At 47.2% G+C, this 44,541-nt stretch carries 35 protein-coding genes (1 of these 35 cut by a window edge); 23 read left to right on the top strand and 12 right to left on the bottom strand.

The features are described from left to right. Positions 1–175 precede the first annotated feature (175 nt). Positions 176–952, top strand: coding sequence for a 3-methyl-2-oxobutanoate hydroxymethyltransferase (gene panB, locus QUA36_RS10850; protein WP_333457338.1), 777 nt, complete (start codon positions 176–178; stop codon positions 950–952). 61 nt (positions 953–1,013) lie between these two features. Here the strand turns inward: panB and tatA are convergent, their stop codons facing one another. Then, positions 1,014–1,205 (bottom strand): twin-arginine translocase TatA/TatE family subunit, encoded by a 192-nt coding sequence (tatA, locus tag QUA36_RS10845; protein ID WP_333163235.1) that lies wholly within the window; start codon positions 1,203–1,205, stop codon positions 1,014–1,016. A gap of 129 nt (positions 1,206–1,334) precedes the next feature. Between tatA and QUA36_RS10840 the strand changes: the two genes are divergently transcribed. The 5 genes from QUA36_RS10840 to QUA36_RS10820 all read left to right on the top strand — a co-directional run bounded on the left by QUA36_RS10840 (position 1,335) and on the right by QUA36_RS10820 (position 6,416). After that, the gene (locus tag QUA36_RS10840; RefSeq protein ID WP_333163233.1) at positions 1,335–2,072 is read left to right on the top strand and encodes a phycocyanobilin:ferredoxin oxidoreductase; all 738 of its coding nucleotides are present in this window, start codon (positions 1,335–1,337) and stop codon (positions 2,070–2,072) included. Positions 2,073–2,143: 71 nt separating this feature from the next. Continuing rightward, positions 2,144–3,787: an HlyD family efflux transporter periplasmic adaptor subunit gene (locus QUA36_RS10835; RefSeq protein WP_333457336.1), complete on the top strand. Its 1,644-nt coding sequence runs from the start codon at positions 2,144–2,146 to the stop codon at positions 3,785–3,787. Positions 3,788–3,959: 172 nt separating this feature from the next. After that, positions 3,960–5,120, top strand: coding sequence for an ABC transporter permease DevC (gene devC, locus QUA36_RS10830; protein WP_333457335.1), 1,161 nt, complete (start codon positions 3,960–3,962; stop codon positions 5,118–5,120). A gap of 79 nt (positions 5,121–5,199) precedes the next feature. Next, positions 5,200–5,604: a four helix bundle protein gene (locus tag QUA36_RS10825; protein WP_333457333.1), complete on the top strand. Its 405-nt coding sequence runs from the start codon at positions 5,200–5,202 to the stop codon at positions 5,602–5,604. An 89-nt stretch (positions 5,605–5,693) separates the two neighbouring features. Then, positions 5,694–6,416: a DevA family ABC transporter ATP-binding protein gene (locus tag QUA36_RS10820; protein ID WP_333163225.1), complete on the top strand. Its 723-nt coding sequence runs from the start codon at positions 5,694–5,696 to the stop codon at positions 6,414–6,416. Between the two features lie 17 nt (positions 6,417–6,433). Here QUA36_RS10820 and QUA36_RS10815 read toward each other — a convergent pair whose 3' ends face one another. Further along, positions 6,434–7,345 carry a hypothetical protein gene (locus QUA36_RS10815; protein WP_333163223.1) on the bottom strand — a complete coding sequence of 304 codons (912 nt, stop codon included), beginning with the start codon at positions 7,343–7,345 and terminating at the stop codon, positions 6,434–6,436. A 539-nt stretch (positions 7,346–7,884) separates the two neighbouring features. On the opposite strand from QUA36_RS10815, the gene QUA36_RS10810 reads away from it, so the two are divergent. Next, positions 7,885–9,966 (top strand): DNA polymerase III subunit gamma/tau, encoded by a 2,082-nt coding sequence (locus QUA36_RS10810; protein ID WP_333457331.1) that lies wholly within the window; start codon positions 7,885–7,887, stop codon positions 9,964–9,966. A gap of 138 nt (positions 9,967–10,104) precedes the next feature. Here QUA36_RS10810 and clpX read toward each other — a convergent pair whose 3' ends face one another. From clpX to tig, 3 genes are all read right to left on the bottom strand, one after another. Further along, positions 10,105–11,448: an ATP-dependent protease ATP-binding subunit ClpX gene (clpX, locus tag QUA36_RS10805; RefSeq protein WP_172188019.1), complete on the bottom strand. Its 1,344-nt coding sequence runs from the start codon at positions 11,446–11,448 to the stop codon at positions 10,105–10,107. Between the two features lie 9 nt (positions 11,449–11,457). Continuing rightward, positions 11,458–12,147, bottom strand: a complete 690-nt coding sequence (gene clpP, locus QUA36_RS10800; RefSeq protein WP_333075055.1) for an ATP-dependent Clp endopeptidase proteolytic subunit ClpP — start codon at positions 12,145–12,147, stop codon at positions 11,458–11,460. Between the two features lie 511 nt (positions 12,148–12,658). Next, complete coding sequence (tig, locus tag QUA36_RS10795; RefSeq protein WP_333457329.1) at positions 12,659–14,077, bottom strand: trigger factor; 1,419 nt, start codon at positions 14,075–14,077, stop codon at positions 12,659–12,661. A 564-nt stretch (positions 14,078–14,641) separates the two neighbouring features. On the opposite strand from tig, the gene QUA36_RS10790 reads away from it, so the two are divergent. From QUA36_RS10790 to QUA36_RS10780, 3 genes are all read left to right on the top strand, one after another. After that, on the top strand, positions 14,642–15,685 hold the full coding sequence (locus QUA36_RS10790; protein WP_333163214.1) for an aspartate-semialdehyde dehydrogenase: 1,044 nt from the start codon (positions 14,642–14,644) through the stop codon (positions 15,683–15,685). Between the two features lie 107 nt (positions 15,686–15,792). After that, positions 15,793–16,686 (top strand): 4-hydroxy-tetrahydrodipicolinate synthase, encoded by an 894-nt coding sequence (dapA, locus tag QUA36_RS10785; protein ID WP_333054761.1) that lies wholly within the window; start codon positions 15,793–15,795, stop codon positions 16,684–16,686. A 400-nt stretch (positions 16,687–17,086) separates the two neighbouring features. Further along, positions 17,087–18,967 (top strand): ribonuclease J, encoded by a 1,881-nt coding sequence (locus QUA36_RS10780; RefSeq protein WP_333457328.1) that lies wholly within the window; start codon positions 17,087–17,089, stop codon positions 18,965–18,967. A gap of 227 nt (positions 18,968–19,194) precedes the next feature. On the opposite strand, the gene QUA36_RS10775 is transcribed toward QUA36_RS10780, so the two are convergent. The 3 genes from QUA36_RS10775 to QUA36_RS10765 all read right to left on the bottom strand — a co-directional run bounded on the left by QUA36_RS10775 (position 19,195) and on the right by QUA36_RS10765 (position 21,544). After that, on the bottom strand, positions 19,195–19,470 hold the full coding sequence (locus tag QUA36_RS10775) for a MoaD/ThiS family protein (protein ID WP_006632924.1): 276 nt from the start codon (positions 19,468–19,470) through the stop codon (positions 19,195–19,197). Positions 19,471–19,605: 135 nt separating this feature from the next. Continuing rightward, entirely contained in the window at positions 19,606–20,904 is a 1,299-nt protein-coding gene (gene thrC, locus QUA36_RS10770; protein ID WP_333457326.1) for a threonine synthase, read from the bottom strand. Positions 20,905–21,283: 379 nt separating this feature from the next. After that, entirely contained in the window at positions 21,284–21,544 is a 261-nt protein-coding gene (locus QUA36_RS10765; protein WP_015179186.1) for a MoaD/ThiS family protein, read from the bottom strand. 493 nt (positions 21,545–22,037) lie between these two features. On the opposite strand from QUA36_RS10765, the gene QUA36_RS10760 reads away from it, so the two are divergent. Beyond that, positions 22,038–22,325, top strand: coding sequence for a hypothetical protein (locus tag QUA36_RS10760; protein WP_333163203.1), 288 nt, complete (start codon positions 22,038–22,040; stop codon positions 22,323–22,325). A 539-nt stretch (positions 22,326–22,864) separates the two neighbouring features. Here QUA36_RS10760 and QUA36_RS10755 read toward each other — a convergent pair. Together QUA36_RS10755 and QUA36_RS10750 are read right to left on the bottom strand one after the other, a co-directional pair. After that, on the bottom strand, positions 22,865–24,241 hold the full coding sequence (locus QUA36_RS10755) for a cytochrome P450 (RefSeq protein ID WP_333457324.1): 1,377 nt from the start codon (positions 24,239–24,241) through the stop codon (positions 22,865–22,867). A 138-nt stretch (positions 24,242–24,379) separates the two neighbouring features. Beyond that, positions 24,380–24,985, bottom strand: coding sequence for a hypothetical protein (locus tag QUA36_RS10750; protein ID WP_333457322.1), 606 nt, complete (start codon positions 24,983–24,985; stop codon positions 24,380–24,382). A 680-nt stretch (positions 24,986–25,665) separates the two neighbouring features. Between QUA36_RS10750 and QUA36_RS10745 the strand changes: the two genes are divergently transcribed. Beyond that, positions 25,666–26,274, top strand: a complete 609-nt coding sequence (locus QUA36_RS10745) for a COP23 domain-containing protein (protein ID WP_333457320.1) — start codon at positions 25,666–25,668, stop codon at positions 26,272–26,274. 136 nt (positions 26,275–26,410) lie between these two features. Here the strand turns inward: QUA36_RS10745 and QUA36_RS10740 are convergent, their stop codons facing one another. Next, a complete protein-coding gene (locus QUA36_RS10740) occupies positions 26,411–26,704 on the bottom strand; it encodes a hypothetical protein (protein WP_333457318.1) in 294 nt (97 codons plus the stop codon). 68 nt (positions 26,705–26,772) lie between these two features. Here QUA36_RS10740 and QUA36_RS10735 point away from each other — a divergent pair, with 68 nt between their 5' ends. The 4 genes from QUA36_RS10735 (at position 26,773) to QUA36_RS10720 (ending at position 31,412) form a co-directional block, all read left to right on the top strand. Next, a complete protein-coding gene (locus QUA36_RS10735) occupies positions 26,773–27,051 on the top strand; it encodes a hypothetical protein (RefSeq protein WP_333452302.1) in 279 nt (92 codons plus the stop codon). Then, the gene (locus QUA36_RS10730) at positions 27,048–28,271 is read left to right on the top strand and encodes a COP23 domain-containing protein (RefSeq protein ID WP_333163187.1); all 1,224 of its coding nucleotides are present in this window, start codon (positions 27,048–27,050) and stop codon (positions 28,269–28,271) included. Before QUA36_RS10735 ends, QUA36_RS10730 begins: the two co-directional genes overlap by 4 nt. 221 nt (positions 28,272–28,492) lie before the next feature. Continuing rightward, entirely contained in the window at positions 28,493–30,733 is a 2,241-nt protein-coding gene (locus QUA36_RS10725; protein ID WP_333457316.1) for a phosphoketolase, read from the top strand. A gap of 79 nt (positions 30,734–30,812) precedes the next feature. Continuing rightward, entirely contained in the window at positions 30,813–31,412 is a 600-nt protein-coding gene (locus tag QUA36_RS10720) for a Uma2 family endonuclease (RefSeq protein WP_333457314.1), read from the top strand. 488 nt (positions 31,413–31,900) lie between these two features. On the opposite strand, the gene QUA36_RS10715 is transcribed toward QUA36_RS10720, so the two are convergent. Beyond that, on the bottom strand, positions 31,901–32,773 hold the full coding sequence (locus QUA36_RS10715) for a methyltransferase domain-containing protein (RefSeq protein ID WP_333457313.1): 873 nt from the start codon (positions 32,771–32,773) through the stop codon (positions 31,901–31,903). Positions 32,774–33,078: 305 nt separating this feature from the next. Between QUA36_RS10715 and QUA36_RS10710 the strand changes: the two genes are divergently transcribed. From QUA36_RS10710 to QUA36_RS10680, 7 genes are all read left to right on the top strand, one after another. Continuing rightward, positions 33,079–33,750, top strand: a complete 672-nt coding sequence (locus tag QUA36_RS10710) for a response regulator transcription factor (protein ID WP_333457311.1) — start codon at positions 33,079–33,081, stop codon at positions 33,748–33,750. A gap of 95 nt (positions 33,751–33,845) precedes the next feature. Continuing rightward, positions 33,846–35,828 carry a CHASE2 domain-containing protein gene (locus tag QUA36_RS10705; protein WP_333457310.1) on the top strand — a complete coding sequence of 661 codons (1,983 nt, stop codon included), beginning with the start codon at positions 33,846–33,848 and terminating at the stop codon, positions 35,826–35,828. 184 nt (positions 35,829–36,012) lie between these two features. Further along, positions 36,013–36,807, top strand: coding sequence for a DUF928 domain-containing protein (locus tag QUA36_RS10700; protein WP_333457309.1), 795 nt, complete (start codon positions 36,013–36,015; stop codon positions 36,805–36,807). Positions 36,808–36,813: 6 nt separating this feature from the next. Further along, positions 36,814–39,630, top strand: a complete 2,817-nt coding sequence (locus QUA36_RS10695; protein WP_333457308.1) for a CHAT domain-containing protein — start codon at positions 36,814–36,816, stop codon at positions 39,628–39,630. A gap of 435 nt (positions 39,631–40,065) precedes the next feature. Then, positions 40,066–40,854 (top strand): calcium-binding protein, encoded by a 789-nt coding sequence (locus QUA36_RS10690; RefSeq protein WP_333457307.1) that lies wholly within the window; start codon positions 40,066–40,068, stop codon positions 40,852–40,854. A gap of 380 nt (positions 40,855–41,234) precedes the next feature. Further along, positions 41,235–42,950: a S8 family serine peptidase gene (locus QUA36_RS10685; RefSeq protein WP_333457303.1), complete on the top strand. Its 1,716-nt coding sequence runs from the start codon at positions 41,235–41,237 to the stop codon at positions 42,948–42,950. 411 nt (positions 42,951–43,361) lie between these two features. Continuing rightward, on the top strand, positions 43,362–44,541 hold the 5' portion of the coding sequence (locus QUA36_RS10680) for a CHAT domain-containing protein (protein ID WP_333457302.1). It continues 1,667 nt past the right edge of the window; only the first 1,180 of its 2,847 coding nucleotides appear in the window; the start codon lies at positions 43,362–43,364; its stop codon lies beyond the right edge, outside the window.

Raw genomic sequence — 44,541 nt, 5'->3', positions numbered from 1 at the left:
GGTATTTTAAAGTCCCAAAAGCCTTTCGATCCAACTTATTTGCTCGCTACCCCTTGACAGATCAAGACAGTATCTACATCGCGCAAATTGTACAGCGCAAATTATACAAGGACGAATCAACCGGATTTGATATCATAAGTAATACCCAGAAATAATATTATATTTTTGCACTAAAATGTCAGTCACTACTCATCAATTAATTCAGTGGAAACAACAAGGGCGGTCAATTGTTGCTCTGACAGCTTATGATTATGCGATCGCCCAACTCATCGATCAAGCAGGCGTAGATATCATCCTAGTCGGCGATTCCCTCGCCATGACAGTCTTAGGCTACGACACAACCCTACCCATAACCCTCGATGAAATGCTGCACCACGCTAAAGCTGTGCGCCGTGGAGTTAAACAAGGATTAATTGTGGTCGATTTGCCGTTTTTGACTTACCAAGAAAATCCCCAGCAAGCCATGCACTCGGCCGGGAGAGTTTTGAAAGAAACAGGCGCTCAAGCTGTAAAATTAGAAGGTGGATATCCAGCAATGGCCGCCACAGTTTCGCAGCTAACATCCGCCGGAATTCCGGTGATGGGGCACGTCGGTTTAACTCCGCAGTCCGTACACCAACTCGGCTACAAAAAACAAGGAAAAACAGTCGAAGCAGCCGATCGCATCATTGCAGAGTCGATCGCGCTTCAAGAAGCAGGTGCCTTTGCGATCGTCTTAGAACACATTCCCGCAGACTTAGCCGCTCAAATTACCCAAAAATTAACTATTCCCACCATTGGTATCGGCGCCGGGCCGCACTGCGACGGTCAAGTTTTAGTTACTTCCGATTTGTTGGGACTTTCCGAAAAACAGCCGCCTTTTGCGAAAGCTTACGCCAGTTTGCGAGAAACAATTACCCAAGCTGTAAAAGATTATTCCCTAGAAGTTAGAGAAGGCAAATTTCCCGAATAGGTTCGTAGTGAGGGCTTGAACCCTTAAAAATCAGGACTAAAATCCTCACTACAAACCTAATTTACACTTTCGGCTGGCCCTCTTCCTCTTTATCCTTCTCAACAGCTTCATCATCAGATTGACCAACCCCTTCCTTAAAACTCCGCAGCGTTTTGCCCAAAGCATTTCCTAACTCAGGAATCTTCTTGGGGCCGAAAATTAGTATGGCAACCACCGCAATAATGCCCATTTCGGGCAATCCCAGACCAAACATACAAAATCTCCTGTAAAACTTGCTCGATCGTAAGTCAATCTACTGATATTGTTAAAGTATCTACCTTTTTTCCTGCATCCTGCAACAGTAGAATCAAGTTTTATTAAGCTATCCCCCGATAAATTAGGAATGTTAGAAATATCCCAGCCTTCCCTCCGCGAACAACAGCACTACCTCATCCGCAATTTAGCAGACCGGATGGAAGCAGTATGGCACCGCTATCTAGACCTGGAACCCTACCACCTGCCCGCTGAGTTGGGATACGTAGAAGGGCGCTTGGAAGAAGAAAAACTGATCATTGAAAACCGCTGCTATCAAACGCCCCAGTTCCGCAAAATACACCTCGAACTCGCTAAAGTTGGGCCGGTACTTGACATACTGCACTGCGTGATGTTTCCCAGACCGAATTATGCTTTGCCGATGTTCGGTACGGATATAGTAGCAGGCAAAGGTCAAGTTAGCGCCGCGATCGCAGACCTTTCTCCCCTCAATCCCGATCGAACTTTGTCGGAAAACTACCGAACTCAACTGGAAATTTTGCCGCTCAAGCAATTTTCTTGTCCCCGCCAAATTCCAGAATGGGGCGATATTTTCTCAGAATTTTGTCTGTTTGTGCGGCCAGAGTCGATGGAAGAAGAAAACAGATTTCTCGACATAGTTGAATCCTACGTGGAAATTCACTGCCAACAGGCAGTCGCCTCCGAACCTGTCTCTTCCGCCGAAGAATCGAAAATTCTCGACGCTCATATTTACTACTGTAGCCAGCAGCAGCAAAACGACAAAACCCGCCGCGTACTCGAAAAAGCTTTCGGTCAAGATTGGGCCGAACATTACATGACCGAGGTGCTTTTTGATTTCCCTAAATAGCTGAAATTTGTTTACACTACTTAATAGTAGGTGGGCAAAACTTAATTAGGAAATCACCTACTTTATAAGTAATGGGAAAGGAATCACGGGTCAAGGATAAATCATTTTTAAAACCCCCAGGGCGAGGAGTCATCGGTTTAGCGATCGCGGCCACTCTCATTACCACAGGAGTCGGTTTTTGGCAAGTATCTCAAATTAGAAAAGCCGAAGAGTTAAAGGCGGCGGCTGCAACGGCGGCTGCAACTCCCGCCTCCACCCGCACCAGCGTCACAGCTTTGGGTAGGTTGACTCCGCAGGGGGAAGTTATCAAATTGTCGGCCCCTTCGGCGTCGGAGGGAGCAAGAATTGAACTGTTGCAGGTGGAAGAGGGCGATCGAGTCAGTCAAGGACAAATCATAGCAGTTCTCGATACGCGCGATCGGCTCCAAGCAATCCTCCAACAAGCCGACAAAGAAGTCAAAGTCAAACAAGCAGAATTAGCGAAAATTCAAGCAGGCGCAAAAACAGGCGTTGTCGGCGCTCAAAAAGCAGAAGTTGCCAAGTTTGAAGCACAAGTGCAAAGGGAAACCGAAGCCGAAGCAGCCAATGTCGCCCGCTTAGAAGCTCAACTGCGAAGAGAAACCGAAGCCGAACAAGCTAACGTCGCCAAATTCGAGGCCGCGCTGCAAAGAGAAACCGAAGCCGAACAAGCTAATCTTGCCAAATTTGAGGCACAACTCCAAAGAGAAACAGAGATACAGCAATCCAAATTGGCTAGGCTAGAAGCTCAATTGCGTGGCGAAATTGCCTCTCAAAACGCTACAGTCGATCGACTAAAAGCCGAATCAACCAACGCCGAAGCCGAGGAACAACGCAATAAAGAACTCTCAGAAACAGGCGCAATTTCTGCTTCGGCATACGACACCAAACGTTTAGCAGCAGAGACGGCTCGCCAGAGAGTCAAAGAAGCTCAAGCTGTATTAGAAAAAACAGTGCAAACTTTGCGAGAGGAAATAGTCGAAACTAAAGCTACAGTCAAACAAACAGTAGAAACAGGCCAGCAGGAAATCAATCAATCCAGAGCCAATCTCCGACGCAAGTTAGAAACAGGTAGGCAGGAAATTAACCAAGCTAGAGCCACCTTAAATCAAAAGATAGAAACCGGTAGAGAACAAATCAATCAAGCCGAAGCAATACTCAAACAAAAAGCAGAAACTGGCCAAGAACAAATCAATCAAGCCAAAGCAAATCTAGACCAAATTGCCGAAGTCCGTCCCGAAGATGTGCAAGCCGCCCAAGCCGCCGTAGAAAGTGCGATCGCCACCAAACAAAAAGCTCAAGTAGACTTAAACTTAAGTTACGTCAAAGCACCCGTATCCGGCGACATCCTCAAAGTTCACAGCCGACAAGGAGAACGTGTCAACACCCAAGACGGCATCGTAGAACTAGGCGGAACCGACCAAATGTACGCCGTAGCAGAAGTTTACGAAACCGACATCGCCAAAGTGCGAAACGGCCAGCGCGCAACAGTCACCAGCCCGGTTTTTGCAGGCACTTTGGAAGGCACTGTCACTCGCATCGGCAAACAAATCGGCAAAAAAGATGTCCTCAATACGGACCCCGCCGCCGACACCGACGCGAGAGTTATCGAAGTAAGAATTCGCCTCAATCCCGAGTCGAGCAAAAAAGTTGCAGCCCTCACAAACTTGCAGGTTGAAGTAAAAATAGACATCTAAATTTTACCTTGACAGAACTTACGCATGGGGACTCAAGCAACCGGGTTTTTAACCGAGATTAAGGGTTTGAATCAAATATAAGGGTAAAAAAACCGCTTCCTCAACACCCGTACTTAAATCCTAAAATTATTCAATCCAAAACCCAAAAACTCAAATCTAAAATCGGAGGATTATGGCCAAAATACCACTAGCTTGGGCACAGTTAACCCGCGAAAAAATGCGCTTAGCCGTCGCACTAGCAGGCATTGGATTTGCCGACTTGCTAATGTTTATGCAGTTCGGATTTAGAGACGCGCTCTTTGAAAGCTCCATCACCTTTCACTCTAAGTTAAAAGGGGATATTTTTATCACCAGCACCCAGTCTACGGCTTTAATAGCCATGAAAAGTTTTCCCCAGCGTCGCTTGTATCAAGCCTTGAGCTTTAACGGCGTTAAATCAATTAGTCCCGTATATTTAGGCTTTGGATTGTGGAAAAACCCCGACCCCAACCAGCGTAATACCCGCCAATTGATGGTAATCGGTTTTGACCCCGCTCATCCCATCTTTGATATGCCTGAAATCCAAAATAATTTGGACAAAATCAAAATTTCGGATGTGGTTTTATTTGACCAAGCTTCCCGCCCAGAGTTTGGGCCGGTAGCAGAATATTTCAAACAGGGAACAGTTGTTGAAACTGAAGTTGACAATCGCCGCGTTAGGGTAGATGGTTTATTTACTATAGGGGCCTCTTTCGGTGCCGACGGAAATCTTGTCACCAGCGATTTGAACTTTATGCGGATTTTTTCGACGCGGAGAACAAGAGGTTTAATCGATATAGGTATTGTTCACTTGCAGCCGGGAACAGATGTTAAGGCTGTTGTTGATAAAATGAGGGCAACTTTGCCGAATGATGTGAGAATTTCTTCTAAAGAAGAGTTTGTAGATATTGAAAAAAAATATTGGCAGGAAAGTACCTCAATCGGATTTGTTTTCACTCTCGGCGCGGCAATGGGATTTATCGTTGGGATAGTGATTGTTTATCAAATTCTTTATACTGATGTTACCGATCATTTACCCGAATACGCTACGCTAAAGGCGATGGGATATAAGGATATTTACTTTTTGGGTGTGGTGTTTCAAGAGGCTTTGATTTTGGCAATTCTTGGTTATTTGCCGGGGTTTGGAGTTTCTTTGGTGCTGTACAATTTAGGGAGAAGTGCTACGAGTTTGCCGATGTATATGACTTTGGCGAAAGCTATGACTGTTTTTATTATGACAGTTGTCATGTGTTCTGTGTCGGGGGCGATCGCAGTTAGGAAGTTGCAGGCTGCTGACCCGGCGGATATTTTTTAGAAGGGGAATTGGTAATTGGTAATTGGTAATTGGTAATGGGGAATTGGGGATTGGGGATTGGTAATAGAGGGGTGTAGATATGAGTAGACCGGATTTTGAGGATTTGGATGTTTACAAGTTGGCAGAAAAGCTAGCAAATGAGGTTTGGTTTATCGTCAAAGAATGGGACTTTTTTACAAAAGATACTATGGGCAAGCAACTTGTACGCGCCGCCGATAGTGTTTGCGCTAATATTGCAGAAGGACGGGGCAGGTATAATTATCAAGATAATCGGCGTTTTGTTAAGATTGCCAGAGGTTCTTTGTATGAAACAATCACCTTTTTGAGACTGGCATATGCCAGACAGTTGCTGGTAGATGAACAGGTAAGAAGATTTCAACCAATAATTGATGAATTGTCGCCGAAGCTCAATGCTTATCTACACTCAATAGGTGGTAAGAAAGAGAAAATGATTGATGAAATATCTGATATCGATCGCAAATAAAAAAATCTCCTCCTTACCAATGCCCAAAGCCTAATTCCCAATTCCCCATGCCCAATTCCCCATGCCCAATTGCCAACTACAAATTACCTATGAACACTTTACCCGTTGTCTCAATTAAAAATCTCAATCATTCCTTCGGCGAAGGACAACTTCGCAAACAGACATTATTTGACATCAACCTAGACATTTATCCGGGCGAAATCGTGCTGATGACTGGGCCTTCGGGGTCGGGGAAAACAACATTGTTAACCTTGATTGGAGCTTTGCGATCGATCCAAGAAGGTAGTCTTAAAATTCTCGACCAAGAATTGCGGGGAACGGGGAAAAATAAATTAGTTAAAGTCCGCCGCGACATCGGCTATATTTTCCAAGCTCACAATTTGCTCAAATGCTTGACAGCTAGGCAAAATGTGCAAATGTCTTTAGAACTGCACAGTCATCTTTCTCCCCAAGAAACTAATGATAAAATAGAGGAAATGCTGCAAGCTGTAGGCTTGGGAGAAAGAATAGATTATTACCCCGACAGTCTTTCTGGCGGCCAGAAACAAAGAGTTGCGATCGCCCGCGCATTAGTCAGCCAGCCGAAATTAGTATTAGCAGACGAACCCACAGCAGCCCTAGACAGTAAATCAGGTCGAGATGTGGTAGAAATTATGCGAGGTTTGGCCAAAGAACAGCACTGCACTATTTTGCTTGTCACCCACGACAACCGCATTTTAGATATAGCCGATCGCATTATTCACATGGAAGACGGCTACCTCGCACAAGATACATCAACAGCGGCTGCCACAGGCGTTCTTTCGGGAAAATAATATTAATCCACCTCAACTTATTTCCGAGAACCGGGACGCTTTCCTCCTACCTTGGCAGGACTTTTGGTTGCACCTTTGGCTGGCGTTTTAGAACTACTTTTGCCACTTTTTTGACCCTTAGCTCCTACTAATTGGCTATCATTGGCATTTGTAGGTCTGCCGGCAGGCGTTCTCGTAGTCCTAAAGGTAACATTCACCCCTTCATTCGACTGTTCTAGCACCAACATCGGCGTCGGCTTGGCTTTTTGATCCCACTCAATATGAACGATGCGACCTTGAATTGTCGGCTGCCAACTGTCGTGGTCGTCTGACGGACTCAGATAAGTTTCCAAACAGTCAATAATTTGATTAATTGTTGCCGATGTTGCCTGAGTCGGCAGTTTCATCAGCTTAATTTGAATCCGAAACAGCACTCGTTTTTCTATTTTTACCGCCGGATCGCCAGTTTCGTATTCGATATCAAACATCGAATCTACTTGCCTACCGCTGCCGGCATTCCCGTTTTTATCTCCCACTGCACCCTGAGTCGGACGCAGGGCAATACTAATTTTCTCTTTGACTTTTACCTTAATCTGGTTCACAATGGCAAAGTGAAAGACTTCTTCCGCCATTCGCATTCTCAGGTAGTCTAAATTAAAGTCTCGCGAGTGGATAAGGTCGGGATTCTTTTCCATCTTTGACATGGTTTCCAGAGCCATTTTGTATTTTTTCTGGAGTTCTCGATTTCTAAACTCCTCAAATTTGAGCTTTTTGCTCAAATCGTCGAGTTTTAACTTGGTAAAGACCGCTAAACCGATAAGCAATAACAACAGTAATCCCGCCCCTCCTATTAAGAGTTGGTCTGAGGACGGATCTCCGGGTTTAGCCTTTTTAGGTTTGGGAGAGGCTACTGCCAACCTTGGTTCTACAAGGATTATTTGGGTTGACATGGGCTTTTAAAGGGTAAAATTTGACGCTATATTTATACAGGACTCCAGAGTAGAGCTGTTAGTGCAACTGGATCAACCAACATTGACATCATTCCACCATCATCTTGGTACAACTGGATTTCTGCAACTGGAGCACGCACCCTCTAATTAATACTTTATCTTTAACTGCAAGCAGGTTTCCGAAATATCGGAAAATCGCGCGCTGGTACTGGTCAATAGAAATGGTGAATTGTCTGTAATATATTATACCTATACAGCTAAAAAAAATGTTTGTTCGGGGGGCTCCTCTTCGAGAAAAATAAAAAGAAATACACATAAATTAATAGTAACTATGGAAGCGAGCTGCGGAAAACATCAAGCAGAACAGCCGATCGCCCGGACGATCGAGGGGCGGACGTTGGGAGAGTGATATATTCCTACTGTGCGCTCGCGGACGCCTTGCAAGCCCACCGGGCGGCTTGCTGTGAAAGTCGAGCTGTGGTGCGATCGAACAACGTCTCCTTAGCTAAGATTACAGCTAATACCACCAATATTCGATCGTGACCTACGAACCCCTGCACCACAAATATCGCCCTCAGACATTTGCCGAATTAGTCGGTCAAGAGGCGATCGCCCAAACCCTCACCAGCGCCATCCTACAAGAGCGCATAGCACCAGCATATCTATTCACCGGCCCCAGAGGCACCGGTAAAACCTCTAGTGCCAGAATTTTCGCCAAATCTCTCAACTGTATTTCTACGGCTGCCCCCACCCCGACCCCTTGTGGCAAATGCAACGTTTGCCAAGAAATTGCCCGAGGTTCGACACTAGATGTCATCGAAATTGACGCCGCCAGCAACACGGGAGTAGATAACATTCGGGATTTGATCGAACGAGCTCAATTTTCCCCCGTACAGTGCCGCTATAAAGTATATGTAATCGACGAAGTTCATATGCTCAGTACCCAGGCATTTAATGCCTTATTGAAAACATTAGAAGAACCACCCGATCACGTTGTATTCGTCCTCGCCACAACCGACCCACAAAGAGTATTACCAACTATTATTTCTCGGTGCCAAAAGTTCGACTTTCGCCGCATACCCCTCGACGCAATGATTGCTCACTTGCACAAAATTGCCCAATTAGAAAATATCAATATTGCCAGTGACGCAGTACAAATGGTTGCTCAAATTGCCCAAGGAGGTCTGCGAGATGCCGAAAGTTTGCTCGACCAACTGAGCTTATTTCCCGGTCAAGTAACAGTCGAAAAAGTTTGGGATTTAGTCGGCGCGGTTCCCGAAAATGATTTAATGGATTTGCTACAAGCTATTGATACAGATAACGCTACAGCACTAATAGACATGACTCGTCACCTCATGGATCGCGGTCGGGAACCGCTAATCGTGCTGCAAAGTCTCGCCAGCTTTTACCGAGATTTGCTAATAGCCAAAGCTGCACCAAAGCGGTCAGATTTAGTAGCTTTAACATCAGAAACTTGGGAAAAACTGGGGGATTTTGCCCGCAGTTGGGATGCGGAGTTGATTTTGGCAGGTCAGAAACATTTGCAAACCCACGAAGTGCAAATTAAAAACACTACTCAGCCACGTTTGTGGCTGGAAGTAACGCTGTTGGGATTATTGCCCTCAGCAATTAGAACTCAGCCACAACCAACAGCAGAACCAGCTAAAAATGTTGCTCAACCACCACAAAATCACCCCCCCCAACCCAGGGCGGGCACGGAGGCACCGCCCCTACAATCGGGGGGCAGCCAGACATCTAATATTGAACAATCTTCAGTTCCCAATTCGCAAAATCCTCCACCTCAGTCGCAGCCGGTGGCTAATCGAACAGAAAGCACACCTCCTGCTGCGATTCCCGTACCTGTACCAACTGCTGAAACGAATCAAACAAATTATTCACCGACTAATTCAGCCGATGAAATCGATTTAAATCGAGTGTGGGAAAAGGTACTTGACCGCGTGCGGCCGCATGGAACTCAATCGCTGCTTCGCCAACATGGACAGCTAGTAATTTTTAGCAATGATACTGCTTATGTTAAGATTAGTTCGCAGCCGTTGCTCAATATGGTTAAAGACAAAGTAGCTAATATTGCAGAAGCTTTTTTGCAAATTTTTAACCGTCGAGTAACAGTAAAAGTGGGATTGACAAATCCCGCTGAAACTAATAGTTCCCGCGCCCAGAATTTGCCCACTTCTAACGGACGTGTTGGCGAAAATCCCAGGAATTCTCATCCTGCGGATGATGTCGGCCAACAGGTGCAGAAGTCGGCGGATTCTGAGATTACAGATGATTTTTTGGGGAATAGGGGAGAAGAACAAAAACACCCGCCTGCGCCTGAAAATACCGCCGTTAATGTCCCGGCAATTTCCGAATCACGATCGCCCACAAACGGTTCTACAGACTCTCAAAATGACTTTAACGCTCAGGCTATAGCGGTGCGTGATGATGCGCGAGATGTCGCGAATACGGCTAGGCAATTGGCTGATATGTTTGACGGGCAAGTAGTCAATTTGTCGGATGACTTGGAGATTTGGGAGTCGGAAACTTTTAGATTGGAATCTGAACCGGATTTTTCCGAGTTATCTTCTGAGTTAGGTGAGGATGATTTTATAGATTGGTAAGTAGATCACTAAAAAAAACCGAGAAACCCGGTTTTTTTAGTAGGGGCGGTGCTAAGAGTGGCTGCCCTTCCAGGTTTCTTAATACCCTAAAAGTTTTAGGTTGAATTAGAGTCACCTAGTGATTGTGAATATCTACTTTTAAGCTGACTCTGGTTTTGGCAGCGAAGACGGAAGTACCAATAACTCGGCGGTCGATCGCTTCTCGACCATTTCCTTAGTAATCGTACACCGGGCAACATCCTTGCGCGACGGCAACTCGTACATCACATCCAACATCAATTCTTCGACAATTCCCCGCAGCGCCCGTGCTCCAGTTTTGCGGCGGTATGCTTCCTGGGCGATCGCCCGAATCGCATCCGGCTTAAAGTCCAACTGCACATTATCCATCTTCAGCAGCTTTTGATACTGCTTAACCAAAGCATTGCGCGGTTCCGTCAAAATCGCCATCAGTGTTTCCTCATCCAGCGGCTCTAACACCGCAGCCACCGGCACCCGCCCAATAAACTCAGGAATCATCCCAAACTTCACCAAATCATCCGGTTCAAGTTGCTTGAGTACATCAGCAGCCCGCTTTTCCTTCGGCTGAGCTTCTCCGGGCTGAATAAAACCCATTGACTTTTTACCCGTTCTCTGCTCTATCACTTTCTCAAGACCGACAAAAGCACCGCCGCAGATAAACATGATATTGCTGGTATCAATTTGGATGCAGTCTTGGTAGGGATGCTTGCGGCCGCCTTGGGGAGGTACATTGGCGATCGTCCCCTCCAGCATTTTCAGCAGCGCCTGCTGCACACCTTCACCCGACACATCCCGCGTAATCGAAGGATTTTCGCTCTTGCGGGCTATTTTGTCAATTTCATCAATATAAATAATGCCGCGCTGCGCCTCTTCCACGTCCATATCTGCTACTTGCAGCAGCCGCAGCAAAATATTTTCCACATCTTCCCCGACATAGCCCGCTTCCGTCAGCGTCGTCGCGTCAGCCACCGCAAAGGGTACGTCTAGCATATCCGCCAAAGTCTGAGCCAGCAGAGTTTTTCCGCAACCAGTCGGCCCGATTAACAAAATATTCGATTTTTGCAGTTCTACTTCTTCCGGCGGGTGCTTGCCGCTATTTTTGGCATGGATAAAGCTCAGGCGCTTGTAGTGGTTGTAAACTGCCACCGAGAGCACCTTTTTCGCCTCATCTTGCCCGATCGCATTTTCGTCGAGATAATTTTTAATTTCCCTCGGCTTGGGAATTTGGCTCAGCGACATACTTTTGCCCGAAGTAGCGCGGCGCTTTTGCGTTGTTTCCTGCTTCGGTGCCACCGCCGCTGCGGGTACTGCACTCGAATCAAACAACTCCTCATCTAAAATTTCATTGCACAAGTCAACGCATTCGTCGCAGATATACACCCCGGGCCCTGCGATCAACTTGCGTACTTGCTCTTGAGACTTGCCACAAAACGAACATTTTAGATGGGAGTCGTACTTAGACATAACAGCCTCTTAATTCAGTGCAGTGACATTCTCTCCCGCCGCCGGAAGGTTTTCTTTAGCGATAACTCGATCGACCAAACCGTAATTTTTGGCTTCCTCGGCTGACATAAAAAAGTCGCGCTCTGTATCAGCCTCTAATTTGTCGATCGGTTGACCTGTGTGGTGCGCTAGCAGTTGATTCAGCTTACGCTTATGATAAAGGATTTCTTTGGCTTGAATCTCAATATCAACTGCTTGACCTTGAGCGCCTCCAAGCGGCTGGTGAATCATAATTCGGGAACTCGGAAGAGACATCCGCTTACCGTGAGCTCCTGCTGTCAGCAGAAATGCGCCCATACTCGCTGCCAAACCGTAACAAATCGTCACCACATCCGGGCGGATTTGCTGCATTGTGTCATAAATTGCCATGCCGGCCGTCACCGAGCCGCCGGGGGAATTAATGTACATTTGGACATCTTTTTCTGGGTCTTCGGCATCTAGATACAATAGCTGAGCCACTATTGAGTCAGCAACTTCGTCGGTTACGGGAGTTCCTAAAAACACAATTCGCTCCCGCAGCAAGCGCGAGTAAATGTCAAAGGCCCGCTCGCCCATCCCCGACTGTTCTAGTACCATCGGCACTACATTGCTGGGGCTGGAACTGACATCAAAATCGTTATAGCTTGTAATTAGGTAATTGGAAGATTGAGATACAACCATAAGACACCAGTCAAGGATTCTAGACAATTTGCTGCTGCTGATGAAAGCTTTGAATTAAGCCGCCAGCTTTTAACTATTATGCCTCTTCTGAACAGATATCGGGGGAATGGGGAATGGGGAATGGGGAATGGGGCATTGGGCATTGGGTATAGTCGAGCAAAAATCTTGTGACTATTTAACCCAAATTCAACAGTAGCTCGACATTAAAGGTAAAATTCGATCGCACTTCAGATACCCCCGATCGATCCCCGCCGTAGGGACACTCCAAGACCCGATTAGTATCAACAACCAGGCTAAAACCCTTGATCAATCTCGGTTTTACGCTAAGTCTAGATCCCCCTAAATCCCCCTTAAGAAGGGGGACTTAAAGAGGCTTCTTGTCCCCCCTTCTTAAGGGGGGCTAGGGGGGATCTGGCGTTAACAATCAAATAGCCGTTCTGACTGGGTTTGACGTTAAGTTGACACGAATAAGGGCGGGCGTGCGGTGTCCCTCCTACTTTCATTCTGGGCCCTAATCTTCGCCTACAACTTCAACTTCGACGCTTGTGGCTGCTTCTGAAGTTTCTGCATCATCTGCATCTGCATCAGATTCTTCTGCTGCCGGAGTCAGTGAGCCTTCAGGTAGGAGTTCGATTGTTCCTTTTTCTTCCAACCATTTCAGGGTTTTTTGTTTGAGCAAGTCTTCTGCTACAAATTCCTGCAACCTTTGGGGGTCAAAATCTCCTTTGGGAAACTGCTTTCTGATTTTTTCTACTTCTGCTTTTACTTCTGCTGGTTCAACAGATAAGGATTCCAGCTTGGCTACTTCTGCCAGAGCTAAATTCTGCTTGAGGCGATCAATTGCTTCCGGGCGCGAGCGTTCCCGCATCGGGCCCATATTTTCTTCGGTAAACAGTTGGTTGATATCTATGCCGTAATTTCTCAATTGGGCGGCTTGTTGATTCAACAAATAATCTATTTCGCGATCGACCATTGTTTCGGGAATTTCCACTTCTATTAGCTGCGTGAGTGCTGCTGATATAGCTTTTTCCTTATTAGCGGATGTCTGGTTTTCTTTGTCTGCTTTAAACCGAGTTTCGAGCGATTCGCGCAGTTCTGCTAAAGTTTCAAATTCGCTGACTTCTTGGGCGAAGTCGTCGTCCAGCTCCGGCAATTCTTTTTCCTTAAGTTCTTTGAGGGTAATCGTAAAGACTGCCGGTTTTCCCGCTAATTCTTCACTGCTATACTCATCTGGGAACTGCACAGAAACTTCTCTAGTTTCTCCTGGATTCATCCCGATCATGCCTTGGATAAAGCCCGGTACAAACTGATTTTCCGATAATTCTACTTGGAAGTCTTCTGCTTCGCCACCAGGAATTTCTGCGGGAGTTTCGCCTTCGGCTGCTTCTGCAAATCTACCGGAGAAATCAACCAAAGCCGTGTCTCCCAACTGAGCCGGCCGGCCTTCTACGGGGATTAAAGTAGCTTTGTCCAATCGATATTTTGCCAATACCTCATCTACCTGAGCCTCATCATACTTAGCTTCTTCTGCTTGAAGCTGCAAACCTGTGTACTGACCCATTTTCACTTCGGGTTGTACATCAACCTTCGCCGAAAAAATCAGAGGCTGTTCAGGATCGAACTTAGCTAGTAATTCTTCAAACTCGGTGCGAAGTTCAAAACTGCCAATTGCGGCAATTTTTTCTTGTTCGAGGGCTTTTTGCAGGGAATCATTAATCAAATTTTCCAAAGCCGTCGCCTTCAAACGACTCTGGCCTAGGCGCTGTAGCAAAACTTGACGGGGAACTTTGCCTTTGCGGAACCCAGGAATACTAACCTCGCGAGCAAATTGTTTAATTACTTGCTCGTAAGCTTGTTTTGACTTTTCTGACGGTACTTCGATTTCCAGACCAATTTGGCTAGCTGGAAGTTTTTCCTGGGTTACTTTCATCGGCTTTTGTGATATTTAACAATAGTGTCATAAAATACATACAAATCTGACTTTGCCTGCATTTTAATTTTGTACGCTTTGACTCGTAACGGCACAACTACAACACCTTTACCGGATGAGACTGTAAGTCATTGCCGGCTACTTTTTTGGCTCTTGCCAAATAGTTTTGGTTTGAGGATACTAGCTTTTGCTGCTAGGAATGTGGAGGTTAAGTCCACTAATTGCCGATGCACCATAGCACATATCGCCCTGTGATGTCAATCTTGCCGACCTCTGCGGTCAGTCAAAGTCAATGGATGCGCCTGCGAAAATGCAGATATATCGCAAAACTAAAGCGGATGCGGATTGGGCGTGGGCGAGCGGCAGAAAGATGCTAAACTGGCGTTGGGTACGATCGCCCGGATCAATCGGGAAGTTCGATCGCCCGTTTCGGTTAACTGCACTATTGCCATCCTCTCATGCTCCTGATGTCGCATAACATTAATTAAGTTTGATATTGAGAATTGCAGTTATTTAAATTTTTGATTTCGATCTTTTAGACTTTAATTTTTGGAGGAAACTAATTTGTCTCAATCCTATCGAGTTGCCATTTTAGGAGCCACCGGCGCAGTCGGGGCCGAGTTGCTAGAACTCTTGCATAGCAGGAGTTTTCCGATTTCTAACTTGAAGCTGCTGGCTTCGGAACGTTCAGCAGGCACAACTTTGCCTTTTGGCGGCGAGATGCTGCCTGTCGAAGCAGTGTCGGCGCGATCGTTTGATAATGTAGATCTGGTACTGGCTTCTGCCGGTGGCTCTACTTCTAAATTATGGGCTCCGCAAGCGGTGGCAGCCGGAGCAGTAGTAATTGACAATTCTAGCGCTTTCCGCATGGATGCGACCGTACCGCTAGTGGTTCCCGAAGTCAATCCCCAAGCAGCAGCAGCTCACCGAGGTATAATTGCTAATCCCAACTGCACGACTATTTTGATGGCAGTCGCCGTTTGGCCACTTCACAAAGTTAGGCCGATACAGCGCATAGTTGTAGCGACTTACCAGTCTGCCAGCGGCGCGGGGGCGAGGGCAATGGAGGAAATGAAAGCTCAAGCAAGAGCAATTTTGCAGGGGGAAACGCCCCAAACAGATATATTTCCCTACCCATTAGCATTTAATTTGTTTCCGCACAACACCCCGATTAATGATTTGGGGTATTGTGAAGAAGAGATGAAAATGGTAAACGAAACTCGGAAGATATTTGGTACGGACGAGATTAAAATTACGGCAACTTGTGTGCGGGTTCCCGTACTCCGGGCTCATTCGGAAGCGATTAATCTAGAGTTTGCAGAGCCTTTTAGCGCGATCGAGGCCAGGGAAATCTTAAAGCAGGCAAGCGGGGTTAAGCTGGTAGAAGACTGGCAAGCTAATTATTTCCCGATGCCTGTCGAGGCCAGCGGTAAGGATGACGTGTTAGTCGGCAGGATTCGCCAAGATATTTCTCACCCCTGCGGGTTGGAAATGTGGCTGTCTGGCGATCAAATCCGCAAAGGGGCGGCTTTAAATGCGGTGCAGATAGCTGAGTTGCTGGTCCAAAAAAATTTGTTGCGAACCCAAGTGGCGGCGGCTTCTAATTAAGGGGAACCCTGGCAATTAGGAAATTGAAATTGGGGATTTTAGATAAACCTTTCATCTGAAATCAAAAATTTAAAATCAAAAATCAACAGTCTAAAATCGGAGAAAGTGTGGTAAAGTTTGGACGGGTTCTGACTGCAATGATTACGCCGTTTAAGGAAGACGGCAGCGTTAACTATGCGGTAGCAGAACAATTGGCAGTTCATTTAGCCGATCGCGGTACAGATAGCTTGGTAGTGTGCGGAACTACTGGCGAGTCTCCCACTATGACCTGGGATGAAGAGTACGAATTATTTCAGGTGGTACAAAAGGCGGTGGCCGGTAAGGCGTTGGTAATCGCAGGAGCCGGATCGAATTCTACTTCAGAAGCAGTAGCAGCTACCCAAAAAGCAGCTAAACTCGGGTTAGATGGCTGTTTGCAGGTGGTTCCTTATTACAACAAACCCCCGCAAGAAGGTTTATATAATCATTTTCGGGCGATCGCGCAATCTGCTCCAGAATTGCCTATAATGTTATATAACATCCCCGGTCGCACTGGTCAGAATATGTTGCCGGAGACGGTGGCTCGATTGGCCCAAATCCCCAACATTGTGGCCGTAAAAGAAGCAAGTGGCAACTTGGATCAAGCAAGTCAAATTCGGTGCTTGACATCCCCTGAATTTGCCATCTATTCTGGAGATGATTCCCTAACTTTGCCAATGTTGGCGGTAGGAGGATCTGGTGTAGTTAGCGTAGCCAGCCATCTGGTAGGAGAGCAACTGCAACAGATGATCAAAGCTTTCGAGGCCGGTCAAGTTCAAGTCGCTACCCAGATTCACTTGCAACTTTTTGACCTGTTTAAAGCTCTTTTTCTCACCACAAATCCCATTCCCGTCAAGACAGCTCTCAAACTTCAAGGCTGGGATGTAGGCTCCACCCGTCCGCCCCTGTGCGATCCGCCCGTTGAGGTAACTCAAAAGTTAAAGGACGTACTGAGTCAGCTAGCAGCAGTATCAGCTAGCTAGACGAGCGAGAACGAGTTTTCAGACAACTGAATATTGGTTGTTATCAGTCATTAGTTCTGAGTCATCAGTCATTAGTAATTAACTGTTAGTAATTAGCTAACAGTCAAAAAATAAAGACTGAGGATTAAAGACTGAAGGCAAAAGACAACTGACTGTAGGGGATAGTAAAACCCCGTAGGGGAGTTTTCCACAAATATCTTGGAAAAAATCGCCCCCATCAACGAACAACAGATAAAAACCTCCCAAAAAGCTTGTCTTGAACAGGCAGGATGCCTGTTCCACAGGGATTATTGGAGAGGTCTAGACAGTAGGCGACAGACGACAGACAACAGTCAACAGTCAACAGTCAACAGTCAACAGTTAACAGACCAATAACAAAAATAACTAACAAAGGATACGCATGATCAAAAATACAACTGCATCTGCTCTAAAAGTTATTCCCCTCGGCGGACTGCACGAAATCGGTAAAAACACTTGTGTGTTCGAGTACGGCGACGAAATCATTCTTTTAGATGCCGGTTTAGCGTTCCCGACAGATGGAATGCACGGGGTAAATATTGTCCTCCCAGACATGACTTACCTGCGGGAAAACAGCCACAAAATTAAAGGTATGATCGTGACTCACGGTCACGAAGACCACATAGGCGGTATTCCTTACCACCTCAAACAATTTGAAATTCCGGTCATCTACGGCCCCCGTTTGGCGATGGCTTTGCTAGCCGGAAAACTCGAAGAAGCGGGAGTGTCTCACCGCACTGAATTGAGAACGGTTCGACCCAGGGATACTGTCAGAATTGGCAAGAATTTCTTAGTCGAATACATCCGCAACACTCACTCGATGGCCGACAGTTTTACTGTCGCCATTCACACTCCCGTGGGAATTGTGATCCACACCGGAGACTTTAAAATTGACCACACTCCTGTAGACGGCGAGCATTTTGATTTGCAAAAGCTGGCGGAGTACGGCGAGAAAGGCGTGCTGTGCTTGATCAGCGATTCTACTAACTCGGAAGTTCCCGGTTTTACCGCTTCGGAAAGTTCTGTGGCGCCGAATTTAGACAGAATAATCGCTCAAGCACCGGGACGGATAATGCTGACGACTTTTGCTTCGTCGGTACACCGATTGCAAATTGTTTTGGACTTGGCTAAGAAAAACAATCGGTATGTCGGAGTGGTTGGGCGGTCGATGCTTAACGTCATCGCTCACTGCCGCAATCTCGGCTACATCAAATGTGAAGATAGTATTTTCAAACCGCTGAAAGAAATCCGCAATTTGGCTGAAGACAAGGTTCTGATTTTAACTACAGGTTCCCAAGGCGAACCGATGGCGGCGATGACTCGCATTGCTAACGGCGAACATCACGAACTGAAAATCAGAAAGGGCGATACAGTCATTTTCTCAGCTAATCCGATTCCGGGAAATACGATCGCAGTGGTAAACACGATCGATAAACTGATGATGCTGGGAGCACACGTGGTTTACGGCCGCGACAAAGGCATTCACGTTTCCGGTCACGGTTGTCAAGAAGACCAAAAGTTAATGATTAACATGACTCGTCCCAAGTTCTTCTTGCCGGTTCACGGAGAACACCGGATGCTGATCCAGCACTCCAAAACGGCTCAAAGCATGGGCATTCCCGCTAGCAATATGGTGGTTATTGATAACGGCGATGTCGTAGAATTAACTGAAAATTCGATGCGAGTTGCTGGCCAAGTGCCTTCAGGAATTGAATTGGTAGATGCTTCTCGATCGGGCGTGGTCAAAGCTAGCGTCCTCAAGGAACGTCAGCAGTTAGCCGGAGATGGGGTTGTAACTGTAGCGGCGGCTTTGAATTGGGAAGGCAAATTAGTTGCCAAACCAGAAGTTCACTTGAAAGGTGTAGTGACATCAGCCGAGCGCGCGGAGGTGATAAAATTAATCACTCAAACTATAGAAACAGTTTTGAGCGATCGTTGGTCAGAATTTGTCAAACCCGCCACTGCTGACTCACAAGTTGATGTTGACTGGGTAGGAGTTCAAACGCAAATAGAAAAGGCAATTCAGCGAGTGATGCGCCGGGAACTTCAAAGCAATCCGCTGTTGGTATTCCTGATGCAAATTCCTGAAGAAGCAGTGCGATCGGAAAAAGCAGCAGTATCTCCAGGTTCCCTGGAAGCACCTAAGCTATTATCATCGCCATCATCGCCCTCGCCATCATCGCCCTCGCCATCGTTGCCATCTCCTGCCAATCAGGTGACGGGCCGGCGCCGTCCCCGGACTGCTGCAAGGGCAGCTTCTTAGGGCGATAATTTTCGGACGCACTGCGAACCAAGAAAGGAGTTTTAGGTTTTGTAGTTGCGCTTGGGCATCCAAGCGCAACTACAACCCTAGATTTGATTTCATAAATAGATTTCCTCACTAAGTGAGGGAAGAGTTTTTAACCGCCGATAAACGCAAATGAACGCAGATAGTAATTAATTCTATCTGCGTTCATCTGTGTTTATCTGCCACCATCTGCGGTTGCAAAATCAGCCACCAGCAACTGCTGGAACAATGCTAACTTCATCGCCATCTTGGAGGGCTGTTTTTGAGCCATCCAAAAAGCGGATGTCTTCGCTGTTGACGTAGAAGTTGAGAAATCTGCGGGGTTCTCCCTTTTCATCGCACAGGCTTTTTTTGATGCCGGGACAATTTGTTTCCAGCGATTCAATTAGTTCGGAAATGTTATCGCCGGCGCATTCGATGGTGGCTTGATTGTTGGTAAATTTTTGCAGGGGAGTGGGAATTAAAACTTTGACGGTCATTTTTTTAGTCCTTAGTCAGTAGTCATTTATTAGTTATTAGTCCTCAGTCATTAGTCATTAGTTATCAGTCAGTAATCATCAGTCAACAGCTTAATAACCAATGACTAATGACTACCGACTACTGACTAATAGCTGTTAAACCGAAACTTGTTGCCATTCTAAGCGTTCGAGCGTGCGGGCGCGTTCGAGGGCGCGCTCGAACGCTTCTAGTTTCGGTTCGAGGGTGATGGGTTCGCCGATGTAGCCTTGAACTGCTTCCTGCGTTTTCAAACCGTTGCCAGTGATGTAAGCGACGGTGGTTTCATCGGGATTGATTTTACCTGCTTCTACGAGTTTCTTCAAGACTGCGATTGTCGTGCCACCTGCAGTTTCTGTAAATATGCCTTCAGTTTCTGCTAGCAGTTTCATGCCTTCGATGATTTCGGTGTCGCTGACGGATTCAATGTTGCCCCCTGTTTTGCGGGCGATTTCCAAGGCGTACATACCGTCTGCTGGATTGCCGATCGCGATCGACTTAGCAATTGTATTCGGTTTCACCGGTTTGACGAAATCACGGCCTTCGCGGAATGCTTGGGCGATGGGGGAACAGCCGTCAGCTTGGGCGCCGCTGAACCGAACTTTCTTTTCATCAACTAAACCGACTTCGGTGAATTCTTGAAATCCTTTATAAATTTTTGTGAACAAAGAGCCGGAGGCGAGGGGAGCGACGATGTGATCGGGCAATTCCCAGCCTAGCTGTTCGGCAACTTCGTAGCCGAGGGTTTTTGAGCCTTCGGAATAATAGGGACGCAAGTTGATATTGACAAATCCCCAGCCATGTGTATTGGCGACTTCGCAACAGAGACGGTTAACTTGGTCGTAGTTGCCGTGAACTGCCATGACAGTTGGATTGTAAATCAGAGTGCCGAGGACTTTGCCTGCTTCTAAGTCGGAGGGAATGAAGACTACGCAGTCGAGTCCGGCGTGGGCGGCGATCGCAGCCGTAGAGTTAGCTAAATTGCCGGTGCTGGCACAGGATACCGTTGTGAAACCCAATTCTCTCGCTCTGCTGAGGGCGACTGACACCACTCTGTCTTTAAAGCTGAGAGTGGGCATATTGACGGCATCGTTTTTAATATAAAGATTTTTTAGACCGAGGCGGCGCGCCAAGCGGTGGGATTTTAATAGAGGAGTCATCCCAGTGCCGACATCGATGACGTTATCTGTAGCGACTGGTAAAAATGCGCGGTAGCGCCAGATCGAGTTGGGGCCGGCTGCGATGGTTTGGCGAGTGACGCTGCGGCGGATGGCGTCGTAGTCGTACTTGACTTCAAGCGGGCCAAAACAGCAATCGCAGACGTGCTTGGCTTGGAGTTCGTACTCTTCGCCACATTCTTTACACTTAAGGGCTGTGAAGGTTGCTGCTGTGGATTGGGTTCTGGTCGCCTGGGTCATAGCTCAACTCTCTAGTTTTGCGATGTTTTCTTATTCTTGTGCAAGATTAGCACGGTCAATTTAGCCCGTCAACCATACCCGATTTTTTTAGTCGGGATTGATTTTCCAGTTACTTTTAAGTTAAACAGTGGTGTATTTAACTTGGATATTTGGGCGGGTGGAACGCCCAAACCCTACTCTCCACAAGGATTTGACTTGTTTTCAGGATCGGGATCTTAATCCAGATTGTCAGGCCCACACGCGAGCCCGATCGAGCTCAAGGATGATTTACCGACGGAATTGTTACAAAACTTAATAAATCTTTTTTGGGCTAACAATTGGGCAGTCGTGCGATCAAACACAACTACAAAACCTCGAATTTTTGATTAACCAACTTAGCCTACCCGCCGCTGACGGGAGGGATGAGTACAACTTCGTCGCCGTCTTGGAGGATGGTGTCGGGGGAGACGAATTCCAGGTTGAGGCCGAAGCGGGTGCGATCGCGCCATTGTTCTAATTGAGGATATTGGGCGATCGAGCTTTCGAGCACTTGAGACACTGGGGTTTCGGGAGGAAGTTCTAATGTAAGTTCCGAAACACCGTAGGCTTCACCGAAGGCGGCGAACAGTTTAACGGTGATGGTAATTGAAGAGTTAGACACGGCTGTTGAGTGCGATCGACGGTTTGGCAATTATCAACTACACCATACAATTAATTAGTAATTAGGCGCGCAGAGGCTTAGAATTGAAAGCGGCAACCTCTAGTTAAGTTTTACCCCATCGGGTAAAGATGATAGTTGATTGCAGCAAAAAGTCTTAACAATATTGTATGCCGATCGCTCTCACCAACCAGGCGTTAGAAGCAGTTGGCATCCACTTAGATGCAGCTAGCTAAGGTCTAGTTAGCTGCTGTTGAGGCTAATGCGAGAATAATTTTTGAGGATGCGGTATAGATACTTTACGGTAATTGTGGGAGAGTACAAAAAGCTCGCACTACATTTAGCAGGCAACAACGCAGACAAGGCCCTGCCAACCCGCTTTCCTGACAAAAAATCAGGTTATAAAGTGTGGCTTGGGATAGTCAAACCTTTGCCATGCTTAGCAAGCTAGCCGTTCTATCTAAGAAGAATACTGAAGTTAACGCGATAGAAATATATGGCAAGTAACGATTTTAAAGTGCTTCAGATTATTGAAGCTAAAGGCTGGTATGCCTTTGGGAGTACGAAGCAAAGCCAGCACGTTGAGAGATGGGTAAGACCTGTCGTGTGTTGGGTTTTAATAGAAGATAAAAAAAAGCGACGGGTTGTGACAGCTACCGCTAGCTATCAGATCCAGATTGATGACAAAGAAGTCGAGTTTTTTGCCCACGAAAGCGAAATTCAAGATCTGGAGAGTCTCCCAAAGTCGGTCTCGGTATCGGAATTTCTGAAAACTGAAGATTGAGATAAGGGCAAAAGGAGATAATTTAACAAGTTATTAATTATTCCTTAGTGATTCCTTAAACTTGCTATCGGATTCTATTGGAATTAGAGGCACAAGCTCTAGATTGGGGATAGGGGGAGATGAGGACAGGGGGAGAATTTATACTTTTGCTTTGCCTTCTGCATCTTGTCTCCAATGCCTTAAGTAACCCAAAAAATAAAGAGGCCGGAAGATTGCTGGCAATGCCAACACGCTTCCGACCTTGCTGAATAACAGGGTATGCATATGTTTTTAAAGTATGGCAGGGAGGCTTTTGAGATATCAAGAGGACTATTGCAATCACCCACTTTTGCTTTCAGGCTGTGTTTGCAAGGCTCCTATTATTTTAGACTGAGAATTTGAAAATTGAGAGGGGGGAGGCTTACAGGTTAAGGATTCTAGCTATTTATCTGTAGCGGGTGCTACAAAAAATGGTGGCATTGGCGGACGATCGCACCTTCTCCCTAAATGGTGGACACTCAAAGCAGAAAGTTCGATCGTCCTCTGCAACCGCCGCGACTTTAAACCCCACTACCAACAGGTTCAGGCTTCTGCTGCGGTATCCGCCGCCCCAGCAGGGCCATCCGCACGCCGCCGGCAGGCCCTAAAGTCACCCCTCGGCGTTTGGCCTGTACAGGCTTTTTCTCGGCCAATACTAAGTCGAAATCCCGCAAAATGGTTGCCAGCACCAGTTTCATCTCCAACTGCGCCAGCGCCAAGCCGATACAGCGGCGGCTGCCACCTCCAAAGGGCAAATACTCATAAGGCGAGAATTGCCTCTCCAAAAACCGTTCCGGTTTAAATTGCAGCGGTTCTGGATACAAATCCTCCCGTCTGTGGGTCAAATAAATCGAGCCGATGACAACCGTGCCCGGTTCGAGTTGATATCCCATCAGTTCCACGGGCGTGAGAACTTCTCGCGAAAACGTCAGCATTGCCACGGGGTAAATTCGCAGCGTCTCCTGACAAACTGCACTCAGGTAAGGTAAGCGGAAAATCTCCATCGGGTCGGGATTTTCCCCCAAACTGTCCAATTCTTGCAGTAACTTCTGGCGCACCGAGGGCGAGTTGTGAATCCAGTAAAACGCCCAAGCTATGGCCGTTGCTGTGGTTTCGTGGCCTGCAAGCAGCAGCGTCATCAACTCGTCGCGCAATTCTTCATTGGTCATGGGTTGCCCGTTTTCGTCGCGGGCGGCCATCATTAAGCTGAGAATGTCGGTGCGGTTGGCGTCTGGTTGCAGCCTGCGTTCTTCAATTTCGGCATATATCAGATCGTCAAGTTTCTGCTTCCGCTGTTTCATGCGTCCCCAAGGACTCCAAGAACCCCAATCTTGCTGCATCCAGCCGAAAAACAGCATACTCGATCGCAACGGAGAACCAGTCATATCCAGGACTGAGGTAAGTAGGGGCTTGATCTCTTCCAACCGCGGCCCGTCATCCAGGCCGAAGACAGCTTGTAAGATTACCCGCAGGGTGACTTCCTGCATGGCGCTGCGGGCCACAAAAGGTCGATCGACCGACCATTTGCTGGCAACATCTTGAGCAATATCGCAAATTAGTTGGCCGTAATTCCGCATCCGTTCCCCGTGAAAAGGTGGCATCAATAATTGGCGCTGGCGTTTGTGCCTTTCTCCTGAGAGAAGAATCATGGATTGTTCTCCCATCAAGGGTTTTAGGAGGCTGTTCAGGCTGCCTGGAGCGTGAAACGCGCTGCTATTGAGCATCTCCTGGACAGCTTGCGGGTGGTGGATCATAACCAATGGTTTCCCCTTGTTCACTCGAGCTGTGAAAATGTCGCCGTATTGTTTGGCACATTTATCCAGGAATCTCAGGGGATCGCCGATCCATTGAATTAGCTGCACAAAGGGTGGAGCTTTGGGGCCGTTAGGTAGTGTCATAGGAATTACCAGGGTTTGGGTCACAGGACTTAGCAGCATCAACAAATCTCAAAGGGTTTGAAGGTTTCTTCAATCCCTCCCAACCCTTGTTTTTAAGGGGAAAATTGCGTAAGTCTCATCTCCAATAATTTTAATAGCTTATTCTCGAACGGTGCTCAAAATATCCTCTCCAAGCTCTGTAAAACGAACTGTTTTGATTTGCCAAGGAGCATAACTGGTTAAAGTTTGGCGCACGCCCCCGAACAAACCTAACATCTGACAACTGGACAGGTTTTGCAATTTCTGCCGCGAATTTCCGGAGGCTCGCAGATCCACGGTAGCTATTCCGAGGTCGCGATCGATCGTGAGGCGATAACCAGCCAAACCAAGACTATCGAAAATCTGCTGCTTTAACACTTCATTAACCGCCGAGGACATTAACTGGTTCTCTTGGCCTGTAACTGTTTCCGGCTTCAGAGTTTGACACAAATTATCTACCTTATAAACCGTAACGGTGACAGTATTTTCTGAGATGGTAGCACTGCCTAAAACTGAGGCAACAGAGTTAGAAGGCTGCGTTAATTGACTCGATCGAGCCTCAATTTGATTTCCCGTTAGCTGTAGGTGTTGGAACTGAGGGGCGCTTGCTGAGAGTGGGCTCTGGTTTTCGGTTGAGGTAGCTGCATCTGAGCTAGAACAACTGCTACCGCCTATCAAAATTAACCAAACGCCTAAATATCCTAACTGTTTGCAGATACGGTTCATAGTTTTTAATACTCTACTAAACGTCAGTGTATGGAGGGTGAATTTTGGTGGTAGAAAGCACTTAGACCCTGATTACACTCACTTAGAAGTATTTCCCGCAGTACGGAGATGAAAACAAGTTAAGAGTTCTTGTTAATACGTGGATTTTAGTGTTAAATCAGGTAAGAGGGGTTTTACCCCTCGGTGGAGTAACCCCGCAGTTTACCTTTCTCAGCAGATCAAGCTCGCGACCCAGCTCGTAAGTGATATCAAATACCTTGTCAGTGGTGTGATGTACCGTTGCAACTCGATCCTTTCCAAGGTCTGAGGTGAAAAGCCTCTTCCGGTTGGTAAAAGCCTGAGTTTGATTAGTAGTAATGAGGACAGAATTCCGACTGGTGCGCGCATTTTAAGCTCGGCTTCGGAGCGCTTTTTTAACAGCGCCGAAATCGCGCTTATAAGGAATGTGCAAGTCGCGAACAATATCAAAACTTACGCATCAAGAGCAAAAAAACCGGGTTTTTTAACCAGGCATAAGGGCTGCAACGAAGTGTTTTCGTAAAAAAAACTGGTTTCTGGTTAAGTCGCGAATCACATAATTCCTCAGTCAGCGGATCTTTAACGAACAGGCGTGTCAAGGGTGTTATCGCAGCATTCGGTGATTTTTGTGCCGAATCTCATAAAAACACAGTGAAAAAATCATGAAACAGCAATTATTGACAAAAGTTTTTGTGGCAACAGCGATCGCCCTCAGCGGCCTGACGGTTGCTTCTCAACCAAGTTACGGTCGGCGAGCATCGGGGGAAAGTGGATTTTGGTGCAGTACCTCGACCGGTGCGCCGGTGACGGTGTACCAAAACGCTCAAGGTGCTGTAGAGCCTTGGATTGAGTGGACTTCCGATTATTTCTCCGGTTCTGGCTATGATCCGGCAACTCGGTGTCAATTAGTGAGTCAACGCCTCGAAATCTATCGCCGCCAACGAATGCTTAAGTACATTACTGCGGGCCAAATGAACGGCCAGAACGTCATCTGCACGGCGAATCAAGTTAATGGGCGGTGTCAAAATTTGATTTATACCCTCAGACCCGGCCAAGACCCGATCGGCTCTTTGTATAATTTGTTGGCTTGGCGCCAAGGATATGTCGGGATGCCGTCTTTTGATGAAACCAGTAAAATTCCTTACATAGATGTCAGCGAAAAGCTAGGGGAAAATATGGATGATGAGGCGCAACTACCCCTTTTTCCCCACCGTTCGGACAGCCTTAAAGATTGGCAAATTTTCCATCCCATCACCAATTCCAAGGATTGAGGTGGCAGATTTGGCGCGTCAAACAGCGGTACGCATCCCGACGGGGAAATCTTCTGGTTTTGGGACAATCGTCCGCCAGCAGGGCCAAACCTATACAGTGCTTACTAACTAGCACGTTGTGGCGATCTAATAATTGTCACCGACGACAGCCTCCTCCACCCACTGCTAGGAGTTCTGAGGCGGCTTGGCGATATCGAGCTGGCGATCGTTCTGTTTCGCCGCGCGATCGAGTATAAAATAGCACCATTAAGCCTTGAGGCAGGAGCGGTGTCTGAGCCAATGCTGGCAGTCGGCTTTCCTGCGGGTGCTGAGTTTGGGGGTTTGGTGGTGACCGAAAGCATAAAGGATACAAGCCCCCGGATTCATCCGTGGAGAAATAAAAAACCTGTATCCGATGAAACTTGCCCCCCGAATTTATCCGTGGGGTCAATGCTTCAATTGTTTAATCTAAAATCTAAAATCTAAAATCTAAAATCGATTGACGCTGGCTTCGTTTCGGTGCCACTACCCAAATCTTTGCCTCAAGGTTATAGGTTGGGCTATACAAATGAGGTTAAAATCGGTATGAGTCGCGACCCGATTTTTAATGCCAAAGGTTTCTTGATTGGGATTAACTGTAGGGGCAAGTATCGAGATCCAAATTTTGGCGTCTATGCTTTTGAAGAGGGAAGTGAACCAACAGCGGAATTATTGGAAAAAATGGTTAAATCCAGTTGGGGAATTCCGATTAGTATATATTTGCAGTTCGCCTCGTCTCATCTAGGGAGTTATCGATGAATGTGTGGAGTTTGCGGTTTGACGCGCTGACAATCATCTTGACAGGTGCATTAACAGTGACGGCGCTTGTCAGCCAACAATATGCTGCCTGTGCCAAAACAGCCCAAGAAATTGCCCAGCTAGCGACCTTGACAACTGTGGAAGTCAACAATACGCTGGGTTTTTTTGCTAGTGGATCGGGAGTAATTATTGCCAAACAGGGTAACATTTACACTGTTCTGACAGCTAATCATGTGGTGGCAAGCCTCGCTCAAAAATACAGCATTCGCACTCATTTGGAAAAGGATTATGCTGCGATTAGAATACAGCGCTTACCGAAAAATGACACGGATATAGACTTGGCTTTGATACAGTTTCAGAGCCGAGAACAGTATCCAGTAGCACCAATGGGCGAGTCAGAACGTGCTGTTGTTGGTTCTGCTATTTACGTTTCTGGCTATCCGCTGCCAATTTCGGGATTTGAACGAAAACTTGAGTTTACTGCTGGTATCATCTCTTCTCGCTTGGGCAGCGCCTCATCAGGGTATCGTCTGCGTTACCAAGCTGTAACCAGGCGCGGGATGAGCGGTGGGCCTGTATTTGATGCTGATGGTAGGGTGGTAGGAATTCACGGCCAGGGGGATACTGTTGGCACAATTAGGAGTCAGTGGAACGGTCAGATTGAGGAGATTAAAACGGGGTTGAATGCAGCAATCCCGATCGATGCTTTTAGGGAGTTGCTTTCACAAAACAAGCGTAACGGCTTTGATATTCTCAGCAATCTTTCTCTCAGCAGCGCCTTCGGTCAAAACCAGCCGAGTCTGGGTTATGGAGGATTTGTGTGCGATACCTCAACGGGCGAGCCGGTGACTGTGTATCAAAATCCGCAAGGGTTCAGGGAGCCTTGGATTCGCTGGAATTCTAATTTCTTTTCTAGTTCGGGCTACGATCCTCTAACTCGCTGCCAACAAGTGACTCAGCGCCTTGAGAATTATAACCGTAATAAACAGCTAAATTATGTCACGGTGGGTATTGTAAATAACCAGAAAGCGATTTGCACGAGTAGCCGCGTTAATGGGCCTTGCGAAGGTTTGATCTACACGCTGCGCCGCGATCAAGATCCGACTCCTGCACTGAGCAGTTTTTTTGTTTGGCTGGGGAATCAAAAGGCTGTGCCTTCTCTTTCTGAAAGCGGTACTGTGCTTTATATCGATGTCCGGGAACGGCTGGAACAATTTTAGATTTGGGCTTTGAGATTTTAGAGGGATTAGTAATAGGTAAACACAGAACCCCGACTTGTTAAAAAAGTCGGGGTTCTCAAACAACTACTTATTAGCTGACAAAGTGAGATATTTTACTTATTTATCACTGACATAATAGAACTCATGATTTTTTGGAACGCGGAAGCTATAAAATTACTCTTACATTCGTAAATCGAATTCAAATTTTTTAGGTATCAAGCATGACAGCAACTACCCCGCAGGCAACGTCAACAACGCCCGCTTTTTGCGAAGGCATTCAATATTTTTCGGAAACACTCCCTGGTTTTGAGACTTACGGGAAAGCACCTGCGATCGCCGAGGGGAGCAAGTCGATCGCCGATCCTGCCGATCCCGTCGCCGTCTTTCAAACGATGCTGGGAGCAGACGCGCTGCGCTACCTGACACTGCAAGTTACCGCTAGCAAGGCATCGGGACATCCGGGGGGTTTTGCTAGCCAAGCTGAGGCTTATGCCGCTTTGGTGATGCTCGGACACAAGAACATTGTCACCGAAGTCGGCCATCACGCCCCCGGCTTTTACAGTGCCATGTTTCTCGATCGATCTTTGGAAGATATGGGAATTTTCAACGTGCAGCAAGTGCGCGATAAATTCCGAGAAAAAGACGGTTTGTTAGGACATCTTTCCGGTTTCATTCCCGGCCTTTTAGCACCGGCCGGCCCCCTCGGACAAGGGCAGCATTTCGCAATGGCTGGAGCGCTTTTGCACCGCGAAAAACTGTTTGCTTTCACAATGGGTGACGGCGGCATGGGCGAACCCTATCCAATGAGCAGCATGGCGCATTTCCACACTGCTTATCCCAGCGTTACTAACTTTTTGCCTGTGTTGGTTTGGAACGGATATTCTCAGGAACATCACAGCATGGTTTCGACTAAAACTAATGCTGAAATGATTGCTTATTGGCAAGGCAACGGCTTTGAAGAAGTTATCTTAGTTGATGCTAAGGAATTTGACGATAAAAATCAACCGGAAGATTATGTTGACAGCACTGCTTTTTCGCTCGAACAGCGCATGGCATTTACCAAAGCTGTTTTAGAAGGAGTTGACAAAGCGGCAAAATCTGCTCTCGGCGGCAAATTAACTGCGTTTATTATCAAACAGTTGAAAGGTGCTGGCGTCCACGCGCGCGGAGCAAAATCTCACAACCTTTATCCGAAAGATACCCTGGATGCTCCGCACATTATCAGTGCTTTAAAAGAGCGCGCTTTGACTGCTGCTGCTTGGCAATTGGTGCGGACCAATTGCGAGCGTGCGGGCGGCGGGCCGGCGGCGAAAACAGTTGTTACTGAGTTTACCTTGCCGCTGGCAGATTTAGGCGAATTGCCTTTAGAAGAATTTGCAGTTGGGGGAGAACCGAAGATTTCGACAACAGCAATGGGACGTTTGGTAGGAAAAGTCGGCGAGCGCGATCGGACTTTTCTTGTCACTAATGCTGACGGCAACGAAGCATCGGCAATTGCCAATATCAACCAAGCTCTCAAGATTATTCACCCGACGACAGATGACCTGTACAATCAATCGCCAAACGGTCAAGTTTACGAACCTTTGAGCGAAGATGCTTGCGCTGGTTTAGCTGTAGGTTTATCGCTATTCGGAGCGCGGAGTTTGTGGTGTTCCTACGAATCTTTTGCCATCAACGGTTTACCAATTTGGCAAACTGTAACCCAAGCAATGGCAGAATTGCGCCGTCCAACTCCGGCAACTGTCACCTTATTTACAGCGGGTGCATTGGAACAAGGTCGCAACGGTTGGACGCACCAACGGCCGGAAATTGAGGCTTATTTTGCGGCGATGATGCGGAACGGAAATGTGTTTCCTTTGTTTCCACCGGATGCTAACAGCATTCAAGCTTGTTACGAGTGGGCTTTGAGTGCTAAAAATAAGGGAGTTGTGATTACTGCAAGCAAGTCGCCGCTGCCAATTCGCACTACTTTTGAACAGACTCGCCAAGGTTTGCAAGACGGTGCAATAGTGCTGCACGAAGTCGATTCCCCGCAAGCTCCCCAGAATCAAGGAGGGAGCAAGAAAGTTGTGTTTGCAGTTGTCGGCGACATGACGTTAATGCCAGTGTTTGAAGCGGCGGCATTTTTGGAAACAGAAGGGATTGGAGTGCGGATTGTTTCTGTTGTCAATCCCCGGCGTTTGTATCGTCAAGGCGATGTTGCTTGGGATACTTGTTCGGAAGCTGACGGCGGCTTTTTGAGCGATGAGAAATTTGCCGAATTGTTTGGCGGAGATGCCTTGATTGGCGTGACAGGCGGTGCTTCTGGGATGTTGGAACCTGTGATGCTCCGCAGCAATTGCCAGCGGGATACTTTCGCTTGGAAGCGGGGGGAAACTACTGCTAGTGCTGGTCAGTTGATGGCGTTTAATGGGTTGACTGCTGAGGCGTTGACTAAAAGGGCGATCGAGCTAGTTCATTAAGTTAGAATGTGAGTGAATGCCCCTGCCTGGTTTGTGCTGGGTAGGGGCTAGTAATATTTAAAATAGGATGGTGATACCTATGACAGCAAAAATTTTAGAAGAAATAGGTACGCTTGCGGAACAGCGATTGGTTCTCCCCGGTTATTATACTTGGGAGCAATTTGAGGCTCTCGAATCTTTGATGGCTGACTCTCCGGGTTTGCGGATAACTTATCTTGATGGATGGATCGAGTTTATGACACTGGGTGAAGCACATGAAAGCTTGAAAAAAGCGATCGCTATATTACTGGAAGCATACTTTTTTGAACTCGGAATTGAATTCTTTCCTGTAGGGAGTGCAACTCGCAGAGACCGGGCAAGAGATGTATCATTTGAACCAGACGAGTCTTATTATATAGGTTCAAGAAAAGAGCATCCCGATTTAGCCGTGGAAGTAACGATTACTAGCGGTAGCACAAATAAACTAGCTAAATATCTGCGACTTCGCATTCCTGAAGTCTGGTTTTGGGAAAATAATCAGTTGGCTGTGTATGGGTTGCGGGAGGATAATTATGAGCAAGTTTCAAGAAGTGAGTTGCTGCCGGAATTGGATTTAGAATTGCTGGTACGCTGCGTTTTAATGCCTTCAAGGATTGAGGCAAGGACGCAATTTCTTAATGGGGTTCGGCAAGTGGGTTGAATGCTGAGGAGTTGGTAAAAAGTGCGATCGTCTACGAGAGCTTCCCTAACGACTTGATTGGTTAAGCTAAAATGTGACAGACAACCATTGGCTCTCACAAACAACCTTTGCGCGATCGGCTCCCAGGATTTGTTAGACTTGTAGGTGTAAAGTTACTAAATTATTCCTATCTCTCTTCCTTCATCTGCGTGAATCTGCGTCAATCCATTGTCATCTGCGGTTAAAAATTTCTCTTCTTTTAACCGCAGATGAGGGCAGATAAACACAGATTAACGCAGATGAATTAGATCAAATCCGGTGGCAGGATTCGTGATTTTTGACTGTTGACTAGATTTGACGCCCGACGATACTACCGGATTTGATATGATACGATTATAGAGCTATACGTGCAGCTTTAACCTAATGCTGAGGGGATAATTTATTGGGAAGTTTTTCCGGGTTTGCTGTTAAATAAGTTTGCTTTGTTAGCTGGGAATGTAGCGAGGGTGCTAGAGGTTGTGCTGCGACGGAACCTCCATATTGTGTGAAATATCTGTCTTAATTTTATTGCTTTTTTCCCCGCAAGCCATCAACCAAAAACTCATCATCGATCGATCGCCCGCAGCTTCAAACTTATCCCGCGAAACCAGATAGCTTTGTATTTCCGACTCTGAAATCAACCCCTGTTTGACCATCTGCAAAATGGGCCCGGAGTCAAGCAAAGGTTGGAACGCTTCAATTCCGATGATATCGCTGTGGGTGACAACCGCTTCTAAATCAACGCTAACAAACCCAGCTTCTTTCAGAATGCGGCACAGATTTCGCCCGACGCATAAATTGCCGCCCCGCGATGCTATCACCTGCTTGAATTTATCCCTGACAATCTCGACTGACCAAGGCGGATTTGTCAGCCAAAACAGATCCGCATCGCTATCGATAATCACCAGTTTACCGCCCGGTTTCAAGATGCGGAATATTTCTCTAGCTGCTGCGACGGGTTCGGGAAGGTGAACGAACAGCAAACGGGCGATCGCAAAGTCAAACGTGTTATCATCCAAACCAGTATCCGCAACCGATGCTGGGATGCGATTTACTCGATCGCCCCCTTTGTCCTGCAAATATGCTACTGCTTTTTCGTGCAGTACCGGGTCAATTTCTACCGCTGTTACCCAACTGTTTGGCAGCAATTCTAACAGTTTTTCGGTGAAAAATCCCGGCCCGCTACCAGCTTCCAAAACATTCATCCCGTCGGCTAAACCGAACCACTTTAAAGTGCGCGCTTCCTTTTCCCAACTGAGGAGAACTTGAGCTTTTAAGCGCTGGATTTCTGCGTCAAGTTCCAGATTGTACGTGTTTGCTTTATATGAACCTTCGGCTGTCATAAAATTATCTTTATTCTTGCTTGGAAACCTAGATTATAATAGAACTGCGCTTTAGTGCAATTCTCGTTGCGGAGATCCACAACCACAGTTGGCGGACAGATGCAGGACGGGAGCCAGGTAATTCCTCTATTGTAAGAAGATGACCGAGACGATTTTAGATTTGGGATTTGGGATTTTGAATGAGAGTTTCAGCGGTTTAAAGCCCCTAGTTTCAACTAGGTCACAAATCGAAAATCGTAAATTCCAAATCTAAAATGGGTTGACGATTACCTAAACTGACGATGTTGTGTGGCAACTAATCAACTATGCCCCAGACTTTACCTCAACCGCAGAAACGAACATTTTTAGTTGTGGATGACCATGCGATGGTGTTAGGTGGCACGCTTAACATTCTGAAGCAAGAATATCCAGAGGCAGACATTCTGACGGCTCCAACTGCTCAGGCAGCCCTTGAGCAAATAGCGCAGACGACCCCGGATTTGGTGATTGTGGATCTGGTGATGCCAGAGACGATCGGCGAAACGGCGCAAGCAAATTCAGGGCTTCAACTTCTCAAAACGTTGATGGATAAGTATCCGAGTCTGAATATTGTGGTGCAGAGTGCCCATGTTCGGACTTTAGTTTGGCTGAAACCGTCGATCGACAATCATATGGGCGGCTTCACAGTTGTCGATAAGAGCCAGCCGATGAAAGACTTGCTAGCGATGGTTGATTGGGCGCTGCATGAGCGGATTTATACACCCAGAGAGATCCGCAATGGGCTGCAACTCAAACCCGCCTGGATGCAGGTGTTGCAATTTGCTTTTCACGAGAGCTTACAGGATACTGCGATCGCCAAACGGATGAATGTTTCTGAACGCACTGTGCAGTGTTACTGGACTAAGATTCGAGATGTGCTAGAGGTGTATAAGGATGATGATAAGAATCTGCGGATTCAAACGGAAGTGCGAGCTAGAGAAGAAGGATTGATTGATTAGTGATATCAAGTCTGGTTAATTACTTATAAATCCTGTACGGGCATCGGGCATCGGGCATCGGGCATCGGGCATCGGCCAAACAGTCGTACAAAAGTATGATAACTATTCAACCGGACATTATTATGAAGCGCGATCGAAAACAAGCAGTGAAAGCGGGCGTCACGACTTGGGGACGAGGAGCACTTCCAGGGTTGATGGTGATTGTCGCTGTGATGATGGCTAGATTGAGCGGTGCGCTTCAGTTTTGGGAGTTGGTTGCGTTCGATCGATTTCTGCGCTTGCGTCCTCCTGAGCCAATGGATGAACGGATTGTAATTGTCGGCATCACTGAGGAGGATATTCAACGCGCTAGAACTTATCCGATTCCCGATCGCGATATTGCCGATTTACTCAAACGGTTGCAAACGTATCAACCGATCGCGATCGGGCTGGATATTGTCCGCGATATTCCGGTTGAACCGGGTAATGCTGAACTGGCATCGGTGTTTCGCAGCAGCAAGAATGTGATCGGAGTGGAGATTGCTTTGCCCGATCGCAGTGGCTTTACCGTCGCACCTCCGCCCGCGCTACCACCCAAACAGGTTGGCTTTGCAGATTTCGTACTCGATGCGGATGGCTACCAGCGCCGCAGTTTATTGGGCACTAACAACGATCAACAGGAATACCGTTTTTCCTTCGCGATCCGGCTGGCAGAACTCTATTTAGCAACCCGAGGAATTAAGCTAGGTAATGGAATTCGCGATCGGGAGGCGATGCGCTTTGGCAGCATTGAATTTACCAGAGTGCAGTCAAACTCTGGCGGATATGTGGGGGCGGATGCAGGCGGGAACCAAATTTTACTGAATGTTCGCAGCGGGACAATGCCATTTCGCGTGCTTTCCCTGGAGCAAATCAAGGCAGGACAAGTAGATCCGAACTGGATTCGAGGCAAAATTGTGCTGATTGGGATGATGTCTTTTAGCGCGAAGGATTTGGCAAGTTCAGGTGCGATCGCAGGCATCAATCCCGGACGGATTTACGGAGTCGAAATGCAAGCCCACGAAACCAGCCAGATGATTAGTGCGGTGCTCGATCGGCGAGCGTTGCTTCAGGTTTGGGGGGAGGGCTGGGAAACGCTCTGGATTGCGGTCTGGGGACTCTTGGGGATGAGTTTGGGACGATTTCTGCGATCGCCCTGGAAAATTTTGATCGGACTCTTAGTCGCCAGCATTAGCCCGATCGCGCTCTGTTACTGGCTGATTCTTTTGGGATGGTGGGTGCCAATCGTACCTGTATTGCTCGTACTCGTGTTGAATGGGGCTGGGTTGACGGCAGCGTTATTTTATCGCCACGAACAGGAACTCCGACTGCGGTTGGAGGAACGTCAATTTGCGATCGAGCAGACCTTTAATGCAATTCATAGCGGCCCGTTACAAACATTGGTTGGGATTTTGAGAACTGCTCAAGAACAAGCCACACCGCCGTTATTTCTACCGGAGTTGCAACGCTTGAATCAAGAATTGCGGGCCGTTTACGGCTCTGTGCAACGAGACGCGATCGCAGATGAACCGCATCTTCGCATGGGAAGTGCGATCGAATTGGCCCTGCAGGCTCCATTGCATGAATTGCTCTACAAAGTCTATTCCAACACGCTCGAACAAGAACTGCCTTACCTCAAAACGCTCAAATTCAAAATTGTGCAGTTCGATCCTTTGAACACCTCGCATCTGCGGTTGGAACACAAGCGAGCACTCTGCCGCTTTCTGGAAGAAGCGCTCTGCAATGTGGGGAAACACGCGATCGAAGCTACTCGCTTGACCGTAATTTGCACTCAAGAAGGCGATCGGCAGGTGATTCGGGTGGCGGATAATGGTAGGGGAAAACCGTCTCAGTCAGAAACGCTTAGCTTGGCCCAAATCGATCGAGACAAGGAAACAACCGAAGATTCAAACCCTAAACTTCAACCTTCAGGATTAGGAACCCAGCTTGCAAAGAACTTAGCCAAACAGTTAGGCGGAGCATTTCGGCGCTACCCGAATCAACCGAAGGGGATGGTGTGCGAGTTAACCTGGTCAGCAAAACGGCGGTGGTTCAGGTGATTGATTCCTCAGAGTTAGCATCGGAATTATTCATCTCTCTCTTCTCTTCCTCTGTGTTCTCTGCGTTCTCTGCGGTTAAATCATTCCGATCGAACCGAAACTGTCAACTGTCAACTGTCAACTGTTTAACTTTGCACCTTCCCGCAAACGAGGCTTGCGGGTAGTCCTCTATTGTGTTTGTGTATTGTTGATTACTGTAGAAATAGTTACAGAGGGGATTGCGATGATGACTCACGAGTTGAAGCGTCGAACCATTTACTCTGCGGGCATTGCCAGTTTAATGCTGAGTGTTTCGTTCTGGATCGCTCCTGTAGCGCTGGCACAATACACTCCTCCTGAAAACCCTTCTAAACCGAAAGAAACGGGGACGAATACCACTCGCGGGGGCAGTTGCGAAGCTAATTCATCGGCGAGATTGACTGCCTTAGTGCCGTTTAGCCATGTGGGAGAGACGATTTCTGGGCATCCGACTTTTACCTGGTTTGTACCCGATCGCACTCCTCGTCCGTTGCGATTCCGGCTGTTTACTCGATCGGGACAACTGCTTTACAGAACCGAGATGCAGAGTCAGCCAGGGATTATGTCGGTTGCTTTGCCTTCAAATCTGCCCCAACTGTCGATCGGGCAATCCTATCAGTGGCAAGTGGTGTTGGTGTGCGATCCGAATGTTCCTTCGAGGAATGTCGTGGCGGCGGCAGAAATCCAAGTCGTTGCGCCTGCTGCATCGTTGCAGACTCAACTTGCAGCGGCGCCAACTCCCCAACAGCGGATTGACCTGTATGCGGAGTCTGGGCTTTGGTATGACGCGATCGCGGAAGCACGCAAAGCCTCTGAGACTTCTCAAAACCAAGCGGCTGTGCTGGAATTGCTAGATGCTCTTGCTAGTTCGGAAGCCGAACCTTTGAAAGATTGGAGCGATCGATTGCGACAAATTAGGGCGATCGAACAACAACGCCAACTCCAGCAACCCAAACCCTAAAATCCCATGCAGCCTTTCTCGCTAACACTGTTTAAATCTAGTAATTGTAAAGTGCGATCGGGCTTCCTGTTTCCCCTCGCCTTTTGCCTTTTGTCTGTTGCATTTTACATTCCTCCCCACTCCTCACTTCCGGCTGCTGCTCAAACTACTGATGCTCGTAAAGCAGAGGCCGATCGGCTGATGCAGCAGGGCAAGCAACAGTATCAGACTGGCCAAGTCCCAGCAGCGCTGAATTCCTGGCAAAAGGCACTGGAAATTTATCGCGCTCTCAAAAACCGCCAAGGGGAGGGTGCGGCACTAGGCGCTTTGGGACTCGCTTACCAATCTCTGGGCAACTCGGCCCAAGCCATTGAGTATGGGCAACAACAGTTAGCCATCGCCCGCGAAATTAAAAACCGCCAAATAGAAGGTTGGGCACTAGGCCTTTTGGGAGCAGCTTACCAATCTCTGGGCAACTCGGCCCAAGCCATTGAGTATGCACAGCAGAGTTTAGCAATCGCCCGCGAAATTAAAGACCGCCACCGGGAAGGTAGGGCACTGGGCAATTTGGGAGCCGCTTACTTCTATCTGGGCAACTCGGCCCAAGCCATTGAGTATTCACAGCAAAGTTTAGCCATCGCCCGCGAAATTAAAGACCGCCAATGGGAGGGTATGGCAGTGGGGGCTTTGGGACTCGCTTACAAATCTCTGGGCAACTATGCCAAAGCCATTGAGTATGCACAGCAAAGTTTAGCCATCGCCCGCGAAATTAAAGACCGCCAAAGTGAAGGTATAGCACTGGGGAATTTGGGAGGTGCTTACTTCTATCTGGGCAACTATGCCAAAGCCATTGAGTATTCACAGCAAAGTTTAGCCATCGCCCGCGAAATTAAAGACCGCCAAAGTGAAGGTGCAGCACAGGGCACTTTGGGACTCGCTTACAAATCTCTGGGCAACTGGGCCAAAGCCATTGAGTATTTACAGCAGAGTTTAGCCATCGCCCGCGAAATTAAAGACCGCCACGGGGAAGGTCTAGCACTGGGCAATTTGGGAGGTGCTTACCTCTCTCTGGACTACTATGCCAAAGCCATTGAGTATACACAGCAAAGTTTAGCCATCGCCCGCGAAATTAAAGACCGCCAGGGGGAAGGTGCGGCACTGGGCTCTTTGGGAATCGCTTACCGCAATAGGGGCAACTCGGCCAAAGCCATTGAGTATACACAGCAACAGTTAGCCATCGCCCGCGAAATTAAAAACCGCCAGGGGGAAGGTGTGGCACTGGGCAATTTGGGAATCGCTTACCGCGATTGGGGCAACTATGCCAAAGCCATTGAGTATACACAGCAACAGTTAGCCATCGCCCGCGAAATTAAATACCGCTTTGGCGAGGGTCAGGCGCTCAACAACCTCGGAGTGGCGTTCTTAAAGATTGGCAACCCAACAGAATCTGAAAAAATGCTCGTGCAGGGGATTCAAGTTTGGGAATCGATGCGGCAAATGCTCGGCTCCAACGACGCAAATAAAGTCTCCATCTTTGAAGGACAAGCTAAGACTTATCGGGCTTTACAACAAGTCCGGGTGGCTCAGAATAACCCGATCGCCGCTTTAGAAATTGCGGAACGGGGACGTGCTCGTGCCTTTGTCGATCTCCTGACACAGCGCTTATCAACTGGTGATGCCAGTTCGGTCATCGCCACTGCTCCCAACCAGGATCAAATCCGACAAATCGCCAAAGCACAGAACGCCACTTTGGTGCAGTATTCGATCGTCTATGACAGCTTCCAGATTCAGGGCAAACAAGTAGGGCGAGAATCTGCGATTTACATTTGGGTGATTCAACCCACGGGCGAAATCGCCTTCCGCGAGGTAGACCTCCAACCCCTTTGGCAAAAACACAACGCCTCTCTAGCCAGCTTGATCGTTGGCAATCAAGAATTCCTCGCTGTCCGCAGTCGCAGCAGTTTTGGCTCCACTCAACCCCAACTCAACTTACCGACACTACATCAACTGCTGATCGATCCAATTCAAACGCTTCTGCCCAAAGACCCCAATGCCCACGTCATTTTCATTCCCCAGGGTTCCCTTTTCCAGGTGCCTTTCCCCGCCCTGCAAGACTCTGGCGGCACTTACTTAATCGAAAAACACACGATTCTCACCGCCCCCTCGATTCAAGTATTAGATTTGACTCGACAACAACGACAGAAGCTAGCACAGAAGCCAGCCAACAGCAGCAGCGCTCTAGTATTGGGCAATCCCACGATGCCTAGTGTGTCTCTCTCTCCCGGAGAGCCCAAACAGCAATTGTCTCCTCTACCTGGGGCTGAAGCCGAAGCTAGAGCGATCGCGCCTTTGCTCAATACCCAAGCCATCACAGGCGCTCAAGGTACAAAAGCTGCGATCGTCCAAAAAATGCCCCAAGCATCGATTATTCACTTGGCAACGCATGGATTGCTCGATGATGTGCGCGGATTGGGAAGTGCGATCGCTATGGCTCCTTCTGGTAGCGATGACGGCTTATTGACTGCTGAAGAGATTTTTGACATGAAACTGCAAGCAAGCTTAGTCGTTTTGAGTGCTTGCAACACCGGAGAAGGCAGAATTACTGGGGATGGGGTGATTGGTTTGTCGCGCGCTTTGATTTCGGCAGGAGTGCCGAGTGTGATTGTTTCTTTATGGGCGGTTCCTGATGCGCCGACATCGGAATTGATGCAGTCGTTTTATCAAAATTTGCAAAATAATCCCGACAAAGCACAGGCATTGCGGCAGGCAATGTTAACTACGATGAAAACTCATCCCCAGCCGCGAAATTGGGCAGCATTTACTTTAATTGGGGAGGCAGAGTAAGTTTTTATTAATAGCGAATCGGCTCAAAGTTTTTAGACTAAATTTTACCCTAAATTATATCAAGTCCGGTTGTACCGGAATGATAGAGGAGACGGCAGTGCGGTTTCCCTACCCAAAATAACATTGTAGGGAAACGGCTCTGCCGTCTCCTTTTCGGATACTAATAATTCCGATGAAATCGGAAACAATCTTTATTCTTTATTCTTTAGTCGGCGCAGGCAGACTTTGTTTTTGTGGACGGGGTTTCAACCGCCGAGTTATCTTCTCAATCTCAAAACTGATGGGAGTGAACCATCTACTCTACATATTCACATACTTTGCACTTTCCCGCAATCTATTTTGCACCTCCTACTTCATCAAGTCTGTGGCTATAACGAATGATTTTCCCATCTGGGTTGCTTAAGATTTAAGTCAAGTGTTAAGAGAATTTTTTTTATGGCTTTACAACCAGATCTGTCAGAATCTAGACAATTACTTGGCGACAATACATCCGAATTTGTTACTTTGTCGATCGCAGATACAACTAATTTTCCTTTGGGAGTTTGGATGCTTGCAGGTGACGATTTCGTCACTGGCTCAACAGCAAATGATTTGGTTTATGGGAATGAAGGAGAAGATATTATCAGCGGGGACTTTGGCAACGATTCTTTATTCGGAGGAAAAAGTAAAGACTTCCTGATTGGAGATCAGGGAAATGACTCTCTCAGCGGCGGTCAAGATGCAGATTTTCTGATAGGTGGTGCGGGAAATGATATTCTCTTGGGCGGTAGAGGCAATGATTTTTTAGTCAGCGGTAACGGAAATGACACTCTGGTAGGAGGTTTGGGTCGCGACATTTTAGGAGCTTTGGATGATAATAATAGTTCAATCAAAATCGGGGGCAGCAATTTGTACGTCGTCCAAGCAGAACCCGGAGTTACAGATGTCAATAATGCCGATTTTATTGTAGGTTTCAGACCCGCTTTCGATCGAATTGGATTGGCAGGCGGTTTGACTGCTAGCGATGTAGACTTGCAATACGTGACAAACGTCACAGTTTTATTTGGGTATGATGCACCAGAAAGTGCCAAACTATTTACCCCGCCCGGTGCATTCGATACTCAACCGATAGAGAGTCAAGGGACTCTAATTAAAGTTAGGAATTCCGGCGATATCGTAGGCTTTGTGGCAAATGTAAGAGTGGCAGATATTCAAGGTAGTATTATATCGAGTCAGGGATTTTAATCACTTTCTACAGCCATTTACTACCAATTTATTCCTCATAAATGGCTCTTGAAAAATTCAGTGCCTAAAAGCGAAATTTATATCTAAAAAAGGACTAATGAGTTATATTCTTTAGTCCTCTTTTAGAGGACTTGCGCTATGAGACAGGGAATTAATTCCCTGGCGGACTGTGGAATGAATTTTTGTTCGCGATCGCGCTTCAATCTCAAAACTGATGGCAGTGAACCATCTACGCTACATATTCACATAACTTGCACTTTCCCGCAATCTAGTTTGCACCCCGTACTTGAGCAAGTCTGTGGGTAGAACGGATGATTTTTCGATCTGTGCTGCGTAAGATTTAAATCAAGAATGAATCTAAATATCTGAGGTTTTAAATTATGCTAGACATTACAACTAATCCTAACAATCGCCTTTATTTAAATCAACAGTCAAACGATATCGCCCCATCAACATTTCCGGTTAACAGCGACTTGTTCAACGGAGCGATCCAGCCATTGAATATTCCTGGTTATAGTGCTGAATCTAGCTTCACTAATCCCGCAGTATCCAGCTTAGACCAAAAGACACAGATAGCAGATTTTATTGTAGCTAATCCAGGCGCTGGCTTCAGTTACTCTGCGAGCGATCGAGTTAGTGGCGATGTCGCCGATGCTCAACTCAAACCGCAGTCACAATCGGCGAATATAAACGCAGATCCGCTAACAGGAATGACATCTGCTTCTGGGTTGAATTTCTCCGATCCAGGTAACACTCTTTCGACAGCTCGTAATATTCTTGGTGTTGAGAATGGTAGCATCAGCTTAACTGATTTTGTCGGAGTTGGAGATTCCCACGATTTCTACCGATTCGATATCAACACTAAAAGCAATTTTAACCTGCGTCTAGACGGTTTGAGAGCGGATGCTGACGTAAAGTTAATTCAAGATAGAAACCGCAACGGTGTAGCTGATTTTGGGGAAACTATTGACTACTCTCTTGAGAGTGGCACTGTCCCCGATGTGATTAATGTACCCAATCTGGCTCCCGGAACATACTATGTCCAAGTCTCTAGCTTCTTAGGCAACTCTACTAATTACAATCTGAATCTTTCTGCCACCTCTATTCCTGAACTAAATATTCCCACACCTAGCGGTTCTTTTAATAGTAATTACGGCTACGGTTTGGTGAATACAAATGCAGCAGTTTCCAGCACCTTAAACGGCTCAAATCCTTTTCCTGATCTTCCCGATTTGGGCGGGAATAATTGGGCGCTAGATGTCATGAACGCACCGGAAGTTTGGAATCAAAACATTACCGGAAATGGGATTGTTGTAGCTGTTGTGGATAGTGGTGTTGACTACAACCATCCTGACTTGGATGACAATATTTGGCGCAACACTGGTGAAATTGCTGAAAATGGCATTGATGACGATCGCAACGGATATATTGATGATATTCGGGGTTGGGATTTTGTGGCTAGCGACAACAACCCAATGGATCTGGATTTCGACGGTCACGGGACTCACATAGCAGGTGCGATCGCGGCAGAACGAAATGATTTTGGCATCACAGGAGTTGCACCCAATGCTAAGATTATGCCTGTCAGAGTGTTAGACACCTTTGGTTACGGCGAGTTGAATAATGTTGCTGCTGGAATCCGGTATGCTGCTGATAATGGAGCTAATGTAATTAACCTCAGTTTGGGAAATGAGTTTTACCCCAGCCTCGTGAATGACGCAATTGAGTATGCAAATAACAAAGGCTCTGTTGTGGTGATAGCAGCGGGAAATTCGGGTTTTAGCCAACCTGATTACCCAGCTCGTAATGCCGATCGCTTGGGAATTGCCGTGGGCAGCATTGATATAAACGGTAGGATGGCTGACACCTCGAACCGTGCGGGTTCCACACCTCTCGATTACCTAGTTGCTCCGGGAGTAGACATCTATTCTACAACTCCCTATAGCACCTATGACACCCTAACTGGCACATCTATGGCAACGCCACAGGTAGCGGGTGTAGTGGCTTTAGTTTTGAATGCTAATCCGACTTTAACTCCCGCTCAAGTTGAGCAAATTTTGACGACAACAGCTAATCGGAATGGGTTGATAGGATAGCATGGCAAATCCCGACTTAAGTCCTGCGGACATTAATCGAGCATTAGAGCAGACGGCTCTGGATATAGACGATCTAAACACCCCAGGTTTTCATTTTGGACTTGACTATGCCAGTGGGTAATGGTTTGATTCAAACCGATCGGGCGATCGCTAAAATTGTCGTCTAATTCAGATTAGAGTTCCTATCCCTGCGGCGAGATTGGGGAGGCAGAGTAAACTTCTATGAAGGTCGATCGCCCGTGGCAGATTGAGGCGATCGCACGACGAGGGCAGAAAGAGCGATCAGGCTAATTCTCTAAATTCCAACTCTAGAATCCTATGCTGTATTCCCCATTTAAGCGACTCAAATCAACCCACTCTAGGCTCACTCATGTTTTCCTAGCTTCCATTTCCCTGTTCTTGCTTGCCACTATGTCCCTATTAACTACTCCTGACTCTCTATTCCCAGCGATCGCTCAAACTACCGATGCTCGTCAACTAGAGGCCGATCGGCTAATGCAGCAGGGGATTCAACAGTATCAGAGTGGCCAATTCCCCGCAGCGCTCAATTCCGTGCAACAGGCACTGCAAATTTATCGCGCCCTCAAAAACCGCCAAAGGGAGGGTTTGGTACTGGTCTTTTTGGCAAATGCTTACCACGATGAGGGCAACGATGCCAAAGCCATTGAGTATTCACAGCAGAGTTTAGCCATCGCCCGCTCCATTAAAGACCGCCAAGGGGAGAGTTTGGCATTGGGCATTTTGGGAAATGCTTACTACTCTGTGGGCGACTCGGCCAAAGCCATTGAGTATTCACAGCAACTGTTAGCCATCGCCCGCGAAATTCAAGACCGTGAGGGGGAGCGAGCAGCACTAGGCACTTTGGTATTCGCTTACCGCTCTGTGGGCAACTATGGTAAAGCCATTGAGTATGCACAGCAATTTTTAGTTATCGCCCGCTCCATTAAAGACCGCAAAGGAGAGGGAGCAGCACTGGGCAATTTGGGAGCCGCTTACGAGGATCTGGGCGACTATAGCAAAGCTATTGAGTATGGGCAGCAGAGTTTAGTCATCGCCCGCGAAACTAAAAACCGCCAAAATGAAGGTAGGGTACTGGGCAATTTGGGATCCGCTTACAACTCTCTGGACAACTATGGCAAAGCCATTGAGTATGCACAGCAACAGTTAGTCATCGCCCGCGAAATTAAAGACCACAAAAGTGAAGGTGTAGCACTGGGGAATTTGGGAATTGCTTACAACTCTCTGGGCAACTATGGCAAAGGCATTGAGTATGCCCAGCAGAGTTTAGCCATCGCACGCGAAATTAAAGACCGCAAAAATGAAGGTTCAGCACTGAGCACTTTGGGAATTGCTTACCTCTCTCTGGGCGACTATCCCAAAGCCATCGATTATACACAGCAGAGTTTAGCCATCGCCCGCGACCTTAAAGACCGCAAAAGTGAAGGTAGGGCACTGGGCAATTTGGGAACTGCTTACACCTGGGTGGGTAACTATGCCAAAGCCATTGAGTATGCACAGCAACAGTTAGCCATCGCCCGCGAAACAAAAAACCGCAAAAGTGAAGGTTCAGCACTGGGGGGTTTGGAAGCTG

This window comes from Microcoleus sp. Pol10D4 (genome assembly GCF_036701555.1).
Classification (GTDB): Bacteria; Cyanobacteriota; Cyanobacteriia; order Cyanobacteriales; family Microcoleaceae; genus Microcoleus.
The sequence above is the reverse complement of the archived record's forward strand: the minus strand, read 5'-3'. Positions and strand labels throughout refer to the sequence as shown.

Bases quoted from the DNA above. Each gene is read 5' to 3' on its own strand.
- panB (WP_333457338.1), top strand. From the start codon at position 176: ATGTCAGTCACTACTCATCAATTAATTCAGTGGAAACAACAAGGGCGG.
- tatA (WP_333163235.1), bottom strand. From the start codon at position 1,205: ATGTTTGGTCTGGGATTGCCCGAAATGGGCATTATTGCGGTGGTTGCC.
- QUA36_RS10840 (WP_333163233.1), top strand. From the start codon at position 1,335: ATGTTAGAAATATCCCAGCCTTCCCTCCGCGAACAACAGCACTACCTC.
- QUA36_RS10835 (WP_333457336.1), top strand. From the start codon at position 2,144: ATGGGAAAGGAATCACGGGTCAAGGATAAATCATTTTTAAAACCCCCA.
- devC (WP_333457335.1), top strand. From the start codon at position 3,960: ATGGCCAAAATACCACTAGCTTGGGCACAGTTAACCCGCGAAAAAATG.
- QUA36_RS10825 (WP_333457333.1), top strand. From the start codon at position 5,200: ATGAGTAGACCGGATTTTGAGGATTTGGATGTTTACAAGTTGGCAGAA.
- QUA36_RS10820 (WP_333163225.1), top strand. From the start codon at position 5,694: ATGAACACTTTACCCGTTGTCTCAATTAAAAATCTCAATCATTCCTTC.
- QUA36_RS10815 (WP_333163223.1), bottom strand. From the start codon at position 7,345: ATGTCAACCCAAATAATCCTTGTAGAACCAAGGTTGGCAGTAGCCTCT.
- clpX (WP_172188019.1), bottom strand. From the start codon at position 11,448: ATGTCTAAGTACGACTCCCATCTAAAATGTTCGTTTTGTGGCAAGTCT.
- clpP (WP_333075055.1), bottom strand. From the start codon at position 12,147: ATGGTTGTATCTCAATCTTCCAATTACCTAATTACAAGCTATAACGAT.
- tig (WP_333457329.1), bottom strand. From the start codon at position 14,077: ATGAAAGTAACCCAGGAAAAACTTCCAGCTAGCCAAATTGGTCTGGAA.
- QUA36_RS10780 (WP_333457328.1), top strand. From the start codon at position 17,087: ATGATCAAAAATACAACTGCATCTGCTCTAAAAGTTATTCCCCTCGGC.
- QUA36_RS10775 (WP_006632924.1), bottom strand. From the start codon at position 19,470: ATGACCGTCAAAGTTTTAATTCCCACTCCCCTGCAAAAATTTACCAAC.
- thrC (WP_333457326.1), bottom strand. From the start codon at position 20,904: ATGACCCAGGCGACCAGAACCCAATCCACAGCAGCAACCTTCACAGCC.
- QUA36_RS10760 (WP_333163203.1), top strand. From the start codon at position 22,038: ATGGCAAGTAACGATTTTAAAGTGCTTCAGATTATTGAAGCTAAAGGC.
- QUA36_RS10755 (WP_333457324.1), bottom strand. From the start codon at position 24,241: ATGACACTACCTAACGGCCCCAAAGCTCCACCCTTTGTGCAGCTAATT.
- QUA36_RS10750 (WP_333457322.1), bottom strand. From the start codon at position 24,985: ATGAACCGTATCTGCAAACAGTTAGGATATTTAGGCGTTTGGTTAATT.
- QUA36_RS10745 (WP_333457320.1), top strand. From the start codon at position 25,666: ATGAAACAGCAATTATTGACAAAAGTTTTTGTGGCAACAGCGATCGCC.
- QUA36_RS10730 (WP_333163187.1), top strand. From the start codon at position 27,048: ATGAATGTGTGGAGTTTGCGGTTTGACGCGCTGACAATCATCTTGACA.
- QUA36_RS10725 (WP_333457316.1), top strand. From the start codon at position 28,493: ATGACAGCAACTACCCCGCAGGCAACGTCAACAACGCCCGCTTTTTGC.
- QUA36_RS10720 (WP_333457314.1), top strand. From the start codon at position 30,813: ATGACAGCAAAAATTTTAGAAGAAATAGGTACGCTTGCGGAACAGCGA.
- QUA36_RS10715 (WP_333457313.1), bottom strand. From the start codon at position 32,773: ATGACAGCCGAAGGTTCATATAAAGCAAACACGTACAATCTGGAACTT.
- QUA36_RS10710 (WP_333457311.1), top strand. From the start codon at position 33,079: ATGCCCCAGACTTTACCTCAACCGCAGAAACGAACATTTTTAGTTGTG.
- QUA36_RS10705 (WP_333457310.1), top strand. From the start codon at position 33,846: ATGATAACTATTCAACCGGACATTATTATGAAGCGCGATCGAAAACAA.
- QUA36_RS10695 (WP_333457308.1), top strand. From the start codon at position 36,814: ATGCAGCCTTTCTCGCTAACACTGTTTAAATCTAGTAATTGTAAAGTG.
- QUA36_RS10690 (WP_333457307.1), top strand. From the start codon at position 40,066: ATGGCTTTACAACCAGATCTGTCAGAATCTAGACAATTACTTGGCGAC.
- QUA36_RS10685 (WP_333457303.1), top strand. From the start codon at position 41,235: ATGCTAGACATTACAACTAATCCTAACAATCGCCTTTATTTAAATCAA.